The organism is Rhodococcus sp. DN22 (assembly GCF_036669995.1).
Classification (GTDB): domain Bacteria; phylum Actinomycetota; class Actinomycetes; order Mycobacteriales; family Mycobacteriaceae; genus Rhodococcus_F; species Rhodococcus_F erythropolis.
In genome coordinates this window covers 5,069,334-5,127,004 of sequence record NZ_CP133326.1, presented here as the reverse complement: position 1 = coordinate 5,127,004, position 57,671 = coordinate 5,069,334, and the positions used below count along the sequence as shown (strand labels likewise).

At 61.5% G+C, this 57,671-nt stretch carries 48 protein-coding genes, 3 tRNA genes and 1 riboswitch (2 of these 52 cut by a window edge); of the genes, 29 read left to right on the top strand and 22 right to left on the bottom strand.

What is annotated here, in order from left to right:
- Window positions 1-246 carry the 5' end (the start) of a MarR family transcriptional regulator gene (locus RA302_RS23385; protein ID WP_007733882.1) on the bottom strand. 246 nt of this gene lie to the left of the window's left edge, so only the first 246 of its 492 coding nucleotides appear in the window; its start codon is at window positions 244-246; the stop codon falls past the left edge of the window.
- Between the two features lie 405 nt (window positions 247-651).
- Between RA302_RS23385 and RA302_RS23380 the strand changes: the two genes are divergently transcribed.
- From RA302_RS23380 to RA302_RS23335, 10 genes are all read left to right on the top strand, one after another.
- Window positions 652-1,305, top strand: coding sequence for a TetR/AcrR family transcriptional regulator (locus RA302_RS23380; RefSeq protein WP_003940323.1), 654 nt, complete (start codon window positions 652-654; stop codon window positions 1,303-1,305).
- A gap of 112 nt (window positions 1,306-1,417) precedes the next feature.
- Window positions 1,418-1,490, top strand: a tRNA-Glu gene (locus tag RA302_RS23375).
- Between the two features lie 135 nt (window positions 1,491-1,625).
- A tRNA-Asp gene (locus tag RA302_RS23370) sits at window positions 1,626-1,699 on the top strand.
- Between the two features lie 70 nt (window positions 1,700-1,769).
- Window positions 1,770-1,846 (top strand) — tRNA-Phe (locus RA302_RS23365).
- Window positions 1,847-2,087: 241 nt separating this feature from the next.
- Complete coding sequence (locus RA302_RS23360; RefSeq protein WP_030535261.1) at window positions 2,088-3,716, top strand: ABC transporter substrate-binding protein; 1,629 nt, start codon at window positions 2,088-2,090, stop codon at window positions 3,714-3,716.
- 179 nt (window positions 3,717-3,895) lie between these two features.
- Window positions 3,896-3,991: riboswitch (SAM riboswitch) on the top strand.
- A 4-nt stretch (window positions 3,992-3,995) separates the two neighbouring features.
- A complete protein-coding gene (locus RA302_RS23355) occupies window positions 3,996-5,075 on the top strand; it encodes an LLM class flavin-dependent oxidoreductase (RefSeq protein WP_030535262.1) in 1,080 nt (359 codons plus the stop codon).
- A 29-nt stretch (window positions 5,076-5,104) separates the two neighbouring features.
- Window positions 5,105-6,499, top strand: coding sequence for an NtaA/DmoA family FMN-dependent monooxygenase (locus RA302_RS23350; RefSeq protein WP_030535263.1), 1,395 nt, complete (start codon window positions 5,105-5,107; stop codon window positions 6,497-6,499).
- 69 nt (window positions 6,500-6,568) lie between these two features.
- A complete protein-coding gene (locus tag RA302_RS23345; RefSeq protein WP_080712684.1) occupies window positions 6,569-7,930 on the top strand; it encodes an MFS transporter in 1,362 nt (453 codons plus the stop codon).
- Window positions 7,931-8,154: 224 nt separating this feature from the next.
- Window positions 8,155-9,531 (top strand): putative lipid II flippase FtsW, encoded by a 1,377-nt coding sequence (gene ftsW, locus RA302_RS23340; protein WP_007733895.1) that lies wholly within the window; start codon window positions 8,155-8,157, stop codon window positions 9,529-9,531.
- A 114-nt stretch (window positions 9,532-9,645) separates the two neighbouring features.
- On the top strand, window positions 9,646-10,278 hold the full coding sequence (locus RA302_RS23335; RefSeq protein WP_007733896.1) for a TetR family transcriptional regulator: 633 nt from the start codon (window positions 9,646-9,648) through the stop codon (window positions 10,276-10,278).
- A 3-nt stretch (window positions 10,279-10,281) separates the two neighbouring features.
- On the opposite strand, the gene RA302_RS23330 is transcribed toward RA302_RS23335, so the two are convergent.
- Window positions 10,282-11,040: an SDR family oxidoreductase gene (locus RA302_RS23330; protein ID WP_030535265.1), complete on the bottom strand. Its 759-nt coding sequence runs from the start codon at window positions 11,038-11,040 to the stop codon at window positions 10,282-10,284.
- Between the two features lie 131 nt (window positions 11,041-11,171).
- On the opposite strand from RA302_RS23330, the gene RA302_RS23325 reads away from it, so the two are divergent.
- A complete protein-coding gene (locus RA302_RS23325; protein ID WP_007733901.1) occupies window positions 11,172-11,912 on the top strand; it encodes a VIT family protein in 741 nt (246 codons plus the stop codon).
- 54 nt (window positions 11,913-11,966) lie between these two features.
- Here the strand turns inward: RA302_RS23325 and RA302_RS23320 are convergent, their stop codons facing one another.
- From RA302_RS23320 to RA302_RS23310, 3 genes are all read right to left on the bottom strand, one after another.
- A complete protein-coding gene (locus RA302_RS23320) occupies window positions 11,967-12,857 on the bottom strand; it encodes a universal stress protein (protein ID WP_030535266.1) in 891 nt (296 codons plus the stop codon).
- Window positions 12,858-12,906: 49 nt separating this feature from the next.
- The gene (locus tag RA302_RS23315; RefSeq protein WP_030535267.1) at window positions 12,907-14,442 is read right to left on the bottom strand and encodes a CYTH and CHAD domain-containing protein; all 1,536 of its coding nucleotides are present in this window, start codon (window positions 14,440-14,442) and stop codon (window positions 12,907-12,909) included.
- Between the two features lie 75 nt (window positions 14,443-14,517).
- On the bottom strand, window positions 14,518-15,441 hold the full coding sequence (locus RA302_RS23310; RefSeq protein WP_030535268.1) for a pseudouridine synthase: 924 nt from the start codon (window positions 15,439-15,441) through the stop codon (window positions 14,518-14,520).
- Between the two features lie 140 nt (window positions 15,442-15,581).
- Here RA302_RS23310 and RA302_RS23305 point away from each other — a divergent pair, with 140 nt between their 5' ends.
- The 8 genes from RA302_RS23305 (at window position 15,582) to RA302_RS23270 (ending at window position 25,167) form a co-directional block, all read left to right on the top strand.
- The gene (locus RA302_RS23305; RefSeq protein WP_037125783.1) at window positions 15,582-17,609 is read left to right on the top strand and encodes a CocE/NonD family hydrolase; all 2,028 of its coding nucleotides are present in this window, start codon (window positions 15,582-15,584) and stop codon (window positions 17,607-17,609) included.
- Window positions 17,610-17,671: 62 nt separating this feature from the next.
- Window positions 17,672-18,916, top strand: coding sequence for an aldolase/citrate lyase family protein (locus RA302_RS23300; protein ID WP_030535270.1), 1,245 nt, complete (start codon window positions 17,672-17,674; stop codon window positions 18,914-18,916).
- Window positions 18,917-18,919: 3 nt separating this feature from the next.
- Entirely contained in the window at window positions 18,920-19,906 is a 987-nt protein-coding gene (gene alc / locus RA302_RS23295) for an allantoicase (protein ID WP_030535271.1), read from the top strand.
- Between the two features lie 16 nt (window positions 19,907-19,922).
- A complete protein-coding gene (gene puuE / locus RA302_RS23290) occupies window positions 19,923-20,852 on the top strand; it encodes an allantoinase PuuE (RefSeq protein WP_030535272.1) in 930 nt (309 codons plus the stop codon).
- A gap of 169 nt (window positions 20,853-21,021) precedes the next feature.
- On the top strand, window positions 21,022-21,933 hold the full coding sequence (locus RA302_RS23285; RefSeq protein WP_030535273.1) for an SDR family NAD(P)-dependent oxidoreductase: 912 nt from the start codon (window positions 21,022-21,024) through the stop codon (window positions 21,931-21,933).
- 1 nt (window position 21,934) lies between these two features.
- Window positions 21,935-22,855, top strand: a complete 921-nt coding sequence (locus tag RA302_RS23280; RefSeq protein ID WP_030535274.1) for a hypothetical protein — start codon at window positions 21,935-21,937, stop codon at window positions 22,853-22,855.
- The gene (locus RA302_RS23275) at window positions 22,852-24,339 is read left to right on the top strand and encodes an NAD(P)/FAD-dependent oxidoreductase (protein ID WP_030535275.1); all 1,488 of its coding nucleotides are present in this window, start codon (window positions 22,852-22,854) and stop codon (window positions 24,337-24,339) included. Before RA302_RS23280 ends, RA302_RS23275 begins: the two co-directional genes overlap by 4 nt.
- Before the next feature lie 75 nt (window positions 24,340-24,414).
- The gene (locus tag RA302_RS23270; protein WP_030535276.1) at window positions 24,415-25,167 is read left to right on the top strand and encodes a MerR family transcriptional regulator; all 753 of its coding nucleotides are present in this window, start codon (window positions 24,415-24,417) and stop codon (window positions 25,165-25,167) included.
- Window positions 25,168-25,210: 43 nt separating this feature from the next.
- Here RA302_RS23270 and RA302_RS23265 read toward each other — a convergent pair whose 3' ends face one another.
- Together RA302_RS23265 and RA302_RS23260 are read right to left on the bottom strand one after the other, a co-directional pair.
- Complete coding sequence (locus RA302_RS23265) at window positions 25,211-25,966, bottom strand: class I SAM-dependent methyltransferase (protein WP_030535277.1); 756 nt, start codon at window positions 25,964-25,966, stop codon at window positions 25,211-25,213.
- 82 nt (window positions 25,967-26,048) lie between these two features.
- Window positions 26,049-27,296, bottom strand: a complete 1,248-nt coding sequence (locus tag RA302_RS23260; RefSeq protein ID WP_030535278.1) for an MlaD family protein — start codon at window positions 27,294-27,296, stop codon at window positions 26,049-26,051.
- Window positions 27,297-27,637: 341 nt separating this feature from the next.
- On the opposite strand from RA302_RS23260, the gene RA302_RS23255 reads away from it, so the two are divergent.
- Both RA302_RS23255 and RA302_RS23250 read left to right on the top strand, forming a co-directional pair.
- Window positions 27,638-27,949, top strand: coding sequence for a metalloregulator ArsR/SmtB family transcription factor (locus RA302_RS23255; RefSeq protein ID WP_003940037.1), 312 nt, complete (start codon window positions 27,638-27,640; stop codon window positions 27,947-27,949).
- Between the two features lie 98 nt (window positions 27,950-28,047).
- On the top strand, window positions 28,048-29,223 hold the full coding sequence (locus RA302_RS23250; RefSeq protein WP_030535279.1) for an MFS transporter: 1,176 nt from the start codon (window positions 28,048-28,050) through the stop codon (window positions 29,221-29,223).
- On the opposite strand, the gene RA302_RS23245 is transcribed toward RA302_RS23250, so the two are convergent.
- From RA302_RS23245 to RA302_RS23235, 3 genes are all read right to left on the bottom strand, one after another.
- On the bottom strand, window positions 29,190-29,918 hold the full coding sequence (locus RA302_RS23245) for an aspartate/glutamate racemase family protein (RefSeq protein WP_007733934.1): 729 nt from the start codon (window positions 29,916-29,918) through the stop codon (window positions 29,190-29,192). The two genes, RA302_RS23250 and RA302_RS23245, sit on opposite strands and share 34 nt — an antisense overlap.
- Window positions 29,919-29,923: 5 nt before the next feature.
- Window positions 29,924-31,498, bottom strand: coding sequence for an NCS1 family nucleobase:cation symporter-1 (locus tag RA302_RS23240; RefSeq protein ID WP_007733936.1), 1,575 nt, complete (start codon window positions 31,496-31,498; stop codon window positions 29,924-29,926).
- A gap of 108 nt (window positions 31,499-31,606) precedes the next feature.
- Entirely contained in the window at window positions 31,607-32,332 is a 726-nt protein-coding gene (locus tag RA302_RS23235) for a GntR family transcriptional regulator (protein WP_030535280.1), read from the bottom strand.
- 196 nt (window positions 32,333-32,528) lie between these two features.
- Between RA302_RS23235 and RA302_RS23230 the strand changes: the two genes are divergently transcribed.
- The gene (locus RA302_RS23230; protein ID WP_030535281.1) at window positions 32,529-34,886 is read left to right on the top strand and encodes a LuxR C-terminal-related transcriptional regulator; all 2,358 of its coding nucleotides are present in this window, start codon (window positions 32,529-32,531) and stop codon (window positions 34,884-34,886) included.
- Here the strand turns inward: RA302_RS23230 and RA302_RS23225 are convergent.
- Window positions 34,861-35,097 carry a hypothetical protein gene (locus RA302_RS23225; protein WP_007733940.1) on the bottom strand — a complete coding sequence of 79 codons (237 nt, stop codon included), beginning with the start codon at window positions 35,095-35,097 and terminating at the stop codon, window positions 34,861-34,863. The two genes, RA302_RS23230 and RA302_RS23225, sit on opposite strands and share 26 nt — an antisense overlap.
- Window positions 35,098-35,287: 190 nt before the next feature.
- Window positions 35,288-35,827 (bottom strand): C40 family peptidase, encoded by a 540-nt coding sequence (locus RA302_RS23220; protein ID WP_030535282.1) that lies wholly within the window; start codon window positions 35,825-35,827, stop codon window positions 35,288-35,290.
- Window positions 35,828-36,217: 390 nt separating this feature from the next.
- Here RA302_RS23220 and RA302_RS23215 point away from each other — a divergent pair, with 390 nt between their 5' ends.
- The 3 genes from RA302_RS23215 (at window position 36,218) to RA302_RS23205 (ending at window position 38,515) form a co-directional block, all read left to right on the top strand.
- A complete protein-coding gene (locus RA302_RS23215; RefSeq protein ID WP_029256089.1) occupies window positions 36,218-36,523 on the top strand; it encodes a DUF6412 domain-containing protein in 306 nt (101 codons plus the stop codon).
- Window positions 36,524-36,635: 112 nt separating this feature from the next.
- A complete protein-coding gene (yidC, locus tag RA302_RS23210) occupies window positions 36,636-37,589 on the top strand; it encodes a membrane protein insertase YidC (protein ID WP_003939695.1) in 954 nt (317 codons plus the stop codon).
- Between the two features lie 50 nt (window positions 37,590-37,639).
- Window positions 37,640-38,515, top strand: coding sequence for an oxidoreductase (locus RA302_RS23205; protein WP_030535283.1), 876 nt, complete (start codon window positions 37,640-37,642; stop codon window positions 38,513-38,515).
- Between the two features lie 78 nt (window positions 38,516-38,593).
- On the opposite strand, the gene RA302_RS23200 is transcribed toward RA302_RS23205, so the two are convergent.
- The 6 genes from RA302_RS23200 to RA302_RS23175 form a co-directional block, all read right to left on the bottom strand.
- Window positions 38,594-39,601, bottom strand: coding sequence for an NADP-dependent oxidoreductase (locus RA302_RS23200; protein ID WP_007733944.1), 1,008 nt, complete (start codon window positions 39,599-39,601; stop codon window positions 38,594-38,596).
- The gene (locus RA302_RS23195) at window positions 39,598-40,026 is read right to left on the bottom strand and encodes an organic hydroperoxide resistance protein (protein WP_003939720.1); all 429 of its coding nucleotides are present in this window, start codon (window positions 40,024-40,026) and stop codon (window positions 39,598-39,600) included. Before RA302_RS23195 ends, RA302_RS23200 begins: the two co-directional genes overlap by 4 nt.
- Window positions 40,023-40,484, bottom strand: a complete 462-nt coding sequence (locus RA302_RS23190; protein WP_003940568.1) for a MarR family transcriptional regulator — start codon at window positions 40,482-40,484, stop codon at window positions 40,023-40,025. Before RA302_RS23190 ends, RA302_RS23195 begins: the two co-directional genes overlap by 4 nt.
- 79 nt (window positions 40,485-40,563) lie before the next feature.
- Entirely contained in the window at window positions 40,564-41,946 is a 1,383-nt protein-coding gene (locus RA302_RS23185; protein ID WP_030535284.1) for a condensation domain-containing protein, read from the bottom strand.
- Window positions 41,946-43,412 carry a condensation domain-containing protein gene (locus RA302_RS23180; RefSeq protein ID WP_338478147.1) on the bottom strand — a complete coding sequence of 489 codons (1,467 nt, stop codon included), beginning with the start codon at window positions 43,410-43,412 and terminating at the stop codon, window positions 41,946-41,948. Before RA302_RS23180 ends, RA302_RS23185 begins: the two co-directional genes overlap by 1 nt.
- Window positions 43,345-44,859, bottom strand: coding sequence for a condensation domain-containing protein (locus RA302_RS23175; RefSeq protein WP_030535286.1), 1,515 nt, complete (start codon window positions 44,857-44,859; stop codon window positions 43,345-43,347). Before RA302_RS23175 ends, RA302_RS23180 begins: the two co-directional genes overlap by 68 nt.
- Window positions 44,860-45,329: 470 nt before the next feature.
- Between RA302_RS23175 and sthA the strand changes: the two genes are divergently transcribed.
- On the top strand, window positions 45,330-46,742 hold the full coding sequence (gene sthA, locus RA302_RS23170; protein ID WP_030535287.1) for a Si-specific NAD(P)(+) transhydrogenase: 1,413 nt from the start codon (window positions 45,330-45,332) through the stop codon (window positions 46,740-46,742).
- Between the two features lie 151 nt (window positions 46,743-46,893).
- Window positions 46,894-47,796, top strand: a complete 903-nt coding sequence (locus RA302_RS23165; RefSeq protein WP_003940348.1) for a hypothetical protein — start codon at window positions 46,894-46,896, stop codon at window positions 47,794-47,796.
- A gap of 325 nt (window positions 47,797-48,121) precedes the next feature.
- On the opposite strand, the gene RA302_RS23160 is transcribed toward RA302_RS23165, so the two are convergent.
- Window positions 48,122-48,556 (bottom strand): hypothetical protein, encoded by a 435-nt coding sequence (locus tag RA302_RS23160; RefSeq protein WP_030535288.1) that lies wholly within the window; start codon window positions 48,554-48,556, stop codon window positions 48,122-48,124.
- A 50-nt stretch (window positions 48,557-48,606) separates the two neighbouring features.
- Complete coding sequence (locus RA302_RS23155) at window positions 48,607-49,608, bottom strand: AraC family transcriptional regulator (protein ID WP_230587460.1); 1,002 nt, start codon at window positions 49,606-49,608, stop codon at window positions 48,607-48,609.
- 364 nt (window positions 49,609-49,972) lie between these two features.
- Here RA302_RS23155 and RA302_RS23150 point away from each other — a divergent pair, with 364 nt between their 5' ends.
- Window positions 49,973-52,492, top strand: coding sequence for a LuxR C-terminal-related transcriptional regulator (locus RA302_RS23150; RefSeq protein ID WP_030535290.1), 2,520 nt, complete (start codon window positions 49,973-49,975; stop codon window positions 52,490-52,492).
- Window positions 52,493-52,498: 6 nt separating this feature from the next.
- On the opposite strand, the gene RA302_RS23145 is transcribed toward RA302_RS23150, so the two are convergent.
- A complete protein-coding gene (locus RA302_RS23145; RefSeq protein WP_030535291.1) occupies window positions 52,499-53,254 on the bottom strand; it encodes a MerR family transcriptional regulator in 756 nt (251 codons plus the stop codon).
- A 321-nt stretch (window positions 53,255-53,575) separates the two neighbouring features.
- Here RA302_RS23145 and RA302_RS23140 point away from each other — a divergent pair, with 321 nt between their 5' ends.
- On the top strand, window positions 53,576-57,031 hold the full coding sequence (locus RA302_RS23140; protein WP_030535292.1) for an indolepyruvate ferredoxin oxidoreductase family protein: 3,456 nt from the start codon (window positions 53,576-53,578) through the stop codon (window positions 57,029-57,031).
- 94 nt (window positions 57,032-57,125) lie between these two features.
- Here the strand turns inward: RA302_RS23140 and RA302_RS23135 are convergent, their stop codons facing one another.
- A protein-coding gene (locus RA302_RS23135) for an LppP/LprE family lipoprotein (RefSeq protein WP_003940243.1) crosses the window boundary here: on the bottom strand, window positions 57,126-57,671 show its 3' portion. Its footprint extends 114 nt past the window's final position; 546 of the gene's 660 nt are visible here — the last part of the coding sequence; the start codon falls outside the window, past its right edge — the gene reads right to left on this strand; its stop codon occupies window positions 57,126-57,128.

The window sequence follows — 57,671 nt, the reverse complement described above, 5'->3', positions numbered from 1 at the left end:
CATGCCCTGCTCTTCGAGCGCGGCCACGGTCTTTGCGATTGATTGCGGCGTGACGCGCTCGAATTTTGCCAATTCTTTGGCGGTCGACGGACCTTGTCGGTCGAGGTGGCCGAGGGCCTGGATCTGGCTCGGCGTGAGCTTGTGGTCGTTGCGTTTGGTGCGTAGACGTCGGACGAAGGCACCCAGATCGTCCCAAAGTACGTCGATCTCGTCTCGAGCCTTGCTGCGACCCTCTCCAACGTTCATTTAGACAGTCTAACTGTGTTGTTTCGATGCTGCCAGCACGGTTTCGACGGAAAAGGGGGAATAAACAATTGCACTAGTTGTTTAAAACCTTGGGACTGCTGTCCATCGGTCGGCGAAGCAGTTCCGTCTGCGAGGTCGAATTATCAGAATCTCGGGCACGAAAAAGCTCGGATGCGCACCCCCTGCGGCGCACCCGAGCGGCCAAAACCATACCACTTGGTGTCTTTTGGGCATAAAGTCGGTTCTTGTCCCCTGAACAGCCGATTGCGTCTAGTACTTTTGGCGGGTATGGCTCTAGTCCTTACGTAGGGTGTGTTGGAGGGGATATTGTGAAGTTTCGGGGGATGACAGGCGCCGATCACGGCGGCTCTGCGTACCAACTCTGCGAGAGGCACAACACCGTAAATGGCACGTCAACAAGAGCGTGCGCGGCGTACCCGCGCCGCCCTGGTCGAAGCGGCTGCAGTCGAATTCGCCAAGCGCGGCTATGCAGCTGCGTCGGTGAACACGATCCTCGAGGGCTCCCGCGCCACCAAAGGCGCCATGTATTTCCATTTCCAGTCCAAGGAAGAGTTGGCGCGAGCGGTTCTGACCTCGGCTATCGAAACCTTCACTGGAATTACTGATCGTTGGGCCAAGAGAACAGACCTCGATCCATTCGTCGCTTTGCACGGTCTCGTGCTCGACATTGCCGAGGTCTTCCGTGCCGAGGTAATCGTGCAGGCGGAATTCCGGCTGATCATCGAGCCCGAGTTCTACAAGGATGTGCAGTCCGGTGGTGGGCAGGTCTGGGGAAAGACCGCCTATGAGTTGGCATTGCGTGCCAAGGACGACGGTTTGCTCCGAGAGGACGCCGACCCGGACAAATTCACGCGTGTACTGGCAGCGAGCCTTGCCGGTCAGCGGTACATGGCAGACCTGATTGCCTCCAGTGGAGATCTGGGCGAGTGGTTCGAGGAGTCTCTCGAAGTAGTCCTCGAAGCCATGGCTACGCCGCAGTGGTTGGAGACGTTCCATCGTGACGGGTGGCCCCAAGTCGAGTTCCCTGACACTGAATAGTGCACTTTTCTACCCGTGAACAGGCGATTTGTGATTTCCGAATGCCGTGCCATAAGCTATCCAAGCTCCCAACGGAACGCCGTTGGGGTACTAGTTCGGAGAGATCCGGCGGGCCCCCTTCGTCTAGCGGCCTAGGACGCCGCCCTTTCAAGGCGGTAGCGCGGGTTCGAATCCCGTAGGGGGTACGTTTTGCGAAAGCGAAACGATGCAGTATGGTTTGACCCGCACGACACGCTTTGAGATGCACAAATGCCAGGCCAGGACAGTGGTTTGGGAGCGGCTCGAAGATGTAGTACGGTTTCACAGCAAGGAAAAAGCAAGGCCCTGTGGCGCAGTTGGTTAGCGCGCCGCCCTGTCACGGCGGAGGTCGCGGGTTCGAGTCCCGTCAGGGTCGCAAAGCTTTGTTCTCAATCAATCGGTTGAGAACAAAGCAATGCGATAGGCATTCGGTTCGGGTGCCGTCCGGCCAGGTAGCTCAGTTGGTACGAGCGTCCGCCTGAAAAGCGGAAGGTCGCCGGTTCGATCCCGGCCCTGGCCACCATAATTCTTTTCGACAAGCTCCAATCTCATGTTCTTCGAACATAAGGTTGGAGCTTTTTCGTATTCGGATGTCAGTCGCCGTCAACCACTCGGCCCGATCATCTCAGTTATGCGCATCCTTTGTCTCCGTGAATGTTTCCGGTCACCGGGAACGTGCTGGGCGTCACTCCACAGAGGACATCACTATTAGCCGATTGCGGCCGATCCGTGGCTGCGTCTACTGAAAGTGAGGTGGAATCTCCGTGTCGCACTCGAGATCTTGGCGCATCGGGAAAGTCAGCCGGGTCGCCGTCGCATTGTTCGGCACCGGGGTTCTGTTGGTGGGCTGCGCGAGCAACGGTGACGACAGCGGGACCGATACGACGACCGCGTCGGCGGACGTCGTGACCGGCATGGTCAACGAGCAGCCCGATCCGGGAACTGCGGTGGCCGGCGGGACCATGACGTACGGCGTACAGGTGCTCGTTCCCTCACTCGACCCGACGAAGACGGCCGCGCGCGGCGGTTCCGGCGGTGAGGCCTTCGCTGCTGTGTACGACGTCCTGATGAGTTACGACACTGCGAGCGGCGAGTTCGAGCCCAAGTTGGCTGAATCGCTCGAGACAGCCGACGACGGAGCCACCTGGACGCTGAAACTTCGCGACGGTGTGAAGTTCAGTGACGGCACCACCCTCGACGCCAACGCCGTGATCGCGAGCATCGATCGGTACAACGCGGGCAAGGGCAATGGCGCCGAACTGTGGCTGGCTTCGGTGGAATCGGCGCAGGCAAGCGGTCCGACGACGGTGGAATTCAAGCTGAAGACGCCGTGGATGCGCTTTCCGTCGATGCTCGCACTCGGGCACGGGATGATCGTCGCCCCGAGTTCGCAGCAGGGCGACAAGTTCACCGCCGTCGGAGCCGGACCCTTCACCGAAGATGTCTTCACACCGAGCGTCGAGCGAATCTTCAAGGCCAACCCGTCCTACTACGGCGGCGCCCCCAAGCTGGACAAGTTGCGGATGGTTGCGCTCAACGGTCCGCAGGCGAATCTCGAATCATTGAACAGCGGTCAGCTCGATGTCGCCTACATTCGCGGCCTCACGTCGGCGATCAATTCCGCCAAGTCCGCTGGCTACCCCGGCTACATCGACGTGCTCAATGCCGGTAGTGCCGAGATTATCAACAACCGTGAGGGCCGACCGGGCTCGGATGTTCGCGTCCGTCAGGCTATCGGCTACGCGCTCGACACCACGTTGATCGATCAGCGAGTGGAAAACGGTGAGGGACTGCCGGGCTCGGAGTTGTTCGGTCCGACGTCTCAATGGCATGTAGACACACCGGGTATTGCCTACGACCCCGAAAAGTCGAAGGAACTTCTGAATCAGGCGAAGGCAGACGGGTACGACGGCAGCCTCGACTACGTCGTTCTCAGTGAGCCGAAGGACCACGCGATCGGCCTCGCCGTGCAGTCACTGTTGCAGGCCGTCGGGTTCGAGGTGAACTTGATCTTGGCCAACAACGCCGGCGACATCGTGCAGAACGTCTACGTCAAGCACGATTTCGACCTCGCGCACGCGGGCATCGGAATGTACGAGTCGATTCTCGATCTCGGATTGTTCTCCACGACCAACAGCACCTCGATGGCGAATACTGCTGGATATGCGAACCCGGCGATGGATCAGCTGATCGCAGATCTACAACAGACCAAGGACAATTCGTCGACTCTTGCGATCATCGGCAAAATTCAGACGCTGTGGAACGAGACGGTTCCGTCGGCGCCGATCGGCGGGCTCACGTCGTTCTGGGCTTGGCAGAAGAACGTGCACGGTGTGGTTCCGACTGCAACCGGCATCATGCTGTTCGATCAGGCATGGATGGGCGCGAAGTAGCGTTCCAGCGCACACCGAGAGCTCCGTCCGACGCGAGTCGGGCGGGGCTCTTTCGTGTCTACGTCGGCTAGCGTTGCGCAACCCTTTCGATCAGGATGATTGTATTGAAATATGTTGTAGGTCAATATGATTCGACAAGCGCGATTTGACTTGCCCAGCGTGGCCCGCATAGATTGCATCCACCATCCAGAGTGGCTGAGAGACCTGGCTCGATGATGCCGCAGCAACCCGCTACCTAACCGCAGTGTGGGTGCTACCGCCAGGACCGATGGAGGACACATGACTGTATTTGCCGTGGGTATCGAACTGGACGGCGAGGGCACTCACCCCGCTGCCTGGCGCCGAAGCTCACACCGCCCGGACCAGCTGCTCACGGGCAAAGCCGTGCGCGATCGCGTCGCGGCTGCCGAGAATGCCGGCTTCACGTTCGCGACGTTCGACGATTCCATCCTCCCCCCGAGTGGTGACGTCGTCGGCCGCATCGATGCCGTCTCGAGGGCGTCGTACGTGGCGGCGACAACCAGCACGATCGGGCTGGTCCCCGTCGTCGGGACCACGTACGCCGAACCGTTTCATACGTCCTCGCAATTGGCGACGTTGGACTACTCCTCGCGTGGGCGTGGCGGCTGGCTTGCTGTTCCGGTCGAAGACGATGCCGCGGCGAGGGCGTGGGGGAGGGCTCCAGTAACAACGGAGTCGGCGCGTCAGCAAGAGCAGCGGGATTCGGTCACCGTTGTGACCGATCTCTGGGACTCGTGGGAGGACGACGCCGTCGTTCGTGACTATCTCAGTGGGCGTTTCCTCGAGCGTGATCGTCTGCATTACGTCAATTTCGAGGGCGACACGTTCTCGGTGAAGGGGCCCGCAATCGTTCCGCGGCCGCCTCAAGGCCAGTTGGTGGTGTTCGGCCGCTACGGCGAAATCGATCCACGCCAGCCGGATGTTGTTCTCGTTTCCGGTGATTCGGTGGAGACCATTGCACAGTCGGCTGCCAAGGCGCGCGATGAGGGCGCGTCATTGGTGGTCGCCGAGGTCGATGTGGCATTCGATACGCCGAATCTGTCTGCGGCGCAGCGGAGGACCGAGCTGAACTCGTACGGAAATGCCGTCGTCACCGGCCGACTGCTCCTGGCTGCAGATCCGGGGGAAGCGGCCGTGGTTCTGAAGGAATTGGCCGGACACCTCGACGGTGTTCATTTCCATGCTCTCGTGATCGACGAGGACCTTCCGGTGCTGGCCAAATTCGTGCTTCCGACGCTGTCCAAGGCCGGGTTGACGCGACGCCCGGTTCCGGGATCGACCCTGAGGGGCAACCTCGGTCTGCAGCGGCCCGCAAATCGATTCGCCCACTCCTCCTGACTTGACTTCGCGCTAAGGATATTTCGGCCATGACTGCATCACGCTCCGCCGTACCTCGACCCGACGCTCACGTTCACTTCGGTGTCTTCTTCCAGGGGGTCAACCACACCACCATCTGGTCCGATTCCGCGAGCGGATCCCAGATCGACTTCGAGACGTTTCGGCGGTTGGTACTCACCGCCGAGCGAGGTCTGTTCGACGCCTTCTTCCTCGGTGAAGGCCTGCGGCTTCGTGAACAGAACGGCAAGATTCTCGATCTGGATATCGCCGGCCGACCCGACGCCATTGCGCAGTTGGCCGCCCTCGCCGGTATCACCGACAAGATCGGGTTGGTCGCGACACAGAACACCACGTACAACGAACCGGCCGACCTTGCGCGTCGACTCTCCGGCCTCGACCTACTTTCCGACGGACGGGCCGGCTGGAATGCGGTGACCACCGACAACGCGTGGACGGGAGAGAACTTCCGTCGCGGTGGTTTCCTCGACCACTCCCTGCGCTACGAGCGTGCCGGGCAGTTCATCGAAACTGCGCGGGCACTGTGGGATTCGTGGGCCGACGACGCGATCTCGGATTCTCGTACGTCCGAGAACTGGTCTACCCCGGGTGCTGTCGGCGACGTGCGCAGACAGACTTCACAGTTCGACATCTCCGTGACGCCGACGCTTCCCCGAAGCCGCCAGGGGCATCCGGTCATCTTCCAAGCGGGTGATTCCCCGAGTGGACGCGATTTCGCGGCGACCCATGCCGACGTCATCTTCTCGCGACACGGGACTCATTTCGACGGCGCACTCGACTTCGCCGACGACATTCGGGCTCGGTTGCGTAAAGCCGGGCGACCGGAGGACGACGTCAAGATCTTGCCCAGCACGCAGATCGTGTTGGCGGAGAACGAGCCCGAAGTCGAGGAGAAGGCACGGTGGGTCCTCGAAGGCCAGTTCACCGGTCAGACTGCCCTCTCTCTCGTCGGACTGGTGTGGGGTAAGGACCTTTCCGATCGAGACCCCGACGGTCCACTCCCCGAGGAAGATCCGGTTGCCCGCCCGGTTTCGGAGACGCGCGGTTCCGCACGGGACGGCAACGACCCCATTGCGATCGCGCGTGAATGGCGTGCCCTTGCCGAGGCAAAGAATCTGTCCCTACGTCAGGTCGCCATCGAGACCTCGCAGCGTTCGGGTTTTGCGGGCACTCCGGGGCAGGTCGCAGATCAGTTGGTCCATTGGGTGCGCAACGGAGCTTCGGACGGCTTCAACATCTCGCCGTACCTGGTGCCGACCGGGCTCGACGAGATCGTCGACTGGTTGATCCCGGAACTGCAGGAGCGTGGGGCGTACCGCACCGAGTACTCCACGTCGACGCTGCGAGAGCACTTGGGGTTGCGACCGCCGCTCACGCGTCGGACCACGTCTGAAGCTGCGGGGTAACGGGTCCTGTCCCACACAGTCACAGCGACGGCCGAATCCACCAAGCTCGGTTCGGCCGTCCGCTGGGAAATCGTCGTCTGCGTAGCTGCGGGTTTCACCACCCTTCTCGATTCGGCGGTGCTCGGAATCGGGGTTCCGTCGATCCGGGCGTCGCTGGGCGCGTCGACCTCGGAGGTGCAGTGGATCCTTGCGAGCTATTCGCTGACTTTCGGCTTGGCCCTGGTGCCGGCGGGCCGACTCGGTGACGTCGTCGGGCGTAGACGCTTGTTCTTGGCGGGCCTGAGCATTTTCGCGGTGATGGGAATCCTCGGAGCGTGTGCGTCGGATCCGTCGATGATCGTGTTGGCCCGGCTGGGGCAAGGGACCGGCGCAGGCACCATCAGTTCGCAGGTGCTCGGCATCATCACCGACCGGGTGTCCGGAAAGGCTCGGGCGAAGGCGTTGGGCGCGTACAGCACCGCGGGTGGTCTGGCCGGCGTTTCCGGACCGATCCTCGGTGGCGTTCTGCTGAAGTATTCCGACGCCGACTTCGGATGGCGGTTGCTTCTCGTTCTCAACGTGCCGTTTGCTCTGATCACACTGATTCTGGCGTTTCGCTTTCTGCGCCGTGATCGAACCACCCGATCGGGCGCGTCGATCGATCCGGTTGGGCTGTGTCTGCTGGCGACTACGACCGGGCTCCTGTTGTGGCCCATCGTGACCCGGACCAGTGTTACTGTCGCCGCGGCTTTCCTGATCGGTGCGTTCGGCGCTGCCGTTGCCTTCTGGTTCTGGGAACGTCGGTACGCCGCACGCGGTGGGACGCCGGTACTGCTTCCGTCGTTGATCGCCTCTCGGGGATTTCGGCTCGGTACAACGGTTGCACTCTTCTGGTTCGGATCCATCCTCGCCGTCAACGCGGTGCTCAGCCTCTATCTGATCGAAGGTTTGGGCTTCGCCCCACTGAGTGCGGCGTTGATCATGACCGGTAGTTCACTCGCGATGGCCCTGACGTCGGCTTTCGGATGGCGGCTCGTTGCCAGGTTCGGCCGAAGTGCGGTGGTTTTTGCGATAGTCGGCGAGATTCTTGTCATCCTCGGCTACATCGCGGCGGTCAATCTGATTCCTCGGGAACATCTGATCCCGGTGCTGGTAGTCCTGGCGGTGTTGTCGGGAGTTGCCAGCGGCTTGGTCGACGCGCCCAATCGGGTGCTGACTCTCGAATATGCACCGCCGGGCGCGAACGGTGTTGCGGCGGGTTTCCTTCAACTGTCTCAGCGCCTGTCAGCGACCATCTCGCTGGCCGCGGTATCGGGGTTGTATCTCGGTGTACTCGGATGCTCGCCCGACGGATATGGACGTGCGTTCGGGATCGCGCTTGCCGTCTGCGTGGTCATGTTGACGCTCTCGTTGGCGGGGGCGGTGGCAGACCGACGCCGGCGAAGGACGTGACCTGGTATTTCGTGGGTCTACATGGACCTCGGGAGGCCGAGCCCGTGTGACTCATGGGACTTGTGTTACCCATGGGTTAGGAGTCGTGGGACGATACTTGTGTGGTGACCGGTCGCAGTGAAGACAAGCCCAACGGTCGCGGGAGTGGAGAGCCAGTTAACTCACCCCGTGGAGCGTCGGACAAACGTGACCGCACATCGACACCCTTCCGCGCTCGAACGGCGATGTGGACCAATCGGCCACTGTTCGATTTCCATATGATCGTCGGTCTGGTCGTGCTGATCGTCGCGTTCGGACTGCTGATGGTGCTGTCGTCTTCGGGCGTCGAATCCTATGTTCTGTCCGGGACGTCCTACGCCCGCTTCTGGCCGCAGTGCATGTTCGCAGCGATCGGTTTGGTGATGTTCGTGGCGGTCGTGCGGTTGCCGACCGAAACGATGCGTAGAGCCTCACCATGGCTGCTGATCCTGTGTCTTGTTCTGCTTGTCCTGGTGCTGATTCCAGGTATCGGCTCGGAACAGATGGGTGCTCGCAGCTGGTTCGTGATCGCGGGCATTTCCTTCCAGCCGTCGGAGCTGGCCAAACTTGCTCTGGCGATCTGGTCCGCAGCGACGGTTGCGTCGTTCATGAAGGCGCGGATGGACGTCAACCGCGCGCTGCCGGTGATCGGCGGTACGACGTTGCTGGTTCTGGTTCTGGTGGTGTTGGAGAAGGACCTCGGAACCACCATCACCATCGGCATCATCTTCATGTCGGTGCTGTGGTTCGGGCTGTTCCGGATGAAGACATTCATCAGCCTCACACTCGGTTCCGCAGTCGCATTTCTCGTGCTCGGGCTTACTGCTGGTTACCGCTCGGATCGCATCAAGGCTTTCCTCAATCCTGATCTCGACCCGCAGGGTTTGAACTTCCAGAGCACTCAGGCCAAGTACGCACTGGCGAACGGAGGCATCTTCGGTCGCGGTCTAGGACAGTCCGACGCCAAATGGAGCTATCTCCCGCAGGCGCACAACGACTTCATTTTTGCCGTGATCGGTGAAGAGTTGGGTCTGGTCGGCGCGCTGATCGTCGTCGCTCTCTTTGCCGCGGTTCTGATCGTCGGGCTGCGGATCGCGAAACGGTCCACTGATCCGTTCCTCAAAGTCATGACAGCGACGGCAACGACGTTGATCGTCGTGCAGGCGTTCATCAACATCGCCTACGTCGTCGGCCTGATTCCGGTGACCGGTCTGCAACTACCGCTCATCTCGGCGGGCGGAACGTCGATGATCACCACCCTGCTGATGTTCGGGCTCATCGCGCACGCAGCCTTCCGTGAGCCCGAGGCTGTCGCCTCGGCTGAGAGCAGCGGTCGCGGTTGGATACCGCTGGTCTTCGGCAAGCCTCGGTTCGGCATTGCCAAGAAGCCACAGACCGATCGACGGAGGCCGCCAGCTCGCCGCGCCCAGCCTGCTCCAACTGGGCAACGCCGACCGGAGCGACGGGCGCCGCAACCCGACAGACGCCGGGCTCCAGCTCCGGGCCGACGCGCACCCTCTCGCGACTGGTCGGAAGATCCACGTAGACGCGGCCGATCCGATCGGCCGCGGCGCGCTTCCTGATCTGGGCCAGTTCCACTGGCGGGCAGTTCGGAAGCGGGCAGTCATGCACCCGACAATTGCGTTGGGCGGCTACATTGGGAGTCGGCAAAACGACGTCTAATAAGGGTTGTGGACATGGCAGGTGGCGACAAGGCAGACCAGTCGGTGGTCGAACGTAGCTCGGTGACCGGACGTCGTACGACGCCGTCGCAGCGAGCGCGTTTTCGCCGGATTGTCGACGCCGCAATGGAATCCGCCTCCGAAGGCGGCTACGACGCGGTGCAGATGCGATCGGTGGCCGATCGCGCCGGCGTCGCGATCGGCACTGTTTACCGGTATTTCCCGTCCAAGAACCACATGCTTGTCGTCGCATTGTTGTGGATGTTCGAGGGTTTGCGTGACAGATTCCAAGACTTTGTAATCCCGGGCGAGACTCCGTCGGACCGGATTCTGTTTGTGCTGCGCAAGAATACGGAGGTCCTCGAGACCGATCACCTCCGTTACGAAGCGTTGGTTCGGGCGTACATGTTCGCGGACGCGTCGGCGACCCCGGAACTCAACGCGCTCGGTGGGGTCGTGACCGAGATGTTCGCGAAGGCGATCGGTGTCGAGGAAGTCTCGCAGCAGCAGTTGGACGCGGTGAAGGTGATCGACGACGTCTGGATGTCGAGTCTCGTCTCGTGGGTTGCGGGCCGGATGACGACGGACGAGGTGATGGCGCACCTGGAACTTGCCGTGCGACTGGTCTTTCGCAAGTTGGGCGGATAGCGCTCAGACGGTGTAGCCACCGTCGACGTTGAGCTTCTGACCGCTGATGAATCCGGCCGCGTCGCTTGCGAGGAAACATACTGCTTCGGCGATGTCGGCAGCTGATCCGAAGCGCTTCAACGGGATTCGGCTCATCGTCACGTCGAGCGCGCCTTGGTCGAGTTCGGCGGAGCTGATCAGGCGCTCCGCCATTCCGTCCGTCAACATGCCTGGTCCTACAGCGTTGAACCGGACGCCGTAGCGTCCTTCCTCTGCGGCGAATCCGCGAACAAGTTGTTCGACAGCCCCTTTGGTGCCAGCGGAGAGTCCGTCGCGCACGGGAAAGCGATCCGTTGCCGCGGTTGTCACCGCCACCACCGAACCCGAGGATGCACGCAGCGCAGGCAGGGCGGTGTGGACGAGGGTGAAGAACGCCGCGGCCTCCTGGTTGAGTTGTTCGGTGAAGAACGCCGGCGTCACACGTGAGAGGTGCGTCATCGGGACGTGCGGTCCCGCAGCGTGGACCAGCGTCGTCAATGTGCCCAGATCATCGACCGCATCGTTGACGGCGGCGCTGATCGACAACTCGTCGGTCAAGTCGAGAGCGTACGAGTGGGCGCGCACGCCATGCGCTCGAATCTGCTCGCTCAGTTGCTCGGCAGCGCCCTTGTTGTTTCGGTAGGTGAAGGCGACGTCGTGTCCGCGTTCGGCAAGGGTCAGGGCGATCGCCGACCCGATTCCACCGGTTCCGCCGCTGACAAAAGCGGTGCGTACTGCGCTCACAATGCCTCCAGATGTCTGCCGATTTCAAACCTAACAAATGCTTGGTTGGGGTGCCAATCGGAATATATCAGTGCGCGAAGGACAGGCTCAGATTGCTATCGCAACCGGACTGATCGTCCTAATCTGTTGCCATGTCCGGAGACAGTGTGCAGTTGACCGACGGGGCGCCCGGTGGGGAATCGGAACCTCACGCACCGAGTTTGAACAATCGCCTCAACTGGCTGCGTGCAGGTGTTCTGGGTGCAAACGACGGAATCGTCTCGACCGCAGGTCTCGTGGTCGGTGTTGCGGCAGCCACGACCGAGCGCTCCGCGATCTTCACAGCAGGTTTTGCTGGACTGGTTGCCGGCGCTGTGTCCATGGCGTTGGGCGAGTACGTCTCGGTCAGCGCTCAGCGGGATACCGAACGCGCACTCCTGCAGAAGGAGAAGAAGGAACTCCTCGAGACCCCGGAGGCTGAACTTCAGGAACTGACCGAGATCTACGAGAACAAGGGATTGAGTCCGGAGACGGCCCGCCGCGTCGCCGAAGAATTAACCGAGCACGACGCCTTCGCGGCGCACGTAGAAGTCGAATTGGGTATCGATCCAGACGATCTCACCAATCCGTGGCACGCGGCGATTTCGTCGGCAATCTCGTTCACGATCGGCGCGGCGATCCCGTTGGTCGCAATTCTGGTGCCGCCGACAGGCATCCGCGTCCCTATCGCATTTTTCGCGGTGCTGATCGCACTTGCGCTGACCGGGACGATCAGCGCGACGCTCGGCGGAGCTCGCAAGACCAGAGCGGTGCTACGCGTGGTGATCGGCGGCGCGCTGGCCATGGCCGTGACGTACGGAGTAGGTCAGCTGGTGGGCACGGGTCTCGCCTGACCCCTGCTGTGCGCCTTTATTAACCGCGGGGGGTTAATAAAGGCGCACAGCAATTCAGGCGCGACAGATCATGACCGGCCCTGGCGCATGGTGCAGCAGATTCTGGCTGGTGGAGCCCATCACGGCGCCCGCCATCGCACTGCGGCCGTGACTTCCGACAACTATCAACTGTGCGTCGTCGGCGTATTTGAGCATGACGGGAGCAGCGGCACCGGGTTCACTGATGCGGGTGACCGGCACGTCCGGGTACTGGTCGGCCATACCGGCTAGATTTTCCGCCAGTAGCGCCGATTCCTCCTGCTCGACAGCCTCCCAGTCGATCAGGATTCCCGCTCCGCCTTCGCGGAAGGTGGACGAGCCCTGCCAGGTGTGGACCGCGATGAGCGGCGCGTCGAACTGATCGGCATAACGAAACGCGTACTCGACGGCCTTCTTGCTCAACGCGCTTCCGTCGACTCCGACGATGACGGGACGCTGATCCGGACCGGGATTCTCCGCCGAACCACGCCACACGGTGACCGGACAGGTTGCATGATTGGCCACCTTCAGTGCGGTCGATCCGAGCAGCCGTGAGCGCAGTGCGCCCGATCCGGTCGACCCCATCACGATCAGGCGTGCGGTACCCGAGGATTCGAGGATATGCGTCGACGCCGGCCCTGGCGCGATCTCGGATTCGATGGTCAGTTCGGGGAATTCGGCCGAAATCACCGTGGCGGCGGCATCGACGATCGCTTCGCCGTCTTCGCGGATCTGACTGAGGAACTGTGACTGCAACATCACTGCAGCGGGACTGTAGATCGGGCCCTCTTGCGGCAGGGCGTGCGCCAGAATCAGTCGTGAGTTCACCGCGTTCGCGACGGAGGCCGCCCACCGGGCCGCCGCCGTCGAGGCCTCGGATCCGTCGATACCGGCGACGATATCCTGGTGTCCTGCAAGTGTGTTCATGTCTACTCCCTCTGAAATGATCGAGATCGGTCGACTGGTTACAGCGACGTCACCAGAGTGACGATGCTGACTTCACGGCTTCCTTCCACGTCTTGCGTAGCAGGGTCGATTGCCCGTCGGCTATTTCCAGTTCTCGTCGGTAGGCCATGCCCAATCCGAAACTGGTGAGCGAGGTATGCTCCTGCTCGGCTGCCATTGCAAGTAGATGATGTTGGGCGACAACGGAATCCTGGTGCTCGCCGAGAACATCCTGGAAGTGGCTGAAATGCTTCAGTGCACGCTTCGCTCGGCTCTTCGACACGGGTTCCATGACCTCGATCGCGTACTTCATCCGCTTGGCTCCCTTGCGGGCGCGGTGCATTCGCTCGTCACGCTCGGTGCGGCTATCGGCATCGAAGACGTGATCGACCCGCTTACCGACCTTGTGTGCCAGGTGCCGCAGGGTATGGGCCAACTCTCGTGCCGATGCCTTCTTTCCGACGCGGTGGGTGGCGGTGTCGAATTCGAGGTCGCCGACGTACTCGTCGAGGCGATCGAGCAGCGTGGTGTATCGCTCGGAATCGAGCGCCTCGAGGGCTGTTTCCTGGGCGGTTTCACCACGTGCAGAGAAGAACTCGTCGATTCGAGCTCGCACAGCTTCTCGCTCGGGCATCTCGTCGATTTCGCCGAGGCGTTCCACAAGACGCTCCCACTGGACCTCGACGTCGCGGGCGTCACCGAACTTTCCACCGATCCACCGCAGATCCGTGATGAGATCGTCGGTCTTGGGGGAGTGGCCGGCGTACGACTGCAGAGCGCTGCGGATGCGACGTGCCGCAACCCGGAAGTCGTGAACGGCTTCGTCGTCGGCCCGACGCGTGCCGAGATCCGCGGCGACCAGTGCGCGCAATTGTTCGATGAGGTAATTACGCAACAGAATCCGCGGATTCGACGCCTTGCCCGAGGTGACCTCGTGACCGGCGTACGGTGTGACCGACGTGCCCAGTGCTCGTTTGAGTTTGGACGGACTCGCAGAGCGCTCCAGCCCGGCGTCCAGTAGAACCGACTCGATTGCATCGGCCAGCTCTTGCCCGCCTGCGCCTTGTTCGACCTCGACTTCCTGCCACGTCGACTCTCCGGAACCGTCTGCCTTGCAGGCGATGACGGTGTCGGAGACCACTTCGGCAAGCAGCACACCGTTTTCGCCGTTGAGCCTGGTGCGCTCCCGATCGGTGATGATCAGGGCGACCGGCACCAGATCGTGACCGCGAATGATCGCCCGGATCAGACTCGACAGCGGCGAGGGCACATCGGTGCTCTCGTCCGGGGGAAGTTGGATTTCGGTTCGAGCGTCCTGGCCTGCGGGAAGTTTCATGTGCCACCCCGCGTCGTCGCCACCCTCACGCTTGCGCAGCGTGATCTTCTCGGCCAGCAACCGGTAGTCCGCGGTGTCGAAGTAGGTGGCAGAGAGCTGTATCGAGTCGTGGACCGGTTCGCCGACAACACCGGGAAGTCCGCCCAAGGCGGGAACTTCCTGCTCGGCCGGCGCCTCGTACTTGCGCTCGATCTCCCGTACGGCTTCGGGTACGACGGCGGTCTTGCTCATCTGGTCTCCTCTTGCGGTGCGGTCTGCGCTTCCATCCTCCCGGTATCGGAGGCGCAGTGGAAGGGTCCGGGGTCCCTACGGCGAGTCGCCACTGCCTGATTCGTCCGGCCAGGACAGGGTCCGCCGACTTTCGAACCGTTGCAGCCGGCCGGTCGTGGGATCCTCGAACTCGAGAACCTTCGACAGCAGGCGCAGCGGGTTCGAATAATCCTCTGCGGCAACGTCGTAGAAGTCGGGATAGAAGTTGTCGCCGTGGATCGGTAGCCCGAGCGAGGTCATGTGCAGGCGAAGTTGATGGGTCTTGCCGGTATGGGGAATCAACCGGTACCGCGCGAAGCCGTCTCGCGTTTCGATCAGTTCGATCCGCGACTCGCTGTTGGGTTCGCCCTCGATCTCCGCGGCCTTGAGCACGCCGCGTTCTTTCACGATGCGACTGCGCACGACCACGGGAGTGCTCACCTGCGCGTCGTAACGCGCGATGGCCTCGTATTCCTTGGCGACGCGGCGCTCGGCGAACATGGTCTGATAGCCGCGCCGGGCCGACTGATGCACGGTGAACAGCAGCAGTCCCGCCGTGACGCGGTCGAGGCGATGCGCTGGACTCAACTCCGGCAAATCGAGATCTCGACGCAACCGCACCAAGGCCGATTCGGCGATGTATCGCCCGCGGGGCGTGCTCGCGAGAAAGTGCGGCTTGTCCACGACCAGGATGTTTTCGTCCCGATAAAGGATGTCGATCTCGAACGGCACCCACGTTTCGACGGGAGGGTCGCGGTACAGGTAGACGAACCGCCGGGGAGCAAAAGCGCTCGTCTCGGTGATTCCGACACCCTTCTCGTCGACGACCTCCCCGGCTGCGACCTTCTCCCGCAATCGGACGGCGTCCTGGGGGAACCGTTCGAGCAGGTAGTCGAGCGTCGTCGTCCACATGCCGTCGTCTGGCTGACGGATGCGACTGGGGTTCAGGCCGTCGCGGACGGGAAGCGGTGATCGTGACACATCTTCAAAGCTAGCCGTCCGGTCGGCATTCAGACCTATTGACGACATATGGGACGGAAGTTACTATCCGGTAAGTTCGTGACACCGGTCACTGTCGTGGGGGCAGGGCTGGGTCATCACAACAGAAAATTGGGGTTTTCGTGAGGACACGACTTCTACGTCGAAGGTCGACAACGATTGCGGTGGGGCTGTGCGTCGTGGGATTGACGGTGCCGAGCGCCGTCGCTTCTGCGGATCCGACGGGAGGGTCGGACGGGCAGGCCTGGCTCGCGGCAACGGAGGCGACGCCGCAGTATCCGGGGGTCTCCATCGAGTGGGACGTGCCCATCACGATGAGTGACGGCACAGTTCTGCAAGCGAATGTGTACCGACCGGCGGATGCATCCGGGCGGGCCGTGGAATCGAAGACGCCTTCGGTCCTCAACATCACGCCGTACACGAAACTGCTGGACACACTGGTGGATTCAGCTCTGTCGATCCCGCAGGTCGGTGAGACGCTGATGGACGTTGCGAACTCGCTCGACCTCGCGGCGCCGTTCGACGGCGTGTCGGAGTTGACGGGCGTCATCGCCGGCGGAGGCGCCAGGGTTCTCGGCGTCAACCGTGATCTGGTCCAGAACGGATACACGCAGGTAGTGGTCGACGCACGTGGAACCGGCTTCTCCCAAGGTAATTGGGACGTGCTCGGTAAGCGCGAGCAACAGGATTCGGTCGAGGTCATCGACTGGATGAGCAAGCAGGGGTGGTCCGACGGGAAAGTAGGGATGGCGGGCATCTCGTACTCCGCGATCAACTCGGTGCAGGCGGCGAGCAACAATCCATCTGCACTGAAGGCGATCTTCCCGGTCGAACCTGGCAACGATCTGCTGCGCGACATCGTCGGAACCGGTGGCGGCCTCGGAGTCGGGTTCATGCCGTTGTGGTTGACCGCGGTCAACGGGCTCAAACTCATCCCGAACGTTCAGGACATCCTGCAAGGAAACTTCGATCCCCTGTGGTTGGCGAGCCGCCTCGAGGATCCCGGTACGCTGATTCCCGAACTGGTGCAAGCGATGACGGCTCAGAGAATCGAGGACGTGTCACCGTCGACTCTGCAAGTCGCGCAAGACGGGCAGTTCTATCAGGACCGAGCCGCTGACGTCGGCAACATCGCCGTTCCGACGATGGTCTACGGCGGTTGGCACGACATCTTCGCCAACAGTGAGCCGCGGATCTACAACGGAATCGATCTGCCGCCCGGGCAGAAGCAGTTGATCATGGGGAACGGCTATCACGTCACTCCCGGTGGAGGATTCGGCAAGGACGGTGCGCCGCCGCGCCTCGACCTGCTCGAACGTGCGTGGTTCGACAAGTGGCTCAAGGGCATCGACAACGGAATCGATCGTTACGGTCCGGTGACGATGTTCCAGCAAGGCGGCGGATGGATCACGGACGATCAGTTCCCGCGAGCCGGTGCGAGCTACGAACGTATGTATCTGAACTCTGCGCCCAGCGGTACTGCCGCCCACGCAGCGCACGACGGTTCGCTGACGAATGACCCGCCCAGTGCCGCAGCGCGATTGACAGTCGCACCAGGACTGCGAGGCTTCTGCTCCGGTGACGGAACTCAGGGAACTGCCGGGATCTCCGTGGTGCTCGGTGCGACGTGTTCCAAGGATTCCCGATTCCAGGAAGCGGAGGGCCTGACGTTCACCGGTGAGGCAGTGACGGAGCCGACCTCACTCTCGGGCCCGATCAACGTCCACCTCGAGACCGTCCTGGACGCGACGGACGGATTCTGGGCAGCGACGGTCAACGACGTAGCACCGGACGGAACATCGACACCGATCACGAACGGCGCTCTGACTGCGTCGCTGCGGGCAGTCGACGATTCGAAGAGCACTCGCTCGGCCAACGGTGACTACAGTGAACCGCACCACTATCTGACGATCGACACGCGTCAGCCGGTGGTTCCCGGTGAGGTCACCACCGTCGACATCAACATGCTTCCGACGGACGCAGTGCTGCAACCGGGGCACCGGCTCCGCGTCGACGTCTACGCTGCCAGCGTGCCGCGATACCTGGCGCTCGGCCCGATGCTCGCCGACAGCCAACTCAAACCGCAGCACATCGAGTTGGCTGCAGACCGGCCGAGCTTCGTCAACGTTCCGTTCGTCGGGGGCCGCTGACTCGGATTGGATCGGCGGCGTGAGAACCTGCGGGCTCGCGGACGTTCTGAGAAGATCGTCCGATGACAGAATCCCGACTCTCCGCCGCCGTCCACGATCGTCTGGACGGACTTCTGGATCCGGTGGACGAGCGGCTCGCGGCGCAGTACCCGGGAAACCGTGACGAGATCCAACCCGTGCACACGATTTACGTCAGTGCCGCGGATGCAACCGTCGACACCCCTCGACTCTGGGGTGAGCAGGCGATCGCGCTTCTCGATTCCCATGCTCATGTGTTCGCCGATCTCGACACGGAGAATGCGCTCGCTGATGTGCGAGTTCAACTCGGCCGCAAGCCGGTCCAAGACTTTCGGATCGATTTCGAGGACGGGTACGGACGCCGCAGCGACGAAGAAGAAGACGATGCAGCGACGTCGGCCGGACAGACGCTTGCCGCGCTCAGCGCTGATCCTGCCGGGCCGAACTGGAGTGGAATCAGGTTCAAGGGGTTGCCGGCCGGTGAGCGTCGGCGCTCGATCAGGACGCTCGAGCTTGTGCTCGACGCGGCCGGCAGAGTGCCGGACGGATTTGTCTTCACCGTTCCCAAACTGCGCGCGGTGGAGCAGGTCACGGCGACGGTGTTGCTCTGCGAAGAGCTGGAGAAGGCGCACGGACTCGAGCTCGGTTCGCTTCGGTTCGAGTTGCAGATCGAGAGCCCGCAGGCGGTCATCGCGGCCGACGGAACGGTGGCAGTTGCTCAGGCCATCCATCGCGGTGCCGGTCGTCTGACCGGTTTGCATTACGGCACTTACGATTACAGTGCAGCTTGCGGAATTGCATCGCGTCATCAGTCGCTCGAACATCCGGTGGCAGACCACGCAAAGGCTGTCATGTTGGCTGCTGCCGCGCAGACCGGCGTCTGGGTGTGCGACGGGTCGACTCAGGTCGCGCCTATCGGGAGCGCCACGGCGATCCGCGACGCGATCACTCGGCACCATCGCCTCGTCACGCGGTCCCTGGAACGCGGTTACTACCAGGGGTGGGACATGCACCCTGGGCATCTGGTCACCCGCTGGCTCGCCACGTTCGGCTTCTATCGCAACGCGCTCGGCGCCGCTGCCCCGCGCATCCAGTCGTACTTGGGGCGCCAAGGTGGCGACGTGATGGACGAACCTGCAACCGCCCAGGCGCTCGCAGCGGTGGTACTGCGCGGGCTCGACGCGGGGGCTTATCCGGAATCCGAAGTTCTCCGGCTCGCCCCGAGCGCCGACACCAACGCACTCCGTCACCTCGTAGGACGCACCACACCGATCACAGGAGAACACTGACCGATGAGCACCACCGAATTCACCTTGCTGCCCGATCTCGCACTGCGCACCCTCGGCGGAGCCGTCATCTGGGCGAACGACGAGGCGTTTGCCGAGCGTGAGGCCCTGATCCGCCCAGGCAAGGCCGGGTACCAGCCGGCGACGTTCGGTCACAAGGGGCAGGTGTACGACGGTTGGGAGACGCGTCGCCGCCGGGTGGCAGGCCATGACGAGGCGATCGTTCGACTCGGTGTTCCCGGAGTGGTGCGAGGCGTCGTGGTCGACACCGCGTGGTTCAAGGGCAATTACCCGCCCGAGATCTCGGTGGAAGCAATCTCGGTCGACGGGTATCCGGATCCCGCCGACCTGGCCGGATCCGGCGAGTGGACAACCATCGTCGAGCGCTCGACCGTGCACGGTGACTCGGAGAATCCGTTCTCGGTGGCGTCGGAGGAGCGGTGGACGCACGTCAAGCTGACCATTTACCCGGACGGCGGCGTGGCGAGATTCCGTGTTCACGGCGAAGCGCGGCCGGACCCGCGTTTCCTCGATGCCGGGCCGTTGGACCTCGCAGCACTCGAAAACGGTGGCCGCGTGACCGATTGCTCCAACATGTTTTACAGCTCACCGCAGAACATCCTGTTTCCCGGACGCGCTGCTTCGATGGGTGACGGGTGGGAGACCGCCAGGCGCCGCGACAACGGAAACGACTGGGTGCAAGTACAACTCGCGGGTGAAGGCGTGCTGAGTTTCGTCGAGATCGACACCTCGTACTTCCTCGGAAACAGTCCAGGTGAGGGCGCTCTGACCGGGCGGACGTCGGAGGGGGAGTGGATCGAACTGTTGCCGCGCACGACGCTGCGTCCGGATACGCGCCATCGCTTTCCGATCGATTCCGAAGTCCAGGTCACCGATGTTCGTCTGGACATCTTCCCGGACGGTGGCCTGGCGCGGCTGAGAGTCTTCGGCGTACTCACCGACGCTGCTCGCGCTGTGATCTCCGGGCGCTGACGGTAAAGTTGTTGGCATGAGCGACTATCCGCGCGACGACTATCCCCGGGACATGGTGGGGTACGGCCCTCATCCGCCGCATCCGCACTGGCTCGGCGACGCGCGGATAGCGGTTCAGTTCGTGCTCAACTACGAAGAGGGAGCCGAGAACAACGTCCTGGACGGGGACGCGGCTTCGGAAACATTTCTGTCGGAAATGACTCCGGCAGAGGCATTTCCGAATCGACACATGAGCATGGAATCGCTGTACGAGTACGGCTCACGGGCCGGGTTGTGGCGTGTACTGCGAACCTTCGAGCGGCGAAACCTGCCTCTCACGGTCTTTGCGGTGGCGCGGGCGATGCAGCGTAACCCCGAAGCAGTCAGTGCTTTTCAGGAGTTGGGCCACGAGATCGCGTGCCACGGATTACGTTGGAAGTCTTACCAATCCGTGGACATCGAGCGCGAACGCGCTGACATGGCCGAGGCGGTGCAGATTCTGCGAGATCTGACGGGTTCGGCGCCTCTCGGTTGGTACACCGGGCGCGATTCACCGAACACCCGCGAATTGGTGGTCGAGCACGGCGGCTTCGTCTACGACTCCGATTCGTACGCCGACGATCTGCCGTACTGGGTCGACGTTCCGCGTGGCGCAGAATCGGTGAAGCACCTGGTCGTTCCGTACACCCTTGACACCAACGACATGCGTTTCGCCTCTCCCGCAGGATTTCCCAGCGGTGATCAGTTCTTTGCGCACCTACGCGATGCCTTCGACGTGCTGTATGCGGAGGGGACGGCCGGATCGCCCAAGATGCTCTCGATCGGGTTGCACTGCCGCATAGTCGGCCGCCCTGCCCGTGCGGCCGCTCTCGAGCGATTTCTGGACCACGTGCAGTCGCACGAGAAGGTCTGGATCGCGCGGCGCATCGACATCGCCGAGCACTGGAAGACCGCGCACCCCGTTTAGATCACGGTCGGTCGACAAAAGACTTCATTCGAGCAGTCCGGGTACTGGTTCGACTGCCGCGTATTCCGCCATCGAATTCTAGGCCATTGACAACTGGCACGGTTGTGGATGACTCTTTGGAGATGGAGAAACACACAGCAGTCGAAGCGTCTTCAAGGTGAGCCGACCGGTGCCGACCAAGAAACCGACCAAGAACCGCGGATCGAAGGTGTCCCACAATGCCCGCGCAGTGGTGACCGGCGCCGGCAGCGGAATCGGCCGTGCCTTTTCGTTGGAGTTGGCGCGCAGAGGCGGTGAGGTGATCTGCGCGGATATCTCGCTGGAACGGGCCAAGGAAACAGTGGCACTCATCGATGAGATCGGTGGTACCGCGCACGCAGTCAAATGCGATGTGTCAATTCGTGAGCAGGTTCAGGACCTGGCGTTGTTCGCGGAACTCGAACTTGCGGGTCCGCTTTCGTTGGTGATCAACAATGCCGGGGTGGGTATCGGTGGAAAACCGGTGGGCGAGATCGGTTTCGACGATTGGGAGTGGGCACTCGGGATCAATCTGTGGGGTGTCGTGCACGGCTGTGAGATATTTGCTCCACAACTGCGTGCGAGCGGCGCCGGGGGATTCATCAACGTGGCCTCGGCTGCTGGGTTTGCGGCTGCGCCGCTGATGGCGCCCTACAACGTCGGTAAAGCCGCCGTGATGTCGCTCTCGGAGACCTTGTCCGCTGAACTTGCCGGTACGGGAGTGCGGGTGACGGTGCTGTGTCCGACCTTCGTCAAGACAAATGTTGCTCTCGACGGCCGAATCACCGCGGAAGCAACACAATTGGCGCAAGCGTTGATGCGGCGAACCGGCTTTTCGCCGGAGCGCATCGCCGTCACCACTCTCGACGCCTACGACAAGGGTCGACTCTACGTGGTGCCGCAGTTCGATGCGAAGGTGATCTGGCGACTCAAACGGTATCTACCCGTTGCATACACGTGGGGCTGTGGAGTTCTCAATCGCTTTGCACCGAAACAGAAGTCGGGATCATCTGGAACTTCGGCGGCGCCGGAGACGAACTCGCCGAGCACGAAAGGAGCGTGACATGTCCTTCGATTTCGACGGCATGCTGCACAAGATCAAGGACCGCCAATGGGCTCTGGTGGACATCGACTGGGATGCTCCGGGCGCCGAGACGATCAGTCCAGAGCTTCATGCGAAGCTGAAACCGTTCATGTCGGACCTGATGTGGATCGAGAACGTCGGTGCCCGTGGCTTCGCTGCGATGGCTCTCAAGGCGCCGACTGAAACTCTCCGAGACATCTATCGGCATTTCCACGCCGAGGAACAGAAGCACGCCAACGCCGAACTCGCGCTGATGCGTCGGTGGGGAATGCTGGACGGCGACGAGATGCCCGAGCCCAACATCAACGTCAAGCTCGTCATCGACTGGCTGGACAAGCATTCCGACGGTTTGTCGCTCTCGATTCTCGGGACCGTCATACCGATGCTCGAGGTGGCGCTCGACGGAGCCCTGGTCAAGTTCATCATGGACGAGATCGAGGATCCGGTCTGTCAGGCTGTGTTCAAGAAGATCAATGCAGACGAGTCCAGGCATCTGGCGGTCGATTTTGCGGTGATCGAGATGCTCGGGCACTCGACGACGCGCAAGCTCGTTGTCGAAACCGTCGGCGCCTGGTTGAATCCGGCGTTGATCATCGGGACACTTCGCTACATCCCGCTGCTGAACAAGATGCGCGACAACATCGTCGACATGGGAGTGAACGAGGAACGGCTCTACACCGCGATGAAGCGATTCAGGAACGTAGGCGAACGGAGTCCGGCCGCGCTCCGCGTCCCGATGTATCGGGTGGTGAAGTGGCACGGCAACATGGTCATCAATCGCAACCATCCCTACCATCTGCTTGCCGATCGGATGGTCAAGGTCACTGGCCGACTTTCCGGCAGCAGGCTCAATTCCGAGCCGACCTGGGCCAAGGAACTTACGTACGAGCCACTCGCATGAGTACTGCCGAGCCACTGTCAGTGGCGATCATCGGTGGAGGTTTCGCAGGAATCGGAGCGGCGATTCGGTTGAAGCAGAACGGTATCGAGGACTTCGTCGTTCTCGAACGCGGCACGGAGGTCGGCGGGACGTGGCGCGACAACACGTATCCGGGAGCTGCGTGCGACATTCCGTCCCGTCTGTACTCGTACAGTTTCGCCCCGAACCCGGACTGGTCGCACACCTACTCGGCCAGCGCGGAGATCCTCGGCTACATCCGAACGATGGTGAAAGAGTTCGGCCTCGAGCCGAAGATTCGGTTTCGGTGCAACGTCACGGGCGTCGAGTGGGACGAGCAGACAGGTGTCTGGGCGATCGCGCTCGAGGGCCGTGAAGCGGTCATTGCCCGGACCGTCGTCATGGCGTCCGGTCCGCTGGCGAACGTCAGCTTTCCTGCTGTTCCGGGTTTGGAGAGCTACGAAGGACACAAGATTCACAGTGCTCGCTGGGACCATGACTACGACTTCACCGACAAGCGGGTCGCAGTGATCGGAACCGGAGCCAGTGGCGTCCAGATCGTCCCGGAACTCGTGAAAACTGCACGATCAGTGAAGGTTTTCCAACGAACACCGGGATGGGCATTGCCGAGAGCAAACCTACGCACCCGATCTCGCACGAAGGATCTGTACCGTCGTCATCCGGTCGTCCAGACTCTGGCGCGTCGGGCTTGGTACTGGGGACACGAATCGGTAGCTCTCGGGGTGGTGTGGGAATCCCCGTTGACGAGGGTGGTGGAAACAGTCGGGCGTCTTCATCTGCGCATGCAGGTGAAGGACCCGTGGTTGCGGCGACAACTCACTCCCGACTTTCGGGCAGGGTGCAAGCGGTTGCTGATGACCAGCGAGTATTACCCGGCTCTCCAGCAAGACAATTGCACACTCGTGACCTGGCCGATCGCGAGATTGGCGCCACATGGCATTCGCACGGTCGAAGGGATCGAGCATCAATTCGACTGCATCGTCTTCGCCACCGGCTTCGACGTTTGCAAGACCGGAACACCGGTCCCGATCATAGGCCGGGACGGACGTGTGCTCGCTCAGGAGTGGAAATCCGGGGCGCGTGCGTACAAGAGCATTGCGGTATCCGGTTATCCCAACCTGTATTTCACCTTCGGACCCAACTCGGGTCCGGGGCACAGTTCCGCCCTTGTGTACATGGAAGCGCAACTCGACTATCTCGCCCAAGCGATCAAGATCGTTCTCGAGCGCGACCTCAAGGCACTCGATGTTCGTCAAGATGTCGAAGATGCGTACAACGTCGAGTTGCAGCGTCGGCTGTCGAAGACCACGTGGAACTCGGGATGTTCGAGTTGGTATCTCACCGACGAAGGATTCAATGCCACTATGTTTCCCGGTTTCGCGACCCAGTACGTGAACCAATTGAAATCGGTGGATCTTCGGGACTACACGACCACGGTGCGCGAGAAAGACACCGCGCAGACCTGATCCCGGGTTCTGATCGGCCTGGTGTTGCCACTAAGTTGGAATCGTGACGACCGACGCGGCAGAGGAGACGAGGCGGTGACCGAGTACCGCATCGACGATCTAGCGCGCGCTGCGGGCACCACCTCGCGGAATGTACGGGCATATCAGGAACGTGGATTGCTTCCTCCGCCGGAGAAGCGTGGGCGGGTAGGCATCTACGGCGACGCGCACCTCGAACGCCTCAAGCTGATCGACACGCTTCTTCAACGAGGTTTCACCACTGCGCATATCGACGACTTCATCACCGGGTGGGAAAGCGGGAAAGACCTGACAGAGGTGCTGGGTCTGCAGCACGCGGTCACCGAACCATGGTCCCGCAGCGACACCGTGAGTATCGAGATGGCCGTCGTACGCGAGTTTCTCGGGGGAGATGCAGATGGTCAACTGGATCGTCTCGTAGATCTCGGACTGGTACAGATCGAAGGAGAGAACTGCGTTTTCACCGATCCTGCTTTGCTCAGCGGATTTTCGAGTCTCCTCGACTACGGTTTCACTCTCGATCAACTGGTCGATGTGCACGAAAAGCTTCACAACGCTGTGGACGGGATCGCCAAAGACCTGATTCAGGCGGCGAAGGATCGCATCGTCGATCAGCACGGGGTCGGTTGGCTCCCGGAGGGCGACGAGGTTGCCGGAACAGCCGAGATGCTCCAGACGATGCGTGAACTCGGTGTGGCGTCGGTACATTCGGCACTGGCCCGGGCACTCGACGCGAACCTTCAGCGTGAACTCGGCGACTATCTTGCCGCTGCGATCGGCTCGCGGAGCGACGCCGACGAGTCCGACTAGCAGCATCGATCACGTTCGGGATGTGCGGCCCGTCGCGGTGCGCTCAGCTCTTGCGTGCCTCGATCAGGAATCGACTCGAGTGCGCGACAAAAGATCCGTCGCGACGGATCTGCTGATCGAGTTCGCGGAGCCGGTCCCGATACTGCGCGACGGTGAATCCCGGAACCATCCAGATCACCTTGCGTAAGAAGTAGACAACGGCGCCGATGTCGAAGAATTCCATGCGCAGACGCTCGAAACGAAGGTCGACGACGGTGAGCCCGGCCTCAATCGCGTCGGCAGTTTCGTCCTCGTGGTGCCGTCCGCGACGAGCCTGCGGCTGAGGACCGAGAAAGTACTCGACCAGTTCGAACACGCTGGCGTGACCCACATGTTGAGCGAAGTACGTTCCTCCCGGTTCGAGTACCCGCGCGATTTCGGTCCACCACACCGTCGCTGGGTGTCGGCTGGTCACCAGGTCGAAAGCCGAATCGGCGAACGGTAGCGGCGGCTCGTCCGGATCGGCGACCACCACCACACCTCGGGGACGCAGAAGGGCGGTGGCCTTGGCGATGTTCGGTGGCCAGGATTCGGTTGCTGCCATCACCGGCGGGAGTGACGGTGCAGCGGCGAGGACTTCGCCGCCGCCGGTCTGGATGTCCAATGCGGCGCCGGCGCGGCCGAGACGTTCACCCATCAGCCTCTGGTACCCCCACGACGGACGCTGCTCCGTGGCGCGTCCGTCGAGCCACGAGAAATCCCACCCGTCGACGGAGGCGGATTCCGCTTCGGCGACAAGTTCGTCGAAACCTCGTGACATGCTCTGTGACTCGCCTTCAGGCGTTCCTTCCGACATCACATCATCATCGTCGCGGAGGGTCGACGGTGCCAGTTGTTTACGGCTACTTCGGGGTGGCGCCGAGCATCGGTGCGAGTTGAGTGGCAATCGGGTTCAGGTTGAGCTTGTCCGGGTCCACCTTGGGCTTGCCGTCCCACGGTTGCGAGGTGTTCGGGTCGGCGAACGCGATGCGGTTGGCGCTACGAACTCCCGTTTCGCTGCCCTGAGGTGCCTGGCAGTTGGCGGCAGTGTTCAACGGGAAGTTCTGCGTCGTGTCGTCGAAGTTCGGGTCCTTGCGCTTCATCTCGTCGAGGATCGCCATGGTCCCTTCGTAACCGACGGTGCACGAGAGCGGGTTGTTGGTCTCGAGTACCAAGCCCAGATGTACTGTGCCGTCTCCCGGTGCAACGGTGGGCGCCGCCCCGGCGAGCGCAGGCAGGAAGAGCAGGAAGGGCTGCAGCGAGGGCAGTGTCGGTGCGGCTGCCGCTGCAACGGCGGAGAGGTTGGAGAGGTTGGTCGTGAGCGCGGGGCCGGCTTCGGTGACGAGAGAGCCGACTTGTTCGCTGGCTGGTATGCCGTTGTCGATCACGCGTCGGATGTCGGGGTCGCTGGTGCGCAATTGCGCCGTCAGTGCGTCGAGGTCGGTGCTGAACTGCTTGATCGCCGACGATTGATCGGACTGGGTCGTGAGCACCGTCTGGCTGTCGCGGATCAGTCCGAGGGTCTGGGGAAGGGTGTCGAGGCCCGACTGGGAGATCCCCGACAGCGAGTCGGCAAGTACCTGCAGATCTTCGCCCTTGCCGTTGAATGCCGCGCCGAGTTCTTTCGCGACGGTGTGGAGTGCGTCGACCGGAACGGAGTGCACCAGACCGTTGGCGCTGGTCAAGACATTCTCGATCGGGATCGGCGTGGTTGTGTCGCCCACGGCGATCACCGAGCCGTCTTCGAGGAACGGGCCCTGGTCGGTATCGGGCTGAAGGTCGACGTACTGCTCGCCGATGGCTGAGCGATTGGCCACCACGGCCCGCGCGGATGCGGGAATCTGCGGAGCACTGCTGTCGATCAACAGGTCGACTTCGATTCCGTCGGACGTGAGCGACATGTCACCGACGCGTCCGACGGGTACACCGCGATAGGTCACTTCGGCGTTGGTGAAGATGCCACCGGACGTCGCCAGTTCGGTTTTGACCGTGTATTGGCCGAATCCCAGAAGATTGTCCAGCCGTACGTATTTCGCTCCGACATAGATCAAGCCCAGGAGTGCAACCACGACGAGGGCGACCAGCTGCCATTTGGCGAGCTTCGACATCACCATGAGGTGACGACCCTGAACTGATGCGGTGTGTTCATGGTTCGACTCCCGAATGACAAGCCGGGTACGGCTGGTGTTGAGCGAATTGTGTTCACCCACGGACGTTCTGAGGTGAACCGGAAACTTCCGGCAATTCGTTGTTGGCGATAACTATAAACAAGTCGTCACAGATAGAAAGTCGGCGCTGAGATTTCCGCAGGTCGTCGAAACGTAAGTGTCGCAGCTCACTTCGAATGCGTCGATGTGATGCAGACGGCTTTCGGTCCGGATCGGGCTTGACTTCGCCAAACATATCCACAAAAGTAGATGCGTTCCGGTTGTCGTGCAGAGGGGTGTGGTCCATGGATGCTTTGGCGATCTTCAAGGCGCTGTCCAACCCGACTCGCCTGCAGATCATGGAGTGGCTCGCGCATCCGGCGAAGTATTTCGACGAGGACTCGTATACGCAGCAGGATCTCGGGTTTCACATCGGAGTCTGTGTCGGTGACATCCAGGGGCGATCGGGACTTGCCCAGTCGGTGATCTCGGGGTACCTGCAGGGCATGAAAGACGTGGGTCTGCTCGAGTCCGAGCGCATCGGGAAGTGGACGTATTACCGACGAAACGAATCCGTGATCGGCCAGTTCAGGGAATTCGTTCGCGAAAAGCTGTAGCGGCCGAATTGCCCTCGTCGGCTGGGTTGTTCAACCAAATATATCTACATATCTAGATATGTAACTGTCTTGTGTGACGTAGTAGTGAGGAGTGTGTCGTGAAGTCGAAATTGTTGATACCGGTTCTGGCGTTGGGTGTATTCGGAATCATCACTACGGAGATGGGCATTATCGGGGTTCTGCCTCAGATCAGCGAAAAGTTCGGTATCACCGCGTCGACTGCCGGATGGTTGGTCGGTGTGTTTGCACTCGTCGTGGCGGTGACCGGTCCGTTCACAACGCTGATCACCTCGGGAATCAACAGGAGAACCGTTCTGTTGGTGGCGATTGCAGTCTTTGCGGTCTCCAATGTGGTGTATGCGACCACATCGAGTTTCGAGGTGATGTTTGCATTTCGGATCATCCCCGCCGTGGTTCATCCGGTCTTCTTCGCTGTCGCGCTTGCAAGTGCGGTTCGTCTGGTATCGCCGGAACAGGCGACCGCCGCGGTGACCAAGGTATTTGCAGGCGTCACAGTCGGATTCGCGTTCGGCGTGCCCTTGACGTCCTATTTGGCCGAGAACTTTTCGGTGTCGACAGCATTCGTGTTCGGCGCCGTGGTCAACGTTCTCGCGTTTTTCGGGATTGTCGTACTTCTGCCCTCGGCTCCTGTGACACAACGCCTGTCGTACGGTGCACAGGTCGGGATACTTCGCCGGCCGCGCGTGTGGTTGACCATTCTTTCCGTCGCCTTCGTCTTCGCAGCCATGTTCTCGGTGTACGGATACTTTGCCGAATACCTCGGCGAAGTGACCGGCATGAGCGGATCGTGGATCAGCGCGATGCTCTTGGCTTTCGGTGTCGTGATGATCTTCGGCAACTTCGTCTTCGGGGCTCTGCTCGCCAAGGGGGTGGTGCGCACGGTTGTGGCATTTCCCTTGCTGTACATCGTCGTCTACGTGATGCTCTATCTGGCGGGCCCGTACTTCGGCGCGATGGTTGTAGCCGTGTTGGTTTGGGGTGTAGTGCATTCCGGTGGACTGGTGGTTTCGCAGAGCTGGATGGGGCGAGACGCAGTCGACGCGCCTGAATTCGGCAACAGCCTTTTCATCTCGTTCTCCAACCTGGGGATTACGCTCGGCACTGCGGTCGGTGGACTGTTTCTCGCGCATTTCGAAACCCGCCAATTAGTCTGGGCTGGAGTATTGTTCGCGATCCTGGCGCTGCTGGTGACAGGTGTTCGACTCTCGCTCAGGCACGCTCACAGCGAGAACGGTGTCAGTGTACCGGTGTAGTTCTTGGGAAGTGGCCGTGCGAACTCGCCGCGTGAACTGGTCGACAGTCCGAGGGTGACCAACGACTGAACCATCGTGACCCCAGCGGCAACGCCGTCGACTACCGGGACACCCAGTTCGTCGGACAAGTCCTGGCACAGGTCCGCCATGCCGGCGCAACCCAGCACGAGGACGTCCGAGTCGTCTTGCTCCAATGCGTCGAAACAGGCTTCCAAGATCACCTTTCGCGCGTCGGGATCACGATCGAGTTCCAGAACCGGAATCTCGCAGGAGTGGATACCCCGGCACCGAGCCTGCATGCCGTACCGGTCCACCAGATCGGCTGCGCGGCCGCGGGTTCGACCGAGAGTGGTCACGATGCTGAATCCGCGACCCAGGAAACTTGCGTAGTTCATGGCCGCTTCGGCAACAGCTACGACGGGGCCCTTGGCCAACTCTCGGGCTGCATCAAGACCTGGGTCACCGAAGCAAGCGATGACGTAGCCGTCGACTTCGTTCTTTTCTCCGGCGGCGATCTCGGTCAGGATTCCGGGGACGCTGAGAGCTTCGTCGTAGTGGCTTTCGATCGACGCGGGACCCATGGCAGGGCTGACAGCCTCGACGAATGTGCCCGAGCCTGCGACGGTCCGGGCACATTCCTCGATCTTGGCGGTCATCGCCCACGTGGTGTTAGGGTTGATCACCTTGATTCTCATGACGATCAGTCGACCGTCACAGTGTCGGGAGAGGAAGCATTCCGGACAGCTGAGGAAGAGCGCGCGGCGAGTAGGTAATAGACGGTGAATCCGAGCCCACAACCGATGAACCAGCTGTACTGCGCTGCGGTGTACATCCCGGTGAGGTCCTTGCCCAGGACCGGGACCATCGCGACGACGGCTCCCACCACGGTGGCGATCACTGCAGCAGGGTTGTATCCCTTGCTGTACCAGTAGGTTCCGGTCGGCGACATGCTGAACAGTTCGTCGACGATGACCTTCTGCTTGCGCACGAGGTAGTAGTCGGCAATCAGAATTCCGAACAGCGGACCGATGAAGGCTCCGAGGGTTTCGAGTGTGTAGTGAATGACGTCCGGATTGTTGTACAAGTTCCACGGCGTGATGAGGATCGAGCCGATCGCTGCGATCATTCCGCCGGCGCGCCAGCTGATCTTCTGCGGACTCACGTTGGAGAAGTCGAAGGCCGGGGAAATGAAGTTGGCCACGATGTTGATGCCGATCGTGGCGATGGTGAAGGTGAGTGCGCCGAGAACGATGGCGAAGGTGCTGTCGATTCGTGCAACGGTCGCAACGGGATCGGTGATCAGTTCGCCGTACACCGGCAGCGTCAACGATGCAGTGACGACGACCAACACCGAGAATACGAGGAAGTTCAACGGCAAACCGAGGAAGTTGCCCTTCTTGACGGCAGCGAACGACTTTCCGTAGCGGGAGAAGTCGCCGAAGTTGAGCATCGGTCCGGAGAAGTACGAGACAACCAGAGCGATCGCACCGAGCATGACCGGCACGGCGTCGAACCCCGAGTACTTGACGTCGCCGAGCGTGAGATCGATGGCGCTCCAGCCTGCCTTGTAGATCAGGTAGCCGCACAGCATGAACATCACGACATACACAGCCGGCCCGCAGAAGTCGATGAAGCGGCGGATCGATTCCATGCCTCGCCAGAAGACACAGGCCTGAAGTACCCACAGGAGCATGAAACTTCCCCAGCCCAGTGCGGAGAGTCCGGCGAATCCGTAGTCTTCGACGACGGCATAGGGCGCGAGTGACGGAAAGAGTTTGATCAGTACGACATCGAGGGCTGCTGAAGCGAGGAAGGTTTGAATTCCATACCAAGCCACGGCAATCAGGCCACGAATGATTGCCGGGATGTTCGCGCCGAGGACGCCGAACACGCTGCGGCAGATCACCGGATACGGCACGCCGGTAACTTGGCTGGGCTTGGCGACGAGATTGCAGAAGAAGTAGACGATCGTGATACCGACCAGCAGGGCGACGAGTACTTGCCAGCTGGCCAATCCCAGTGCGAAAAGACTACCGGCAGTGACATATCCGCCGACGCTGTGTACGTCGGACATCCAGAAGGCGAAGATGTTGTACGACGACCAGGTCTGCTTGCGAAGCGGCGCCAAGTCCTCGTTGGTCAAACGAGGGTCGTAGCCCGGCTTGATCAGGCCGCTTCCGACAGGGTGACCCGCGGCTTCGACAAGGTCACCCGATCCGCTTTCCTTTGGGGGAGTGGGGGTAGTGGTCGTTCGGGACGGAAGAATGTCGGTCATGACAGCTCCTGTGCATCAGTGCAGGAAATCAGCGGACGGTGCCACGAGCTCTCAGCGTCAGTGATGAAAACTGTGTTGAGAGAAAGGTATCGATGCTGTGTTGCACGACTATTGCGTGATCGGTATATCTTTTTCGGCCAATAGACCGGTGTCTGTCGGTAGAGTCGCGATCACGGTATTGAGTCGGCGATGATGGATTTCGGAAGCGCTCAGAAGTGCGGATGCGTCCCGACGCAGGAATGCGTCCAGCATCGCGGTGTGATCCGAGTGCAGAACCCGGCGATCGACGCCGGCAACATGGACCATCGGCTGTACTGGTTCGGTGATGTTCCAGGCAGCTTCGAACATGTGCAGAAGTCGAAGCATCTGAGACGGTCGGGTCAGTGCGAGATGAAAGTTTCGGCTCTCGCAGTGATAGGACTGAGAGTCGTCGTAGCGCAATGCGATCTCCAAACGGGAGTTCACCTCGACGGCGTGTTCGTGATCCTCTTCGGTTGCCTGCTCGACGGCGACGGCCAATGCAGCTGATTCGAGAGTTTCGCGGACGATGTACATCTCTCGCAGTTCTGCCGGCGTCAGCTGAGCAACGGTGTAGCCGAATTGATGTCGATGGTCGACCAAGGACTCTCCGACCAGTGTTTTCAGTGATTCCCGCACAGGTATTCGACTGACACCGAACACATCAGCCACGTCGCCGAGAGGAATCGGGGTACCCGGAGGCGCCGAACCCGACAGAATCACTCGCCGCAGTTCGTCGAGGATCGTTTGTTGTGGACTTCCGGGAGCATCGATTACCAGTTGCGTCAGCAGTACCGATCTACGGCGCGGCGGCATGTCGCTCTCCCTTCGTCTGTCTGCCAGAGTAGGAATACGTTGTTTCGTCTGCGTGACACCGGTGTGGCCGTCGTGCATCTCGCACTCGGGGGAGAACAAGTGGGCTCCGATCACATGCTCGCGTGAGTGCTGCTCGGGAGGCCGATCGTGGGGGTAGCGTTGTTGTGTAGTGGTATGGCAGAAAGCGAGTCGGTCGATGGCATCCGCTGTGCGCTCAGAAGCCGACCAGCGAGTTGTCGGCAACCTGCCCTTGGAGCTGACGAGTTTCGTCGGTCGTCGGCGTGAGTTGGCCGACGCCAGGAGATTGTTCGAGACGTCCCGTTTGTTGACACTCACCGGGATCGGTGGCGTGGGCAAGACACGGCTCGCGATCCGACTTGCGGGCGCGTTGCAAAGGGTGTTTCGAGACGGTGCCTGGTTGGTGGAACTGGGGGAGCAGACAGATTCGGATCTCCTCGAAGATCATGTCGCCGTGACCCTTGGTGTCCGGTCGGTCTCGTCGGCGGACCCGCTGCAGGCATTGATCGACTACTGCGCCGATCGGAGTCTGCTGTTGGTGCTCGACAACTGTGAACATCTGGTCGATGCCGTCGCTGTGTTCGTAGGCGCGATCCTACGGCGATGTGCCGGCGTCAAGATCCTGGCGACGAGCCGCGAATCGCTGGGCCTGGGCGGTGAGGTGACGATGCGCGTTCCCTCACTCACCACACCGCAGCAACAGCCGCCCGAATTCGAGGGAATTGCCCAGTACGAATCGGTGTCGTTGTTCACCGAGCGTGCGGCTTCCGTCGTACCTGGTTTCACCCTCACCGAGGAGAACAAGCGCGCCGTTGCGCATATCTGTCATGACTTGGATGGACTCCCACTTCCGATCGAACTGGCGGCAGCTCGCCTGCGTGGTATGTCTGCTGAGCAGATCATGAACAGGCTCTCGGATCGATACCGACTTCTTACAACGGGTGGACGCGACGTTCCGAGTCGTCAACAGACGCTGCGATTGTCGATCGATTGGAGTTACGACCTCTGCTCGCCAACCGAACAGCAGTTGTGGGGGCGGTTGTCGGTGTTCTCGGGTGGGTTCGATCTCGACGCCGCTGAGGGCGTGTGTGGGCAGGACATGAATTCGACCGAAGTGCTCGATCTCGTCACCGCGTTGGTCGAGAAGTCCATCCTGATTCGTGAGGAAACCGACGGGGATGTTCGGTACCACCTCCTCGACCTACTCCGGGAGTACGGACATGAAAAGTTGGAGTCCGCCGGTGAGTATTCCGCTCTGCGTCGAAGCCATCGTGATTGGTTCGAGGCACTGGTCGTTCATGCGGAAGCCGAGTGGATCAGTGGCCGGCAAGCTGCCTGGATCGCAAGGCTCGGTCGTGAACAGCGCAACGTCAACGATGCGTTGGAGTACTCGATTTCCACTGCCGGAGAGGCGCGATCTGCAACGCGAATGGTCGGTGCGTTGTACAGATTCTGGCTTGCAGGTGGATTACTTGTGCAGGCGCGTTATTGGACGGATCGAGCCTTGAATGCAGAGGATCGAGAGCTGGATCCGTTCCGAGTGGATGTCTTGGCCATCGACGCCGTGAATCACGCGATGCAGGGGGAACTCGAACGGGCAGAAGAGTTGGTCGACGAGAGTTGGCGCCTGGCAAACGACTTGGCGGATGTGCGCTCGCGCGGCTTGGCGACGTGGGGAGACGGATACGTCGATACCTTCAGAGGTAACTTCGATACCGCTACAGCCAAGCTGGAATCCGCGTTGACGCTGTTTCGACTCGACAAGAATCTGCTGCATGTTGTGATCGGCCTGGACACCTTGGGAGTCGCGTACTTCCTGTCCGGCGCTCTTGATCGCTCTGTGGAGTGCAACGAAGAGATTCTCGCGATCACCGTGCCCGCCGACGAGATGATGTTCCAGGCATTTGCGCTGGGAACTCTCGGGCTCGTGAGCTGGCTCCGAGGTGAATTGGATGCCGCAAGTGACTATTTGACTCGAAGTCTGAGAATTCTCGATGCCCCGATGAACTCGGCGTGGTGTATCGAGCCGTTGGCGTGGATTGCTGCAGCGCAACGTGATTGGAAGCATGCAGCGGTTCTGCTCGGCGCGGCAGCCATGTATTGGCAGAAGGTCGGGGGACGGCTGGCGGGCCTGCCGGGTTTGTCAGCTCATCACGACACTGCTGCAGAGACTGCTCGCAAAGCCATGGGTGACGATGCTTTCGACAAGTCGTTTCGCAGCGGGTTTGCGATGTCCGAGGGTGAAGCTGTCGCATGTGCGCTCGACAAGCGCTCCAGTGTCACGACTGCGTCGTCGGCTGAAGGGCCTCACCTCACTCCTCGTGAGCAGCAAGTTGCGGAACTGGTTGCCCAAGGGTTGACCAATCGCGCGATTGCGGAGCACTTGGTAATCTCGCTGCGCACCGCTCAGGGACACGTGGAACACGTACTGACAAAACTGGGATTCAGTTCCAGAGCGCAGATCGCAGCGTGGTACGTCTCGACCGCGCAGGAGCGTGACTCGCGTGAGGTCAATGGCTCAGCAGGCCGGAGTTGACGTCCGATAGCAGTTCACCACGGTCGTCGCCGCACAAGCAGAACACCGGGTAGCGCTTACCTTCTTCACGCCCCTGAAACGACACTCGTAGCGGTCCAGGCGCATCCGCGCGAGGGGATTCGGTGAGGAAAGTGTACAGCCACGGCCCCTCGTCCAATTCCACGATGGCGAGAACGGTCGAGGGGTCGCCGTGAACCGTTCGCCAGGACACGACAGTGCCGTCTCCGCAACACCGCGTCACGTCCAACCGCGCCCCACGGCACCTGGCGCAGACCGCGCTCGCGGGCGAGAGGATGACATCACATTCCGCGCAATGGGGGAGTGTCAATCGTTCGGCTCGCGACGAGCGATTCGAATATCGCCGCGATACACGCTGTTTCATCGAGCTTGCGGGATTCATGTCAGTAACGTCGGGCGAGGTAGTACGGCATCGAGTCCACGGGTGCGCGTTCGACCGACTCCCCGGACGTCGGGGCGTGAACGATCTCACCGCCTCCGGTGTAGATCCCCACATGCTCCCCGCCGTAGTACAGGACCACGTCACCCGGCTGTAGATCGTCCCGGGAAACTGGAGTGCCGCCAACCGCCTGGTCGTAGCTGGTTCGCGGAATCGAAACGCCCGCTTGTGCATAGGCCCATTGAACGAGACCGGAGCAGTCGAACGAGTCCGGCCCGGTCGCGCCCCAGACGTACGGAGCGCCGATCTTGGACTCTGCGGCTGCCAATACGCGGCCTGTATCCGAGGAAGCGAAAGCTGACACCTTCGCCGGATTCGTGTCGACGGAAACTGCGGCGATGTTCCAGTCCCGAAGCACGGGGGCCTGAGCGTTCGCGGTGTCGATACTCACGGCAAGGGTTGTCAGGGAAAGAACGCCGACGACAAGCGCTCTTCCGAGTGCATGCTTCCTCGTGCGGGGGTCGGTGAATCGGTGGTGCGACATTTCTCGTGTTGCCTTTGCGTCGATGCGTCCCGAAGCAGGTGTCCAGCTGGGTGTGATCGGGCTTCGGCTTGCGACACTCAGCCTGGTTGCGCCTCGACGTGTTCGCATCGGTCAGTTGGACGGGGTGCATACCTGTTTCGAGCGGCATTGTGGGTGCAAGGCCTGTTGATCGATCGCGAGAACTTCGACGGACTTTCGTGATCCGAATCAAGGAGGGCACGGCGGCCGGCCTCACCCCGGCTCCGGTCAGGCGATTCGCAGCGGGAGCGCCGAACGCTCAACAGTGGCACGGTCGGATGGACCACGATCCTGCGCACAAATGGCTGCGCGAACAAGTACGTGAGGCAAGCGTCTGGCTGGATTCGGCGGACGTTCTGTACTCTCGCAGTCATGCAACAGCGGAGCACAGGAACGGTGACACGGTCACTGTTGCTGCTTCTGCTGCCGTTCATCGCTCTTCTCGCAGTGCCTCCGCTTGGTTCCTCGGGTAGCGCCGCGGTGCTGGGAACTGCGATTGCCGTCTTCGTGGTCGCTGCGCTCGCAACTTCCTCGAAGTACGAACTTCTGCAACTGTGCGCGGTTTCGGCCACTGGCCCGTCTGATGACGAACGCTGCCTGCGTGGTGCTTTCCGCAGGCAGAGCAGCCCGGACGCGCCCGGTCGTCCGCAACCTCGAGCTCCGGGAATCGGTCTGTAGATCGGCAGTCGGCGGGTGTGAACTCGTCGTAGGTCGGTCAGACGTCTTGCGTCCACGACCATTCCCGCGCTCTCATCTCTCTGAGCGTGCCTTTCGGTGAGGTTCATTCGTCATGCTCGATTTTGTCTACTACCCCGTGTCCGGAATCCTCTGGTTCTGGCACAAGGTCTTCTCACTGGTCTCCGGATCACCCGACAACGGCGTCGTGTGGGCGTTGTCGGTCGTATTTCTCGTCTTCACGCTCAAAGCCCTGCTGTTCAAACCCTTCGTCAAGCAGGTCCGCACTCAACTGGTGATGCAGAAGCTGCAACCTCAGATCAAGGCGTTGCAGAAGAAGTATTCGGGTGACCGGCAGAAACTCACTGTAGAGATGGCCAAGCTGCAGAAAGAACATAATTACAGTCCGTTGCTCGGCTGTCTGCCGATGCTGGTTCAGGCACCGGTGTTCATTGGTCTTTATCACGTCCTGCGATCGTTCAATCGGACCGGAGCGGCATCGCACGTCCCGTTTCTGAGCCCGACCGAACCGATGTCGGTGGCGGACAACGCGAACACGGCCAACTACTTCTTCAGTGCCTCGGACGTGCAGTCTTTTCTCGACGCCAAACTGTTCGGCGCACCGTTGTCCGCCATGATTTCGAGCCCGGCAGCACAACTGGAAGCATTCGGCGACGTAAGCCGTATCTCCATCATTCTGGTAGCGGTACCGCTGATGATATTCGCCGCCGTCGCTACACATTTCACATCGCGGGCATCCATCGCGCGCCAAGTGGACACCGGAACCGTCAACCCTCAAACAGCGATCATGAACAAGCTCGCATTGTGGGTGTTTCCGGTGGGGGTGATCGCTTTCGGTGCGTTCGCGCCCGTGGCGATCCTGCTGTATTTCGTGAGTAACAACTGCTGGACGCTGGGACAACAGCATTTTGTGTACGGACGCATCGCTGCGGAGCAGAAGGAAGCCGAATCGTCGCCGACTCCCGGAATGACCGCGCCCCCGTCGCCCAGAGTGGCTGCACCGCCGCTGCCGGGCGCCAAGCCCATCCGCGCCAAGCGCAGGCGATGACGGAAGGCGACCCCTCCCTACCGGCGAGTAAGGCACGTACGCTGGAAAGCATGACCAAATGGACCGCAGAAGACGTAGTCGATCAGACCGGCCGCACATTTGTCGTCACGGGGGCGAACAGCGGACTGGGTGAGGTAGTCGCACGAGCGCTGGGCAAAGCCGGGGCCGACGTCGTCCTCGCCTGTCGTGACACCACGAAGGCCGACGCCGTAGCCGCCGAGATCGGGCCCAACGCGGTTGTCCGCAAATTGGACCTCTCGGATCTGTCGTCGGTACGAGCCTTCGCCGACGCAACGGAGAAGGTCGACGTCCTGGTGAACAACGCCGGCGTGATGGCGGTTCCGTTCCGCCGGACGGTCGACGGATTCGAAATGCAGATCGGCACAAACCATCTCGGACACTTCGCATTGACCGGATTGCTGAAGGACAAGCTCACCGATCGTGTCGTGACGATGTCCAGTGCCCTGCATCAGCTCGGAACTGTCGATCTGGACGATCTCAATTTCGAGCGTCGGAAGTACAACCGATGGTTGGCCTACGGGCAGTCCAAGCTTGCCAATCTGTTGTTCACGTACGAACTTCAACGCAGGTTCGCGGCGTCGGGATCTTCGCTCAAAGCGCTCGCTTCGCATCCGGGATACGCGTCGACGAACCTGCAGGGGCACACCGAGTCGATCCAGGACAAGCTGATGGGAATCGGCAATTCGATCTTCGCGCAGTCCGCGGAGATGGGCGCCCTTCCCGAACTGTGGGCGGCAACCGCGCCGGATGCCTTCGGCGGCAGTTACATCGGACCGGACGGTCCGTTCGAGCAGCGAGGGTATCCGAAGGTCGTGGGGTCGAACAAGAAGTCACACGATACGAAGACAGCCTCGGGTTTGTGGACACTGTCGGAGAAGTTGACCGGAGTCTCGTTCGGGATTTGATTCAGATATGAAGGTGGCCGCGAACTTCGAGAAGTTCGCGGCCACTTTCATATCCGTTCGAGCTAGATGTTGTTCGGGTTACAGCGTGACAACCATCTTGCCGGTGTTCGCGCCGCGCATCAGGTCGATGAACGCTTGCGGTGCATTCTCCAGGCCTTCGACGATGGTCTCGTCCCACTGAATCTTGTTGTCGGCGAGCCACCCTGCCATGTGGGTGCGGAATTCGCCACCGAGGTGACGGTAGCCGCCCACGAGGAATCCGCGCAGTGTGAGCTGCTTGCCGATCACCAGTGCCAGGTTGTGGGGAGCGGTGGGCTTCTCGGTGGTGTTGTACTGAGCGATGGCTCCGCACAGGGCAATCCGGCCACCCTGGTTCATGGCATCGATTGCGGCTTCGAGATGCTCGCCACCGACGTTGTCGAAGTACACGTCGATGCCGTCAGGGGCGGCAGCGGCGAGTAGTTCGGTGATCGGGCCGTCGTGATAGTCGAATGCCGCATCGAATCCGAGTTCGAGAAGTCGGGCAACCTTCGCCGGTGAACCGGCGCTACCGATTACTCGCTTCGCTCCGAGCAACTTGGCGATCTGACCGACGAGCGATCCGACGGCACCTGCTGCGCCGGAGACGAATACGGTATCGCCTTCCTTGAACTCCGCAACCGCGGTGAGGCCGGCATACGCGGTGAGGCCAGTCATGCCGAGGGCACCCAGGTAGGCCGTCGCCGGCGCGATGGACGTGTCGGCCGGAGTCACTGCGGATCCGTCGAGGATGGCGTATTCACGCCATCCGAGGCCGTGGACGACGACGTCGCCCACGGCGCGATCAGTCGACTTGGATTCGACGACCTCGCCGACAGCACCACCGTCGAGCGGCGCACCGACCTGGAACGGCGGAAGGTAGGACTTCACGTCGTTCATTCGGCCGCGCATGTACGGGTCGACGGAGATGGCGATGTTGCGGACCAGGATCTGGCCGTCTTCGAGTTCGGGGAGTTCTACCTCGGCGGTGGCGAAGTTCTCCGACGTGGGCCAACCGTTCGGGCGTGAAGCGAGACGGATTTCCCGGCTGACAGTGGTAGTGCTCATTCGTCGTCCTTACTTACTTCGAGGGTGACCTCGATGTTGCCGCGAGTTGCATTGGAGTACGGGCACACCTGGTGTGCCTTCTCCGTCAGCTCGACGGCCTGATCATGGGGTAGATGGGGGAGTGAAACCTCCAGCGTCACAGCGAGTCCGAAGCCTCCTGCACCGTTGGGGCCGATGCCGACCCGCGCGCCGACTGCGGAATCAGCCACGTTGGCCTTCTCGGCACGGGCGACCATCTGCAGAGCGGAGTGGAAGCATGCTGCGTATCCGGCGGCAAAGAGCTGCTCGGGGTTGGTGCCTTCGCCGCTGCCACCCATTTCCTTGGGAATGGCGAGGCCGAGATCGAGGCGTCCGTCCGAGGTGCGAGCGTGACCGTTGCGGCCTTCGCCGGTGGCAAGTGCTTCTGCGGTGTAGACGATGTTCATGACTTCTTCTTTCCGTCGGAGTGGGCGTTGGATGCTTGAAGTGACTCACCGAGACGCGTGAGAACGTCTCGGAGTTCGGTGAGTTCGTCGTTACTCAGACCAGTGGCGCCTGCGAGCTTGGCCGGGATGTCCTCGGCCTTGCTACGCAAGGTGGAACCCGCCTCGGTCAGGTGAATCTCGACGCGACGCTCGTCCGTGGTGAGGCGTCGGCGCTCGATGAATCCCAGACCCTCCAGCCTCTTGAGCAGCGGCGACAGAGTTCCGGTATCGAGATCGAGTGCCTCACAGATCTCACGCACGCCCCGGCCGTCTCGTTCCCAGAGTGTCAACAGGACGAGGTACTGGGGATACGTGATTCCCAGGTCGTCGAGCATTGCCCGGTACGCGGCCGTAGTGGCCCGCGACGCCGAATAGAGGGCGAAGCAGACCTGGCGTTCGAGAGCGAGTGGGTTGGTCACGAGAACAACTGTAGCGCACAGTTAAGTTGTGCACAACAAAGCAGTGTCAAATAGATCTACGGATAGGCGGCCGTTTCGTCTACGGCGTCGACAGGATCTCGGAGACATGCGAGAGGAAGGTGTGCACTGTCCGGGCAGCGGGCGCAGGAAACCTGGTCCGCACTGCCAATCCGTCGTGAGTTCGTGAGAACCAGAACTGAACGTCGTCGGCGTTCGAGACGCGACTGAGTTGCTGCGGATTGATCGGCGCAGGCTGTGATTCGCTGGGCTTTGATTTACGGGGGCGAGATCCACCGGGCATGGTTCGGTAGTCGGCGTAGGACACCGAGAAGATGTCTCTGCGAGTGGGCGAAACCTCGGGCCCCAAGCTCCGCAACACCTGCCTCGACGAGACGGACGACAGTGAAAGTGACTCGTGGAAAGCGAGATTGACTGCCCGGGCAGTGCTGTGAAGATTGTCCATGCTCGTCACGGTGATGGGCGCATTGGCTACCAGCCATCCGAAGGTGTGGTTGTGTCGCGGTTCCCGACGCGTGTGAACAGGGAACAGTAGGTGCGTGTCCCTCTTGCCGGTCAATTGTGTTGTGGCCAAACCGATCGACGCAAGAATTGCACCGAACGACGAGTGCCGATGATCGGCGCAGTTCTGGTCGAACAGCTCGGCTTCGTCGGCGTCGAGGAGCATTCGGGTGTCTGTGCCCTGGGGCGACATCGCCCCGGCGGGCAGTCCCAGATCTACGGGAAAATGGGGAGTGTCACCCCCGCATGCTCGGAGGAAGGACCGCCAACCCGCAATCCGGTGGTCGCCGGGCTCTGGATCCGCGGTTGCCGATTCCCGGAAGCAGTAGTTGAGGAAACTCCCGGGCTCCGGAAGGAGATCAGACGCGATCGGATCACGGTCCGCCCGCGTGTATTCGCGATACAGAGTGCTGATCTCGGTAATTGCGATGCTCATGGACCAGCCGTCGCAGATGGCATGGTCGAACCCGCAGATCACTGTCGACTGGTCCTCGCGGGTGATGGCACCGAGAAAGTACGCGGGAAACGCGAAAGGATTGCACCATCGATCCAAGCGCTCGCCCAAGAGTTCTCGCACCTGCTCCGGTGTTCTCGCGTCAGCCACTGTTTCCTCACGCAGGCGCAGATCGCCGACGTCGGCGACGTCGACGAACAGTGCCGAGGATTCACCCGATTCTTCGGCCTGGGAGAACGAGCACGACAGGGCGTCGTGACGGGACGTCCATTCCTCGAAGCTGGCCTTGAGTGCGTCCGTGTTGATGGGGCCGGGAACGTCGAAAGTAGCAGCGAGCCAAGTCGTATCGCCGCGGCTGCCGGCAAGATGCAGCTGCTGATTGGAGGTCGGGGGAACCGGATACGTCGTTCCGGTGGAGATTTCGCTCGGCGTCCACTGCAGAATGCGGCCCGGCCGTGCCTCGAACCTGTCGAGAAACGTGATGTGCATCAGGCGGTCTCCACTTCCTGACGTGCATCCGCCTGACGCACGACACGGTAGTCGCCGGTATCAGCGACCGTTCTCAGGACGTTGCGAAGGTGTCGTAGGTACCGATTCACCGATGTGTGCGCCTGATCGGTGTCCGGAAAACTGACCATCACGTACGTACGGTCTTCCTTCCGGTTGATCCACATCGACAGATCACCCGTCGTTCCTGGCCCACCCAGTGCCCGCGCCTCGAGTTCGTCATGGTGCTCGGCACCTGGAATCAGGCGCATGTCGATGTACGACACCATCGGCGGGACCGAGGTTCCACCGATGTCGGATCCGGTCAACTTCGACACCTGGGCGATCACCGAGTGAATGGACACATCCGCGAGTCCCTTCACCGCAGCGCGAGCAGCGTGGGCATGGGGGAGTGCATCGGTAAAGTTCGTGACACCGCTCAGCGTGAACGAGACCGGGACGAGATTGATGAACCAGCCTTGGGAATAGAGGTATCTCGGATCGGAGCGAGTGCCGACTGCGTTGAGCGCGAAGTAGTTCGCTCGATCCGCAACTTCGATCTCGGTGAGGGCGAGGGCTGCGAAGATCCCCGTGGAGAAGCCGACGCCATTGGACTTGCACAGCGCTGCGAACGCGGCTGACTCGTCGCTGTCGAGAACGTCGATGTGTGTGCGGGTCGACCGGGCCTGTTCGCCCCGCGCGACACCGAGGTCGAGGGGGAACGTCGGGAGTTGGCCGGCGTTGGCGGCGAGAATCGAAATCCACTGCTGCACAGGCGCTGCGGCCAGGTCGAGGTTCCCCGCGGATGTCCGTTCCTCGCCGCTGTACTCGGCGTAGCTGCCGGGAGAGGGAAGTTGAGCCTCGATGCCGGCGCTTTCGGCGATGTACAGCGCACGAAGTTCTTCGACGCCCAGCATCAACGACAGGCCGTCGGTGTGCGAGTGATCGACGCCGTAGTAGACGGTGAAGCCGGCGCCGTGCTCGACGACGCCACTGATGAACGAGGGCCATTGCAATGGGCTGGTATCGCCGGCGAAACTTCGGCTCACATGCTCGCGAACCGCATCTGTCGTGTTCAGAGAACCGACGCTGTGCGGCGTGAGTTCGATCGTCGACGCATCCACCACGTGACGGTCGATGACCCCGCTACCGTCGGGATCTTCGGATGATCTCACCTCGAACCAACTGTGCAGTGTGTTGTGCCGCAGGACAAACGCCTGGACCGCCCGACGCAGTGCCTCCCGATCGAGATCACCGGGCAGAGTGAACGTGAATCCGATCCACGGCGACCAGTCGACGCCTTGTGCGCGCTTGTGATCGGCGGTACGAATGTGTCCTTCCTGTAGGAACGAGAGCGGTTGGTCGCTCCGTGGTGCCCCGGATGCCGCCGCCAGGGATTGTTCAGTAGGCCTGAACTCGGTGAGCGTCCCGGCTTTCGGTGCCCAGAGATCGATGGGTGTCATTTCCATGAGAGTTCTCCTCGATCGGTACAGCGGTATTGATCGGTACGGCGGTGTTGGTCGGAGGTGCGAAAGTGTCGGTCGAGAAGGCAAAGTCCTCCATTTCGCGGCGTAGGAGTCCCGCGAACTGATGGATGTGGCGGCTCGTGCGCGCGTTGCCCGGGTGGCGTATGGCCAGATTCAGCCCTTCGGGAGTCCGCGTGAGCCAGATGTAGACGTCGGTTCCCGAATGATCTCGACTACGAAGGCCCCTGGTCTGCCAGCTCGTCCATTGCTCGGCACCAGGAACGTGACGAACGTCCATGTACGAGAGCACGAACGGCAGGTGCTGCGGGGAGTCGATCAGCTCGCACACTTTCGAATACGGCAGTGCCGCGGCGGGGCGGACGCGCCGTATCTCCGTGCCGGCAACCTTGGCCAGATCGCTCACGGTTGCGGCGGGGGCAATCGGAATCCTCACCGGCACAACACCGATGAACCATCCCAGCGACGCGGCCCATCGAAGCTCCGAACGGGTGTGTTGCGGCACGACGACGCGGAATTCGTCTGCACCGGTGAGATCGCCGGTCACCTTGGCCGCGCACGCGAGTATCGCGGCCAGGAATCCTTGGTTGCTGCGCTTGCTCGCTTCTGCCAGGCGTTCGGCTCCCCGGGCGCTCAGAAGCCAGGCAGACAGGCTCTGCTGAGGGACTCGGCGTCCGGTGACCGGTTCGGGTAGCGCTGGAAAGTACGGAGCCTCGCCCTGCGCGTAGAACTCGCGCCACGTCTGCACCGCCGGGTGAGAGCGGTCCGCGTGTCCCACGAGATCTCGTTCCTTGGTGCCGAAGTCGATGTAGCTTCCGGTCTCCGGCGGCGAGGGAGGGCTTCCCTCGCTCAACGATCGGTAGATCGTCTGCAGTTCGTGCGCGGTCAACGCCACCGAATATCCGTCCAGCAGAGCATGATCAGCGGCAAAAACCACGGTGAAGTGGTTGGGGCCTTCGATCGTCGCGAACTGATACGCAGGCCAGACAAGTGGATCGGTCGATCGGTCGAGCAGTTGCTGCAGATGTGTGAAGACAGACATCGAGGACGCAAGGTGTCCGACCTCGGCGCCCAGAATCCGGACGTCTCCAGACGCCGCGGTGCGTCGGACTATCGTTTCGCCCTCCACGGCGACGTGTGTTCGGAGCACTTCGTGGCGATCGATCCAGTGATCGAGAGCGGCCGCCCAGGTCCTTCGGTCGAGTCGGTCGTGGATGCGAAACGAGGTACCCAGCCACGACGGAGTGCACACGTCGGTCTGATGGTGCACCTGCCGTTTCGCCTGCTCGGCATGTTTCAAGTGTGCCTCGTGTATGTAGCTGGCGGGACGCTGGTCGACAGGCCACAGCTCGGGCGGATTCACCGCGGCGGGAGTCCACTCGGTGACGGTCCCTGGAGGTAGGGGATAGTCGGCAAGTTCCGTGAATTCCATTGGGAAACCTGATCTCTCGAGATGGCGAAAGGTGGGGATCGTGAACGGGGCGGATGTTTGTAACCGAGAGTGACAGATGATTAGTCAAGGCAAGTAGAACGCGGCCCGAGGCTCCGCGCAACTGCTTCGGTGCGGGATGTGACGAGGAACATTCCGCTCGTTATTTCGGACAATTCGAATACTGGACATCCGGTTTACGGCCCTGGTCACCTGTCAGTTGATCGATCAATCACTCTGTGGTGAAACAAATTTCAACAGACCGTTGTGAATTCCGTCGGCGACGAAGCATGTGCGCATGCGAACGTCGGAATATGTTTATGTGTAGCAAGTTTCGTATGGATTCGGCTGTATCTCTTTTAATTGCAACAGGGTTCGTGTACTGCCGTCGTGTCGTTTCGGCGCGCGGATTGTTCACCGAGTATTGACATGCTCGGCATCTGCCGGTCGTATGCAGACGGTATTTCTAAGCGATGACTGATCCGATGGAATACGACCTGGTTGTGATCGGCTCCGGCCCGGGTGGGCAGAAGGCTGCCATCGCGGCGGCCAAGCTGGGTAAACTGGTAGCGATGGTCGAGAAAGGCAACATGCTCGGGGGAGTGTGCGTCAACACCGGCACCATTCCGTCGAAGACGTTGCGTGAGGCGGTTCTCTACCTCACCGGGATGAACCAACGCGAACTGTACGGCGCGAGTTACCGCGTCAAGGAGAACATCACTCCGGCCGACCTGCTGGCGCGAACCCAGCATGTCATCACCAAAGAAATCGAAGTCGTTCGATCTCAGCTCCTGCGCAACCGCGTCGAATTGTTGGTAGGGGTCGGCTCGTTCGTCGACGAGCACACCATCCTCGTCGAGGACGCCTCGCGCGGAGACAAGATGACGATCACGGCGAAGTTCGTCGTGATCGCGACCGGAACGTTGCCTGCTCGCCCGGCGGGGGTGTCCTTCGACAGTCACCGGGTGCTCGACTCCGACGGGATCCTCGATCTGACCTCCATCCCGACCACCATGGTCGTCGTGGGCGCGGGAGTGATCGGTATCGAGTACGCATCGATGTTCGCGGCACTCGGCACCAAGGTCACCGTCGTCGAGAAGAGGACGTCGATGCTGGACTTCTGCGACCCCGAGGTCATCGAATCGCTTCGATTCCATCTACGCGATCTGGCGGTCACTTTCCGATTCGGTGAAGAAGTGACGGCCGTCGACGTCGGAGCGAACGGAACGCTTACGACGCTGCGCAGCGGCAAGCAGATTCCCGCCGAGACCGTGATGTACTCGGCTGGACGGCAAGGCCTCACGGCGCCACTCGCGCTGGAGAACGCCGGGCTCGAAGCCGACGAACGTGGCCGTATCTACGTCGACGACAATTTCCGCACCAAGGTCGAACACATCTACGCCGTCGGTGACGTCATCGGATTCCCGGCGTTGGCGGCGACGTCGATGGATCAAGGTCGACTCGCGGCCTATCATGCCTTCGACGAACCAGGCGCGAAGCTGATGGATCTGCAGCCGATCGGCATCTACTCGATTCCCGAGGTGTCGTACGTGGGCGCCACCGAGGTCGATTTGACCAAGGAATCGGTGCCGTACGAGGTTGGCGTTTCCCGATACCGCGAACTCGCGCGCGGGCAGATCGCAGGCGACACCTACGGGATGCTCAAGATCTTGGTGTCGACGGATGACCTGAAACTGCTCGGTGTTCATATCTTCGGCTCGGGTGCAACGGATCTCGTGCATATCGGCCAAGCGGTGATGGGGTGCGGCGGGACCGTCGAATACCTTGTCGACGCCGTCTTCAACTATCCGACACTGTCCGAGGCGTACAAGGTGGCGGCGCTCGACGTCATGAACAAGATCAGGGCTCTCAAGCAATTCCACTAGGGGTCGGGGTGTCCCCAGGTACCGGTCAGGGGCGGTCGGTGTACTTCTCGGGTAGCACTTGTTCGAATACCTGAGGGTGATGTCAGGCCTGGGGAAATAAGGCAGGGTCTATCTCCATGACCATTGCCCAGGAACTTCGTGTGGAATTTCGATGCTGATCGGACTGATTGCCGCGATCGTGGCATGCGTCGGGTACGGCGTTGCATCCGTGCTGCAAGCCTACGGCGCGCGCAAGTCGGCAGCTGCCGCCGAGCAGCGTGGCGAGGCCGGACACGTGACGGCGTCGGGTGGCCCGACCTTGCGTTCCACGTTCGCGGCCGCGCTGACGGCGTCGTTCATCCTGGGCACCGTGCTCGATGCGGTCGGATTCGCCGGAAGTGCCATCTCCGCGCGGCTCATTCCACTGTTCTTGTCGCAGACAGTGGTCAGTGCCAATCTCGTCATCACGGCAGTGCTGGGGACCGTGGTCCTCGGCATCCAGTTGCATCGTCGCGACTGGTTCGCGATCGCTGCGGTGATCGGATCGCTCCTGCTGCTCGGATTGTCGTCAGGTCACGCGGGCGGTGGGAGTTCCAACGACGTCGTCCATTGGGGTGTCCTCGTGGGCTCGGCGTTGATCTTGCTGATCGGCATCGGTTTGATCCGATGGTTGGGCTCACGCGCAGCAGTTGTCGCCGGGTTGATCTCGGGTGTGCTGTTCGGCTGTCTGGCCATTGCCGTACGCGTGGTCTACGGAATCGATCCGTTCGAAATCGGCACCATGCTCCGCGATCCGGCCGGCTGGGCGATCCTCGTTTCGGGCCTGGGCGGTTTCTATCTGCACACGGTGGCGCTGCAACTGGGATCCGTCAACGGAGCGACAGCGGCTCTGGTTGTCGGCGAGACGGTGGTTCCGGGAATCGTTGGCGTCGTGGTGCTCGGCGACGCGTCGAGACCGGGCCTGGAATGGCTTGCCGTCGTCGGCTTCGTCGGGGCAATCGCGGGCGCCGTCGCCGTGGCCGTCTTCGGCGCGGCGAGCCACGAGGAGAAACCGGTCGAAGAAGTGACCGTCTGATGCGGTAGCGAAAAGCTGTGCTGTTCGACCGGTCAATTGGTAACGAAAAACGCGTTCTCGCAGATAGTTCCAGTGCGCCCCAACGTCCCGCATACGTTGTGCGGTCACGGGCAGCGGGACGAAGAACGGAGGAAAGTGATGAGCAGCTTGGATATTCAACGCTGGTCGAACGACTTCACCGCGCTGACCAAGGTCATATCGGAAGGCATCGAGCAGTTTGTTCTCCGGTTCATTTCCAGCTGAAGTGATCTGAGCTCGCTGCCTGTCATGGAATTATTGATCTCCACCGCGGTTCGGAGGACGAATCGTGATGAAGCAGAGGTTCTTACGGGGTTTCGGAGGCCTGGGCGGGGGCGAGCAGGTAGGAGAACACGTACGTAACTGCGGCGATGACCGCCAGTACGATCAAGGAGGTCGGGAATCCTCCGGCATCTCGCACCGGGTCACCAGTAGCGACGACAGCCGCCATGGACACTCCGATTACCAGCAATGTCACCGCCAAGGCAGAGCACGCAGCGAACCGATGCTTCCAGCAGCAGACTGTGCGCGCCGGCCATGTGTGGCTTGTTCTCAGGGCGCAGCGCCCACCTGCAACAGCGCTCGAGCCGACAATCAGCCCTGCCAGCGCTCCGATGAAGGCGGGTATGAACAGTCCTCCCCAGGACCAGGCTCCATCGCCGACTATCGGGATCATCACGGCGACACCTGTGACCGCACCTGTGAGCGCAGCCAGACTCAGTTCCTTGTCGACCCAGCTCATGGATCAACTAGAACACAGGCACGCTCGCGAGGCTGTGGAGTATCTCGGATTCAGGGGCTGAAGAACTCGAGTCGGCGGCGCAGGCGTGCGATCGACGGGTCCCCGATCGTGCGTCTGCCGTCGGTTCGGGCTTGGCTCGGGGTCATCCCGTAGAAGTCCTTGAACGCTCGCGCCAACTGGGATTTCGAGGTGAAGCCGCATCGCAGGGCCAACGCTTCGATCGTTTCGTTCGGCATCTCGGTTCTGGTCAATTCGCGGTAGACGAGTTCGAGACGCTTCCGCCGAATGACAAGAGCTATTCCGCCGTCGGATGCGAATGCGCGATAGAGCTGTGCCCGGGAGACGGACAATGCTGCGCACATGCTCGTCGGGCCGAGCCAGGTCTCCGAGAGATGCTCGGCGATGTAGGCGTACGCACGATCGCGGAGAGAGTGATCGGGCCGCGGCGACAGATCAGGTTCGGCGATACCCAAACTGACACGAAGGAGGGAAGCGACGACGTCCTCGTAGCCGGCCGCAGCATCGGGATCGAGATGCGGTAGCGCGAGTACGACCGATTGCATGCACTGAGCGAGCACGACGGCAGGAACTCCGCGCAGTACCGTCCCGTGTAGAGAACGACCCTTCGACTCGGCCTCGACGAGGGAACGCGGTGCGAGGAGCGTGATGGTGCGCCCTGTCGATTCCGCCTCCGCGTCGGCGGTCCAGGTACGCCCGAGGTCGAAGAATGTGACATCGCCTGGACGTGCGACGAAATCGACTCCGTCGGCGTTGCCGCTCAACTGCCCGTCGAGGACGACCTGGACCATGTATTCATCGTCGAGTCCGCTCTCGGCGATCAGCCGATTGTTTCGGGTGTACTTCTGTGCGTTGAAGGTAGTTTGACCGATCAACGAGGTTCCGATGGAAAGCGCTGTGATCGAGCCTTCGAGAGATGTGTCAGGGTCAATTCGGTCGGTGACGAAGAACGGACGTGTGACACTGCGCCAGAAGTCGTCGGCGTCCGCAGGATCGACCGATCGGGTCGACACGCGGATGCGGGCGGAATTCATCGACACGCGGGCATGATATGTCAGATCCCGCAGGTCGCAGTCACTCTCCCGCAAATAGACGTCAATAGTGACCGAGCCCACATAATGAGACAAATCGGGCGTATTTGTGAGACGGCCAGTGCTCGCGTGTCGCGGCGAAGCTGTCTATGTTGTTCGTTATGGGTGGACAGGTTGGGAGTTCGATGCTCGAACGAAATCTCGAGTTCGGCGGGGATCGACTGCTCGTTTGTCGGCCATCATGACGTCCACTTCGAATCGATCGCAGCTATCTCGAGCAAAGCGAAATCCTCGAGGAAGGGGCACGCTGCAAAGGCGGCTTGCCGGGCGTGGAGCCACGGCGATTCGTCCCCGCCTCCTCGGATTGATGGAACGCTCGGCGGGATTGACTGTCATCGATTCGCCGCTTGGGTTCGGCAAGACGGAACTCGCCGCGTTGTGGCTCACGACTCTCGGGCAGGTGCCGAGCAGACCGGTAGTCTGGGTGCCGGCGCCATCGCATCGGATGACCCCCCTCGAGTACTGGAACACCGCGCTCGCAGTAATTCAGGATTCGCTGGAATCACTCGAGGCCCCGCCACGAATGCGCGAGGATCCAGTGGGCGCGATCGAATCACTCCTCGACTCGTCGCCCGCACCATTCGTGTTGGTGTTCAACCGCATCGACCTGGTTGAGGGTGACGAGGTGGGACGCCGAATCGTGGATCTGATCGTGCGGCTTCCCGGATTGAAAGTAATCGTCACGCTGCAGGATCGGTCTGCGACGGACTTGCTCGAAGACGTCCGCGTGGACGAGTACCTGTGCGCGAACGACCTCAGATACACGCTCGACGAGTCCACCGTTCTGTTCGCGGAGGCAGGGATTCACCTTCCCTCGGGCATCGTCCATTCGATCTGTGAACGCGTCGCCGGCGTTCCCGTGCTGATGAAGGTTGCTCTGAGTGCGGTTGCGGGGCTGAGTGAACCGAGCCGTGGACGCGAACGCGTTCAGCAGCGAGTGGACCAGGCGATCCACGCGTACGTCAGTCGGACCGCTCCTCGGTCGGGCAAGTCGCTCGAGTTGTTCGACTTCGCGACTACGATCGCCGCTGCCCGCACGGTGACACCAGAGATCGCTCGTGTCTTGTCCGACGATCTTGACGTGGAGGGCAAACTGGACTTGCTCGAGTCTTTCGGTCTGATCTTCCGGAATGGTTTCGAGGGAGAACCGTCCTGGTACTTCGCGCCGTCAGTTCGACTGGCATTCATACAGATACGGGCCGAACAAGGGGATGGATTCGAAGATCCCTTCCAGGTTCTCGTCGATCACGCTCTCGGGACTTCGGATATAGCCGGTGCCGTTCACTACGCCTTGGACGGACGCAAGTGGACCAGGGTGCTCGACATACTCGAGCGCCACTGGGCTGATCTTCTGGTCGATCACACCGGATTGGTCCGGACTGCGTTGCAATCCATACCCGGTGACGTACTCAGTTCGAACCCTTCGATTCTGGTGGGTCGTGACCTGCTCGAATCACGTCTGCGGCCGCAGTTGATCAACGGCGATTCATTACCGACGGAACCGGCGGAATTGCGTGCGATAGGTGGTAGTCCGCATGCGCACAGCTTGTTGAACGTCGGAACTGTCCAATCGGTGGTGCTGAGAACATCCGGTAAGTACCAACGCTCTACCGAGATCACGCGCAAATTGGCGCACGTCGTGTACGGCCTCGGCGACGAGTCGTTGGGCGCGTTGGGGTCTCAACTGCCCGCCCTGCGGCTGATCTGGGGGGTCTCGCATCAATTGACCGGTGACCTCGGTGATGCCGCGGTGGAATTGCGACTCGCCTATCAAGGTGCGGTGCAACATGGTCCGGAGTTCGTCCTGCGTCACGCCGCAGGCAATGCCGCGCTCAACTCCGCGCTGATCGGGGACGTCGCGCACGCGACGGACTGGCTGCACCTGGAAAGCACACACCCGGACGTTTCGGGATGGTTGGGACCGCCCTCGCACATGGGGGGAGCGATCGCGCGGGCACTGGTGGCGTGCGACAGCGTGGACCTGCACGCCGGAGCTGCCGCGATGGACGCACTCGCCGAGGTTACACCGCCGGGCGACCTGTGGGCGTTCGCGGCCTACACTTACACCAGATTTGCACTGCTGCAATCGGACCCGTTCTCGGGGCTGATTTCCCTCCAGCGCGCAGTGGCAACGCACGGGCACGTGAATCCGTGTGAACGATCGCTCGGTGACGCGCTTCTCACCGCGGCACGTATCGATCTTCTGTTGGCGTCCGGGGAGGGTACCAAGGCGCTGGAAGAATCAGTCGCTGCGCCACATACGTTTGCAGTTGTCACGGTCTCCGTGGCGCGGACGCATCTCCTGACCGGGTCGCCGTCCCAGGCATTGGAATTGTGCCGCGAAATCGACTGGAGCGGGCAGTATCTCACGAGGTTTCGGCTCGAATCTCTGCTGATCGAATGCGCTGCTCTGTGTGAACTGGGCAGGATCCCCGCTGCCGCGAGTACATGGGAGGAAGCTCGCGGACTGCTCGAAACCTCCGGTGTCCTGTCGGCCCTGGCGACGATACCGCGTGATCTGATCAGGCAACTCGAAGATCGGGCCGAGGGCTCGAGCAGTGCCGTCGCGACCTTTCTCGAATCCGAAGCGGCGCAGATATATCCGGCGGCCATCGTTCGGGTCCAATTGACGAAACGGGAGATGGACGTTCTCGTGGAACTGGGTCTCGGCATTCCGATCGGTGAGATCGCGCGGCGGTTGTTCGTATCCAACAACACGCTGAAGAGTCACCTCCGAGCCTTGTATCGCAAACTCGGTGCGCATTCCCGGGAAGAGGCTGTCGCGGCAGCGCACCGACACAACCTCCTCGGCAGTGGGCAGGACTGATCGGCGTCAGTGCAGATTGCGCTCGGCGTAGACCTTCATCGCGTCACGGACCAGCGAAGCGGTGCCTTCTCCGTACTTGTCGTAGTTTGCAGTGAAGCGGGGATCGTCGACGTACATCTGGCCGAGTCCGGTGAAGGCGTCGGCGCTGGGAGTCCTTCCCTGCCAACCGATCTTTATCCACTCGAACTGTCTTCGGGTAATCGTCTGGACGTCGTCGCTTTCCGCGGACAGCCCCGCTGTCAGTGCTTTTCCGAATGCCGCTGCGATGTCGGCTTGAGCTTGCAGATGAGCTTTACGGTCCTGCTCCGACATCGACCGCCACCAGTTGTCGCCGCTGGTGTAGGCGTCCTTGCCCCAGCGCTCGATGACCTCGTCCTTGTATCGGGTGTGGTCGAACCCGTCGAAAACATCTTCCGGCATGAGTGATTCACCATTCTTCGTCTTGTTCAAGGTCCTGTTGACCGATTCGATCTGTCTCGAGATCCGCGTGCGCTCTTGCTCGAGGAGTTCGAGGTGCGTACGCAGTGCGGCGGCCGTATCGCGTTCGCCGGTGAGGACTTCGGCGATGGCCGGCAATCCGAGTCCGAGTTCCCGAAGTAGAAGGATGCGTTGCAGTCGCACCAGGGCGTCTTCGTCGTAGAAGCGGTAGCCGTTGGCGCCGATGCGACTCGGTTCCAGGAGTCCCAAATCGCCGTAGTGACGCAGCGTTCTGCTGGTGGTACCTGCGGATTTGGCGAGTTCTTGGATGGACCATTCGCTCACGTGGAGTTCCTACTCTCGGATCGGTTGTGCTCATTCAGCATGCAAGTTGACGTTGCGTCAATGTCAAGAAAGTTCTCGGTGTGCATTGTCGGGAACGTTTTATGTCCGTTTCGCCGTATCGCCACGAACGGGTCTCCAACTGATTGATTCGATGACCTAGGTCACGTGATTTGGCTCACAAATTGTCAATTTGAATAGTTGAACAAGCCTCTGTTGACGCTTTCACACACCTCGACCACGATCATCTGAACAGATCGAGTTACGCGGTTGTTGAAAATGCACGGTAGTTGAAATGCACTGCAGACGGAACGGTGGTCCACGATGACTGAACTGGTGTCGGGCGTAGCCCAGGCCAAGCCCTATGACCTCGATGATCGGTACCGGTCGGGATCGGGACCGGTGTTGCTGACCGGTGTTCAGGCAATTGCACGCGGCTTCGTCGAGCAGCACGTTCGCGACATTCGGGCAGGTAAGCGTATTGCCACCTTCGTCTCCGGTTACCAGGGCAGCCCCCTCGGTGGCGTCGATAAGATGCTTCACGGCATGCCCAAGGTTCTCGCCGAGCACGACATCACCTTCATCCCTGGCTTCAACGAGGAGCTCGCCGCCACGGCGGTATGGGGAAGCCAGACGGATCTCCCTGCCGGAACCGCGACCCACGACGGCGTGACCGGCGTCTGGTACGGCAAGGGCCCCGGCGTCGACCGCGCTACCGACACCATTCGCCACGCCAACATGTACGGCGTGAACCCCAAGGGCGGCGTCGTCCTCCTGGTGGGCGACGACCCCGCGTCGAAGTCCTCCACGGTTCCGGCCGTCAGCGAGCGCTCGCTTGCCGCGATGGGCGTGCCGGTTCTCTTCCCACGCAATGCCGAAGAGATCATCACGATGGGTATGCACGCCGTTGCTCTCTCGCGTGTCTCCGGTTGCGTCGTAGCGCTGAAGATCGTCGCCGACGTCGCAGACGGTGCCTGGACGATCGACGGCAGCATCGCGGACTTCGACATCGTGGTTCCGGAAGTGCAGTTCGAGGGCAAGCCCTTCGTCTACAAGCAGCGTCAGATGGCCGCGCCGCCGGACAGTGTCATCGCCGAGGCCGATCTGTACGGCCCGCGATGGGATCTTGTGCACGCGTACGGAACTGCCAACAACCTCGATGTGATCGAGGTCAACCCCTCCGGTGCGAAGATCGGTATCGCCGCCACCGGTACAACTTTCGACTCCGTCCGTCAAGCTTTGGCAGACCTCGGCGTCGATGATGCCGCACTGCACCGCGCCGGGATCCGTCTCCTTCGCATCGGAATGTGCTACCCCGTCGTGGGCGAGAAGATAAAGGAGTTCGCCGAAGGCCTCGAGCAGATCGTCGTGGTCGAGGACAAGACCGCGTTCATCGAAGCTCAGATCCGGGAAGTCCTGTACGGCACCGACGATGCCCCTCGCATCATCGGCAAGCGTGACGGCCAGGGCCGTCTGCTCATGCCTGCCAGTGGTGAACTGACCGCAGGCCGGCTGCTCGCCCCGTTGCGCCGCGTACTGAAGCCGCACGTCGAGCTCAAGCGCACCCTCCCGGCCCCGCTGTCGCTCAACGTGCTTTCCGCCAAGCGAACCGCGTACTTCTGCAGCGGGTGCCCCCACAACCGTTCCACCGCTATCCCCGAGGGTTCCATCGGCGGCGGCGGAATCGGTTGCCACACACTCGTCACCATGTCCGGCCGTGAGGACAGCGCTGTCACCGGCCTGACGCAAATGGGCGGCGAGGGCAGCCAGTGGATCGGGCAGGCACCGTTCACCGACGTGCCTCACCTGTTCCAGAACATCGGCGACGGCACCTTCTTCCACTCCGGTCAGTTGGCTGTCCAGGCATGCATCGCCGCAGGCGTGAACATCACCTACAAGTTGCTCTACAACGAAGTAGTGGCGATGACCGGTGCACAGGACGCGGAAGGTGCCCTCTCCGTTGCTCAGCTCAGCCACAAGCTGACCACCGAGGGCGTCAAGCAGATCATCATCTGCGCCGACGAGCCTTCGCGTCACAACAAGCGCGCTCTGGCCAAGGGCACCAAGCTCTGGCACCGCGATCGCCTCGACGAGGCCCAGAAGGAGCTTCGCGAGATCAAGGGCGTCACAGTGTTGATCTACGACCAGCACTGTGCGGCCGACGCTCGTCGCCAGCGCAAGCGTGGCACGCTGCCCACTCGCAACACTCGCGTCGTCATCAACGAGGCAGTGTGCGAAGGCTGCGGTGACTGCGGTGTGAAGTCGAACTGCCTCTCGGTCCAGCCCGTGGACACCGAGTACGGCCGCAAGACGAAGATCGACCAGACGTCCTGCAACACCGATTACACCTGCATGGACGGCGATTGCCCGTCGTTCGTGACCGTCGAATTGGTACCGGGCAAGAAGGCTCCCAAGGCCGCACGTCCCGCCCCGCCCGTCGTCGCAGACCCCAATTTCGGACCGCTCACCAGCACGCAGAACGTTTTCCTCGCGGGCATCGGCGGCACCGGCATCGTGACCGTCAACCAGGTGCTCGCAACGGCTGCACTGCGCGCCGGCCTCGAGGTGGAGAGCCTTGACCAGATCGGACTGAGCCAGAAGGCCGGACCGGTTGTCTCGCACCTGCGTTTCAGCTCCAGCGCGCTCGAGCCGTCCAACCGCCTCACTCCGGGCAGCGCGGATTGCATCGTCGCCTTCGACCTGCTGACCGCGACGGACAACAAGAACCTCGACTACGGCAACGCCGAGAAGACGGTCTCCATCGCCTCGACGTCGCAGACGCCGACCGGAGACATGGTCTACGACAAGGCTGTTCGCTACCCCGAGGAGACGTCACTCCTCGCCCGTCTCGACAAGGTGTCGCGCACCCTGCGTTCGTTCGACGCACTCGCCGCGGCGCAGGAGTTGTTCGGTAACACCGCAGCAGCCAACTTCCTGCTGATCGGTGCGGCCTACCAGAGCGGCGGACTTCGTCTGCCGGCAGAGGCCATCGAAGAAGCGATCGGCATCAACGGCGTTGCCGTGGACGCGAACATCGCGGCATTCCGTTGGGGTCGTGCAGCAATTGCCGACACCGCAGCGTTCTCGGCCGTCACCACGCCGGCCAAGTCCGTCCGCGAACCCGTTGTCGCACCGGCTCACATGTTCGCCGGAACCACCTTCACCGGTGAAACCCTGCGACTGGTGGAACTGCGTGCGGCGCAGCTCATCGAGTTCCAGTCCGTCAAGATCGCCCAGCGCTACATCGATCAGGTTCAGGCAGTCTGGACCGCCGAACGTGCCGCAACCGAGCGGACCGATTTCAGCGAGGCTGTTGCCCGCGGCCTCTTCAAGTTCACCGCGTACAAGGACGAGTACGAAGTTGCTCGTATGCTGGTCGACCCCGCATTCATCGAGGACGTCAAGTCTCAGGTGCCGGCCGGGGAGAACCTGACCTACAAGCTCCACCCGCCGATCCTTCGAGTGATGGGCCGCAAGAAGAAGATCGGTCTCGGACCCAAGTCGCATGTTGCACTGAAGGTTCTGGCCAAGGGTAAGAAGCTTCGCGGTACCAAGCTCGACCCCTTCGGCTACATGCACGTCCGCAAGGTCGAGCGTGAACTGCTCGCCGAGTACGAGGCCATGATCGCTGACCTCTCTCGTACGCTCGCAACCGACGGATACGATCGCGCCGTCGAGATCGCGGCACTGCCGGACGTGGTTCGCGGTTACGAAGACATCAAGCTCGGCAACATCGAGCTGTACAAGACTCGCCTGCGCGAACTCGGTGTCGGTGAGTAGGAGCGCCGGCGAGTAGATCGAACAAGACTGTGCCCCAGTGACCGTCGTCGCTGGGGCACAGTTGCATTCAGGGCCTTCTCGGACCCAGGCAGGTTCAGGAGGGCGGGAACTGGCCGTCGGCAACCACGGCGCTGCCGTTCCACGTGAAATTCACTATGTTCGGTCCGCCTTGGGGACAGCAGAATGCATCGTCGTCCAGCAGCCAACGGTATTGGACGGATACCGAATCCTTGTTGCTGTCGATGACGTGTGTGTACGAGTACGGCTCACTGGTAGCCGTGCCCAGGTATGTTCCGTCGTGGAAGAACAGGACGTGTGACTGGTAAGTCGCATCGCCGACGCCGTCGCCGTCCACCGAAACCCAGAGCAGGTCAGGACAATTCCCGATCTGTTCTTCGCTCGCGGATCTCGGTATCCAATTGCCCCCGTTGATGTCGGTGCCCAGCGTGCCGATGGCGTCGGTGACGAGCGAGGAGCCGACGTCGAGACAGGGACCCGAAGCGGGGATTGCTGTCGTAGTCGCCGTCGTGGATGCATTTGTGCGGGTGTTCGATTGTGGCGGGGGAGAGCTCGCTACCGTCGTCTCGGTTTCGTTTGCCGTCGATGTCGCCGACGCCGTTGAACTGGCTGCCGTGGAACT

What these genes read in the sequence shown, in the direction of transcription:
- RA302_RS23165 (WP_003940348.1), top strand. Translation starts at nt 46,894, where the DNA reads ATGCTGATCGGACTGATTGCCGCGATCGTGGCATGCGTCGGGTACGGC.
- RA302_RS23325 (WP_007733901.1), top strand. Translation starts at nt 11,172, where the DNA reads ATGTCCGGAGACAGTGTGCAGTTGACCGACGGGGCGCCCGGTGGGGAA.
- puuE (WP_030535272.1), top strand. Translation starts at nt 19,923, where the DNA reads ATGAGCGACTATCCGCGCGACGACTATCCCCGGGACATGGTGGGGTAC.
- RA302_RS23160 (WP_030535288.1), bottom strand. Translation starts at nt 48,556, where the DNA reads ATGAGCTGGGTCGACAAGGAACTGAGTCTGGCTGCGCTCACAGGTGCG.
- RA302_RS23180 (WP_338478147.1), bottom strand. Translation starts at nt 43,412, where the DNA reads ATGGAAATGACACCCATCGATCTCTGGGCACCGAAAGCCGGGACGCTC.
- RA302_RS23300 (WP_030535270.1), top strand. Translation starts at nt 17,672, where the DNA reads ATGACAGAATCCCGACTCTCCGCCGCCGTCCACGATCGTCTGGACGGA.
- RA302_RS23230 (WP_030535281.1), top strand. Translation starts at nt 32,529, where the DNA reads ATGGCATCCGCTGTGCGCTCAGAAGCCGACCAGCGAGTTGTCGGCAAC.
- yidC (WP_003939695.1), top strand. Translation starts at nt 36,636, where the DNA reads ATGCTCGATTTTGTCTACTACCCCGTGTCCGGAATCCTCTGGTTCTGG.
- RA302_RS23140 (WP_030535292.1), top strand. Translation starts at nt 53,576, where the DNA reads ATGACTGAACTGGTGTCGGGCGTAGCCCAGGCCAAGCCCTATGACCTC.
- RA302_RS23280 (WP_030535274.1), top strand. Translation starts at nt 21,935, where the DNA reads ATGTCCTTCGATTTCGACGGCATGCTGCACAAGATCAAGGACCGCCAA.
- RA302_RS23335 (WP_007733896.1), top strand. Translation starts at nt 9,646, where the DNA reads ATGGCAGGTGGCGACAAGGCAGACCAGTCGGTGGTCGAACGTAGCTCG.
- RA302_RS23315 (WP_030535267.1), bottom strand. Translation starts at nt 14,442, where the DNA reads ATGAGCAAGACCGCCGTCGTACCCGAAGCCGTACGGGAGATCGAGCGC.
- RA302_RS23155 (WP_230587460.1), bottom strand. Translation starts at nt 49,608, where the DNA reads ATGAATTCCGCCCGCATCCGCGTGTCGACCCGATCGGTCGATCCTGCG.
- RA302_RS23240 (WP_007733936.1), bottom strand. Translation starts at nt 31,498, where the DNA reads ATGACCGACATTCTTCCGTCCCGAACGACCACTACCCCCACTCCCCCA.
- RA302_RS23195 (WP_003939720.1), bottom strand. Translation starts at nt 40,026, where the DNA reads ATGAACATCGTCTACACCGCAGAAGCACTTGCCACCGGCGAAGGCCGC.
- RA302_RS23245 (WP_007733934.1), bottom strand. Translation starts at nt 29,918, where the DNA reads ATGAGAATCAAGGTGATCAACCCTAACACCACGTGGGCGATGACCGCC.
- RA302_RS23355 (WP_030535262.1), top strand. Translation starts at nt 3,996, where the DNA reads ATGACTGTATTTGCCGTGGGTATCGAACTGGACGGCGAGGGCACTCAC.
- RA302_RS23205 (WP_030535283.1), top strand. Translation starts at nt 37,640, where the DNA reads ATGACCAAATGGACCGCAGAAGACGTAGTCGATCAGACCGGCCGCACA.
- RA302_RS23265 (WP_030535277.1), bottom strand. Translation starts at nt 25,966, where the DNA reads ATGTCACGAGGTTTCGACGAACTTGTCGCCGAAGCGGAATCCGCCTCC.
- RA302_RS23235 (WP_030535280.1), bottom strand. Translation starts at nt 32,332, where the DNA reads ATGCCGCCGCGCCGTAGATCGGTACTGCTGACGCAACTGGTAATCGAT.
- RA302_RS23175 (WP_030535286.1), bottom strand. Translation starts at nt 44,859, where the DNA reads ATGGAATTCACGGAACTTGCCGACTATCCCCTACCTCCAGGGACCGTC.
- RA302_RS23380 (WP_003940323.1), top strand. Translation starts at nt 652, where the DNA reads ATGGCACGTCAACAAGAGCGTGCGCGGCGTACCCGCGCCGCCCTGGTC.
- RA302_RS23150 (WP_030535290.1), top strand. Translation starts at nt 49,973, where the DNA reads ATGGAACGCTCGGCGGGATTGACTGTCATCGATTCGCCGCTTGGGTTC.
- RA302_RS23320 (WP_030535266.1), bottom strand. Translation starts at nt 12,857, where the DNA reads ATGAACACACTTGCAGGACACCAGGATATCGTCGCCGGTATCGACGGA.
- RA302_RS23215 (WP_029256089.1), top strand. Translation starts at nt 36,218, where the DNA reads ATGCAACAGCGGAGCACAGGAACGGTGACACGGTCACTGTTGCTGCTT.
- sthA (WP_030535287.1), top strand. Translation starts at nt 45,330, where the DNA reads ATGACTGATCCGATGGAATACGACCTGGTTGTGATCGGCTCCGGCCCG.
- RA302_RS23275 (WP_030535275.1), top strand. Translation starts at nt 22,852, where the DNA reads ATGAGTACTGCCGAGCCACTGTCAGTGGCGATCATCGGTGGAGGTTTC.
- RA302_RS23185 (WP_030535284.1), bottom strand. Translation starts at nt 41,946, where the DNA reads ATGCACATCACGTTTCTCGACAGGTTCGAGGCACGGCCGGGCCGCATT.
- alc (WP_030535271.1), top strand. Translation starts at nt 18,920, where the DNA reads ATGAGCACCACCGAATTCACCTTGCTGCCCGATCTCGCACTGCGCACC.
- RA302_RS23255 (WP_003940037.1), top strand. Translation starts at nt 27,638, where the DNA reads ATGGATGCTTTGGCGATCTTCAAGGCGCTGTCCAACCCGACTCGCCTG.
- RA302_RS23220 (WP_030535282.1), bottom strand. Translation starts at nt 35,827, where the DNA reads ATGTCGCACCACCGATTCACCGACCCCCGCACGAGGAAGCATGCACTC.
- RA302_RS23200 (WP_007733944.1), bottom strand. Translation starts at nt 39,601, where the DNA reads ATGAGCACTACCACTGTCAGCCGGGAAATCCGTCTCGCTTCACGCCCG.
- RA302_RS23350 (WP_030535263.1), top strand. Translation starts at nt 5,105, where the DNA reads ATGACTGCATCACGCTCCGCCGTACCTCGACCCGACGCTCACGTTCAC.
- ftsW (WP_007733895.1), top strand. Translation starts at nt 8,155, where the DNA reads ATGTGGACCAATCGGCCACTGTTCGATTTCCATATGATCGTCGGTCTG.